This window comes from Actinopolyspora mortivallis (genome assembly GCF_003001495.1).
Taxonomy (GTDB): domain Bacteria; phylum Actinomycetota; class Actinomycetes; order Mycobacteriales; family Pseudonocardiaceae; genus Actinopolyspora; species Actinopolyspora mortivallis_A.
Window position 1 is genome coordinate 1 of the sequence record NZ_PVSR01000031.1, and the last position, 49,408, is coordinate 49,408.

Here is a 49,408-nt window from a genome sequence, read left to right on the forward strand (position 1 = left end):
CGGGTGCCCGCCAGCCCCTGCGGGGGGCGGCTCCGGAGAGCTTCACCCCACCGGCCGTGCCCCCGCGACCGGAGCAGCCCGCGATCCCGCCGGCGACCGGTCCCGCCCCCGAACCGGCGGACGACGAGGCCACGATCCAGCACCCGCCGGTGCGGGATCCGCGGGAAACCGACTCCCGCCCGTCCGGCCCGCCCACGGAGGTGACCGGGACTCCGGTGTCCCCCTCGGGTCCGCCGCCCCCTCCTCCGACACCGAAGCGGGGCACCGAGGAGCCGGCCCAGCCGTGGAACCACCGACCGGCGGAGGGGCAGGCCCCCTCCGTGGAGGAGGCGCCCACCCGCCACGAGCCGCTTCCGGCCGTCCCCCGGCAGACGGACGAGCCCGAGCACGCGGTGTCCACCGAGGACGGAGGACCCGAGGCGGTCGAGGAGGAGTCCCCGCCGGAGGAGGACGCGGAGTCCGACGAGGACCGCGCGAACTCCATCGACTCCATCGACGCCACCCTGGCGCGTTTCTCGGCGGTGCACGACGAGCTGGCCGCTGAGGAGGCCAAGAAACGCAAACGCTTCGCGTGGTTATTCGGGGAGCGCAAGGAGCCCGAGCCCGGCCAGGACATGCCGTTCGACTTCACCTCGGACCGCGAGGGCAGTTCCTCCCGCGTGGAGTGGCGCAGGCACAAGCGCCGCAGGAGGCTGCGCAGGACGGTCAAGTCGCTCGCCACTCTCGCCGCGGTGCTCGTCTTCGTGGGCACCGGCATCGGCTGGGGAAGCATGACCTGGTGGGACTCCAGTTTCGTGCAGGTCCCCGCGTTGTTCCGCGACTCCGCCTCGATCCAGAACCCCGAGATGCAGGAGGGCGACCTGAACTTCCTGCTCATCGGCTCCGACACCCGGGAAGGCGCCGAGCGCGGCGACGACGTGGGCACCGCCGAGACGGTGGCCGGAGCGCGCTCGGACACCACCATGATCGCCCACATCCCGGCGGACCGGAGTCGGGTGGTGGTGGTGTCCATCCCCAGGGACCTCGAGATCGACATTCCCGCAGACACCTGTGCGGCCTGGGACGCCGCCACCGGGGAGTACACCGACAGCACGGTCCCGGCCCGGAACAACGTGAAGTTCAACGCCGTCTACGCCGAGGGCGGCCCGCAGTGCGTCACCAAGAAGGTGCAGCAGCTCTCCGGGCTGGAGATCACCAACTTCCTGGGTATCAACTTCCAGGGCTTCAAGAGCATGGTCGACGCCGTGGGCGGGGTGCGGATCTGCACCAACAAGCCGCTCATCGACCGCGAGCTCGGTCCGGTGCTGGAGACGGCCGGGTGGCACGAGCTGGGCGGCCAGCAGGCCCTGCAGTACGTGCGGGCGCGCAAGGTGGTCGGTGACGCCACGGCGGACTACGGACGGATGGAACGTCAGCAGATGTTCCTGTCCGCGCTGCTGCGCAAGATGACTTCGGCGGACGTGCTGCTCAGCCCCGGCAAGCTCAACGACCTGGCCAACGCGGTCATCTCCAACACCTTCGGGGAGAACGTCGACAGCGGCAAACTCATCGCCCTCGGCAACTCCCTGGAGGGGCTCGACCCGGAGAAGGTCACCTTCGTGACCGTGCCGACCACCGGTGAGAGCAACGCCCGGGGCAACGAGGTGCTGCGCGAGTCGGCGGCGCACTCCCTGTTCCGCGCGATCATCGAGGACAAGCCCATCGCTCCGTCCTCGGGGGAGAAGTCGAAGCAGGCCGGTTCCCCGGCGCAGACCTCCCCCATGGCCGACGCGCAGCACACCGCCCCGGCCCAGACCGAGCCGAGCCAGGCCACCTCGGGCCCCTCCCCCCAGGAGACGAACGTGCGGGTGCTCAACGCCACCGACCGCACCGGTCTGGCCGGGGAGGTCTCCGAGAAGCTGCGGGAGTTCGACTACTCCGTGCTCGGGACCGACACCCTGGACACCGCCGGCGAGCGGACCGTCGTCCGGTACTCGGAGGGCCACCGCCAGCAGGCCGAGCTGCTGGCCTCCTCGGTGCCGGCCGCGGAGCTGATGCAGGACGCCTCGGCCGGCGACGGTGTCCGTCTGGAGCTCGGCGCCGACTTCGACGGACGGGTCCTCCAGCCCGACACCGGCGACGTCGAGGTTCCGGACGGGCTGTGGACGGTCAACGCGGGCAAGGACGTCTGCGGTGGGGTGAACTGAGCTCAGGGGGCGGTCCGCTGTGCGGTCGGCGGGGCGTCCGCCCCTGTGTGAAGATTTTTCGCATAGCTGCTCAACCCCCGTTCACCCCCGGTTAACCGCCGGGAACCCTGCGCGACCCCCGTACGAAGTAGGCTGGAACCCATGCGTGAGGTCTACCAGGAACAGCTCGACAAACTGGCCGACGAGCTCGCCGCGATGTCGACGATGGTCGGCAACGCGATGGAGCAGGCAACCACCGCGCTGTTGGGAGCAGACCTGTCGTTGGCCGAGCAAGTCATCGACGATGACATGAAGGTGGACGAGGCGCGGGCTCGTTGCGAGGAGCACGCCTTCGGTCTGTTGGCGCTGCAGGCGCCGGTGGCCGGCGATCTACGCACCGTGATCTCCACCATCCACGCGGCCGAGAGCCTGGAGCGGATGGGGGACCTGGCGCTGCACGTGGCCAAGGCGGCACGCCGCAGGCATCCCCAGCCGGTGCTGCCGGAGGATGTCAAAACCTACTTCTCCCAGATGGGGCAGGTCGCGGTCACCCTCGCCAACCGGCTGAACCAGATCCTGCGCACCCAGGACGTGCAGCAGGCCCGCGACCTCGAGGTCGACGACGACGAGATGGACGACCTGCACCGGCACCTGTTCACCGTGGTCATGGGCTCGGAGTGGTCCCATGGGGTCTCGGCGGCGGTGGACATCACCCTGCTGGGCCGTTTCTACGAACGTTTCGCCGACCACGCCGTCTCGGTGGCCCGCAGGATCGTCTACGTGGTCACCGGTACCATGCCGAACAGCGACCGCCCGTGACGGCGGCGACGCTCCGCGACGGTGGAGGGTGCTCACCGGTCTTCCCGTCCTCGTTCTTCTGTCGCCCGACCGGGTGAGCAGTATTATTAGGCGGCGTTGACAGCCGGAGTTCCCCGTTCCGGTTGTGCGAGGCTTTCCGCCTGTGAACAGAAGTCCGACCGTCCATCGCAGGCGCCTCGGCACCGAGCTCCGCAGGATGCGGGAGGCGGCACAGCGGACGCACCGCGAGGTGGCCGCGTATCTGGACTGCTCCCAGGGCAAGATCAGCCAGATCGAACTCGGTCGGGTCCCGGTCCGCGCCGCGGACGTGCGCCTGATGTCCGAGTTCTACGGGGCCGCTGCCGAACAGCTCGCGGAGCTGCTGGAACTGGCGGAGGCCTCCCAGCAGCGGGGCTGGTGGCAGGAGTACCCCGGCGCGGCGCGGCGCAGCGGTTTCGACACCTACCTCGGGCTGGAGACGGCGGCCTCGGCGGTGAGCGTGTTCGGCGCCGACCCGCTGCCCGAGCTGTTGCAGACCGCCGAGTACCACACCGCGCTGCTGAACTCCTCCCGGAGCGGACTCTCCTCCTCCGAGATCTCCGACCGGCTCGCCGTGACCGCGATCCGCCAGCGACGGCTGCGCGGCCAGGGAGCCCTGGAGCTGTGGGCGGTGCTGGACGAGGCCGCGCTGCGCCGCCGGGTGGGTGGGCCCCGCCTCATGAGGAGACAGCTGGAGCACCTGGTGCTGATGAGCTACCGCCGCAACGTCACCCTGCGGGTGCTGCCCTTCGACGCGGGCCCCCACCCGCTCATGGGGGAACACGTCACGGTGTTCTCGTTCCGGGACGAGGCCGAGCAGCAGGTGGTGCACGTGGGGGACTCGACGAACTCCCGCTTCCTGGAGCGGGAGGGCGACACCGACCCCTACCTGGCCGCCTTCCGGCGGGTGTGCTCGCTGGCACTGGACCCCAAGCGCTCGACGATGCTGATCTCCAGCATCGCCGACGAACGGCCCTGGTACTCCTCGTGCAACCCGGCGCGGGGACGGGTGGTGACACGCACTCCCCGGTGAGCGCTCACCCGAAGCGGCCGGAGATGTAGTCCTCGGTGGCCTTCTGGCTGGGGTTGGAGAAGATCTTGCCGGTCTCGCCGATCTCGACCAGTTTGCCCGGCTGGCCCACTCCGGCGACGTTGAAGAACGCCGTCTGGTCGCTGACCCGCGCGGCCTGCTGCATGTTGTGGGTCACGATCACGATCGTGTAGTCCTTCTTCAGTTCCGCGATCAGGTCCTCGATCGCCAACGTGGAGATCGGGTCGAGGGCGGAGCAGGGCTCGTCCATGAGCAGGACGTCGGGCTGCACGGCGATGGCCCGGGCGATGCACAGTCGCTGCTGCTGGCCGCCGGAGAGTCCCCCTCCCGGTTTGTTGAGGCGGTCCTTGACCTCCTCCCACAGGTTGGCTCCCCGCAGCGAGCGCTCGGTGATCTCGTCCAGCTTCCTCTTGTTCTTCTCCCCGGCCAGCTTCAGCCCGGCGACCACGTTGTCCTTGATCGACATGGTCGGGAAGGGGTTGGCCTTCTGGAAGACCATCCCGATGGTGCGGCGCACCTGCACCGGGTCCACGCCGGGGGCGTAGATGTTCTCGCCGTCCAACAGCACCCGGCCTTCCACCCGGGAACCGGGCACCACCTCGTGCATCCGGTTCAGCGAGCGCAGCACCGTGGACTTGCCGCAGCCGGAGGGGCCGATGAAGGCCGTGACGCTGCGCGCGTGCACCTGCAGGCTGACGTCCTGGACCGCGTGGAACTTGTTGTAGTACAGGTTCAGGTTCTCGATGTCGAGCCGTTTCGCCATGGTCGGCTACCGCCCTACTTAGTCTTCACCGCGAAAAGCTTGGACAACAGCGTCGCGATCAGGTTGATGAGCATGATCAGCAGCACGAGGGTGAGCGCGGCTCCCCACATGCGGTACTCACCGGCTTCGGTGGAGGTCTTGCGGGCCGTGTAGACGGTCAGCGGCAGCGAGGCCATCGGCCCGTCGAAGAGGTTGAAGTTGATCGCCCGGGAGTAGCCGACCAGGATCAGCAGCGGCGCGGTCTCGCCCATGACCCGGGCCAGACCGAGGATGATCCCGGTCAGGATCCCCGACAGGGAGGTGGGCAGCACCACTTTCACGATCGTCTTCCACTTGGGAACGCCGAGCGCGTAGGAGGCCTCCCGCAGCTCGTCCGGGACGATCATCAGCATGGTCTCGGTGACCCGGACCACCACGGGCAGCATCAGCAGCACCAGCGACAGCGAGACCGCGAACCCGCTGCGATCGAAACCGAACGTGGTGATCCACAGCGCGTAGATGAACAGACCGGCCACGATCGAGGGAAGACCGCTGAGGATGTCCACCATGAAGGTGGTCGTTTTGGCCAGCCTGGAGTTGCGCCCGTACTCGATGAGGAAGATCCCCACGCTCACCCCGAGCGGAACCGCGATCAGCGCGCACACCAGCGTCTGCTCCAGGGTGCCGACGAGGGCGTGGTAGATGCCCCCTCCGAAGTCGTTCGGAAGCAGCCCGTAGAAGGAGTGCGTCCACCAGTCGGCGTTGAGCATGGGCACCAGTCCCCGCCGCACCAGGGTGACCAGCACCCACAACAGCGGGATCACGGCCACCACGAAGGCCAGGGCGAACAGCGTGGTCGCCGCGTGGTTCCTGACCTTGCGTCCCAGACTGAGCTGCTGGAACGCCGGGGTCCGCGCGGGCCGCTCGATGTCGGCGGTGTCCGTTCTCATTCCTTCCCCCTCCCGCTGCTGCTCTCGATCCAGCGGGCCAGCGCGTTGACGGCGAAGGTGCTGACGAACAGCACCAGACCGGCGGCGATGTAGGCGCCGACGGTCAGGTTGTTGTTGAACTCCGCCGATCCGAGGGCGATGCGCGAGGCGAAGGTCGCCCCGGCGTCGAAGATGCTGTAGTGCGGGCCCTCGTAGGTGTAGCTGAGGATGACCGTCAGGGCCACGGTCTCGCCCAGCGCCCGGCCGAGACCGAGCATCGACCCGCCGACGAACCCGCTGCGGCCGAAGGGCCACACCGTGGTGCGCACCACCTCCCACTTGGTGGCGCCGAGAGCCAGCGCGCCCTCGATCTGGGCGCTGGGGGTGCGGGCGAACACCTCACGGGCGACGCCGGTGATGATCGGCAGGATCATCACGGCCAGCACGATCCCGGCGGTGAACACGTTGGAGCCGCTGTCGGCGGGAACGTTGCCGTCCCCGAAGATCGGGATCCAGCCCAGGTGGGTGTTGAGCCAGACCGCGACGGGTTTGAGCACCGGGGCCAGCACCAGCGCCCCCCACAGCCCGTAGATCACCGAGGGGACCGCGGCCAGCAGGTCCACCACGTAGGCGAACGGTCGGGCCAGCACCCGGGGGGCGTACTGGGTCAGGAACAGTGCGATCCCCGCGGCCACCGGCATCGCCAGCACGAGCGCGAACACCGAGCTGGCCACGGTGATCCAGGCGAGGTCCACGATGCCGAAGGCCAGGTGCTCGGGATCGCCGGTCTCCCACCGGCCGGAGAGCAGGAAGTTGGCCTCGTTGGCGTGCAGCGCGGGGATGGCCCTGATGAGCAGGAAGAGCCCGATGGCCGCGATGAGCGCCACCACGAACGCGCCCGAGGCGGTGGCCATCGTCCGGAAGATCCGGTCCCCGACGCGGACGACCTTCTTCTCGTTGGGAGGGTTCGGCGGGGTCAGGGGGGCTTCCAGCACGGGGCCTTCCGGGGTGTTCACCGGAGCCGCGCCGTTCTCGCCGGGTGGGGCGGCCCCCCGCTGGGAGTTCGTCGACTCGGTCACTGCCGTTCGCAGCCTCTCCGTTGTTCGGCTCGCTGTCCGTGTTCGCCTCGTGGGTCCCACGAGCTGTCACACCGCCCAGCGGCCCGTCCGGGGGACACGGCCTGCTGGTTCACACACGCGTTCGGGCCGGGTGGGGTGCCCGGTCGGTGCCGGGAGGACCTCATTCCCGGATGGCCTCGACGGATTCGAGAACCTTCTTCCTGAACTCGGGGGGCAGCGGAACATGGCCGGCCTGTTCGAGGTTCTCCGCGCCCGCGTGGGCGGCGACCCGCAGGGCCGCCTTCACGGAGCGGGCGGTCGGCGCGTCGTAGCCGTCCGAGCACACGATCTCGTAGGTGGCCAGCACGATCGGGTACACCCCGGGAGCGTCGTTGCCGTAAAGGGAGTCGAGGTCCAGCCTGAGGTCGTGGCCCTGCCCGGAGACGCGGGCGGACTCGATGGCCCTGCCGGCGGACTCCCCCGTCAGTTCGACGGGACCACTGCCGCTGTCGATCGCGGCGATGTCCAGTCCCACGTTCTTGGGAAACGCCCAGGCGGCGTAGGTGATTCCGCCTTCGGTCTGTTCCACCGAGGAGGTCACACCGTCGGTGCCGGAACGGCCCTGGCCGACGCCGCGCCCGGGTCGGAAGGTCTTGCCCTCCCCTTCCCACAGTCCGTCGGTGGCCACGGAGAGGTACTTCTGGAAGTTGGCCGAGGTGCCCGACTCGTCGGAGCGGTAGAAGGGGACGATGTCGAGCGCGGGCAGCGAGCTCTCCGGGTTGAGCCGCTCGATGGCCGGGTCGTTCCACCGGGTGATCCTGCCCTGGTAGATCTCGGCGATGACCTCGGGAGTGAGGGTGAGGTCCCGGACGCCGGGAACGTTGTAGGTCACCGCCAGCGGGCCGAAGACCATGGGGATGTTCCAGGCGGGGTTGCCTTCGCAGCGCTGCCGGGCCGCCTCGACCTCGTCGCCGGTGAGCGGCTCGTCGGAACCGGCGAAGTCGACCTGTCCGGCGGTGAAGGCGGCCACGCCCTTGCCCGAGCCGGACGAGGTGTAGTTGAGGTGGCTTCCGGGGCACTTGACCCCGAAGTCCCGGGCGAAGACGTCCATGGCGTTCTTCTGCGCCGAGGACCCCTCGGCGACCACGGAGGTGGTTCCGCAGTCGACCTCCAGTTCACGCAGCTCCGGGTTGAGGTCGGCGTTGGTCACGTTCCGGTCCGTTCCGCACGCGGAAAGTGCCAGCACGCCCACAGCGAGAGCCCCGAGTACGGCCCTGTGCCGCCCGATGTGCACGTCGTTCCTCCAAGAGCGGGAGCCAACGGCGTGTGCCGTTCACCCCCGGGACGGTACGACCATTCGGTAGCCGCCAGCCACCATTCAGGTGAACAAAAAGTGAACACAGCACGCTACGTAAGCAATCCCACAGCTGTGTGGGCGAGCGAACGGCGCGTCCACTCACCCACACAGCAGAGTCGAACACGGTGTGTCCGCAACGGGGTCACAGGCCGAACTGGGCGTCGACGTCCCAGCGTTCGAAACCGAGCCGGCGGTAAACCGCCACGGCGGGACCGTTGTCCGCCTCCACGTACAACATCACCCGTGGGCACCCCACGTCCCTGAGGTACCGCAGCCCGGCGAGAGTCAACGCCCGCCCGAGCCCGCTACCCTGTGTGTCCGGATCCACGCCGACCACGTAGACCTCACCGGTGCCGTCGGGATGAACCTTGGTCCAGTGGAAACCGAGCACCGTGCCCGACCCGTCCACCGCCAGCAGGAACCCGGCGGGGTCGAACCAGTCCAGCTGCTCCTTCTCCCGCAGGTCCTCCTCGGTCATACCGCCCTGCTCGGGGTGCCACCGGAAGGCGCGGTGGTTGACCCGGACGAGCTCCGGCTCGTCCCGGCCAACCCGGAAGGAGCGGATGCTCACCCCCTCGGGCAACCTCGGCTCGTCGAGCTCGGCCCCGGCCAGCTCACGTCCCATCCGCCACAGCTCGCGGACCCGCACGGCCCCGAACCGCTCGGCCAGCCCCACCGCGTCGGGCAGCAACCCGTGCGACCACAGGCGCAACCCCCCGGTGTCCCCCGCCAGGGCCTCGGCCGTGAGCGGAACCTCCGCCCGTTGGGCCAGTGCCCGGACCAGCTCGGTGCCCACCCCTCGCCGGCGGGAACCGGGGCGCACCGCCAGCTCGGCCACCAACGGCTGCCCCGCGGACTCCCCGGAGGTGTCCAGGTGGGCGTAGCCCGCCAACTCGCCGTCGAGCCGGGCCACGAAGTGCTCCGAGCCCGGCACGTCCGCCCGGACCGGCTCGACCTGTTCGGCGACTCCCCGGTGGGAACGCAGTCGCAGGAACACCTGCTCGCCCACGGGGGCCACCCCGTCCGTTTCCTCCGCCTCCGCCAGCAGGTTCTCGACCTCGGCGGTCTCGGCGTCATCCAGTCCGTTTCGCCACGTCAGCTGCACCACACCGGCCGAGATTACCCACACTCGCCCGTTCGGGCCGCCCGTCCACGGTCACGTGGGGACGTCTCGCCGTGTGAGGACTCCCACCGCTCCCGAGGCAGCCGCACGAACGGGCCTCGTGGCCTCACTCGCCGGCTCGGGCCGACAGCTCCTCACCGGCCCGGACGACGTCCCGCTCGGAGGGGTCGTCCTCCTCGCCGCGTTCCTCGCCGGACAGCGCGGCCCGTTCCGCCTCGTGGGCCGCCGAGTCGGCCCGTCGGGAACCGCCACCCTCCCTGCCGGAACGGGCGGGGCGGACGAACTTGTAGCCCACGCTGCGCACGGTCCCGATCATCGCCTCGTGCTCGGGGCCGAGCTTGGCCCGCAGCCGCCGGATGTGGACGTCGACGGTGCGCGTCCCACCGAAGAAGTCGTAACCCCAGACCTCCTGCAACAGCTGCACCCGGGTGAACACCCGGCCCGCGTGGGTGGCCAGGTGTTTGAGCAGCTCGAACTCCTTGTAGGTGAGTTCGAGGGCACGACCCCTCAACCGGGCCGTGTAGGTCTCCTCCTCGATGACCAGGTCCCCCACCGTGATCGGTCCGCCCGCGCTGACGGCGTTGCCGTGCTGGGTGCGCAGCCGGATCCGCGCGTCCACCTCGGCCGGTCCCGCCGTGGGCAGCAGCACGTCGTCGACCCCCCACTCGGAGTTGATCACGACCAGTCCACCCTCGTTCACCACCGCGAGCACGGGCACTCCCGTGGCACCGGAGGACAGCATCCGACAGAGGTCGCGCGCCCGGGCCAGATCGCCGCGCGCGTCCACGAGCGCGAGTTCGTGACCGACCGCCGTGGCCATCGCCGAGGAGTCCGGAGGCACCACCCGCACCCGGTGGGGAAGCAGCGCGAGGGAGGGCAGCACGGACTCGCAGTCGGACTCGCCGGACACCAACAACAGTTCGGAGCTCATCTCAGGCCTCCGTAAACCGGTTTCCACCGGTGTGGGCAACACGGACGGCGAGGCTCCGTTGCCTCCGATGAACGGCAGAATACCCGTCACGTCGCCGACAGGCACGGGTAACACCGCGCACATCACACGATACCGCCGGCAGCGGCGTCGGATCTTTCGGTGAACCGCGTGTGAACGCAATTCTTCCGGCACCGTGAAGGCCCGACCAGTGGTTTTCCGCACGGATCAGCCGGAGCTCCCCGGCTTCCCGCCCAGGGTGTGCGATCCTCGGAAGCGGTGCTCTCGCGGATTCCTCCGTGGACACGCGGAGGAACCCCACCCCGACCCCCGGACGGAAGGGAACCGGCGTGCAACGTGCCTTCCCGAAGAAGCGTGCCTTCCCGAAGAAGCTGGTCATCACGCTGTTGGTGGTGCTCGGTCTGCTGGTGGCCGCCGACTTCGGCGCCGCCGCGGTCGCCGAGAACCGGGTGGCCACGAAGCTGGGGGACAGTCTCGAACTCGGCCGGGACCCCGAGGTGCGGATCAACGGGTTCCCGTTCCTGACCCAGGCCGCGCGCGGGGACTTCCGGGACGTGTGGCTGGACGCGCCGGGTGTGGACGCGGGTCCGTTGCCGGACGTGGACGTGCAGGCCGATCTGCACCACGCCCGGGTGAACACCTTCGCGATGATCAGCGGCGGTTCGAGCAGGATCGACATCGCGGAGGTGGTCGGACGCGCCCGGATCGACGAGTCCACGCTCCAGGAGGTGCTTCCGGTCCGGAAACTGCGCATCTCCCCGACGGAGACCGCCGCGGACGGCGGCGAGGACTCCGTGGCGGGAGTGCGGTTGGAGGGAGTCGTGGGCATCGCGGGGGTCACCAACCAGGTGACCGTCACCGGACGGCTCGTGGTGGCCGACGGCGGGATCAGGATCGAGCCGCGTCGGCTGGACCTGAACAACGACGAGGTCGGTTCCGTGGAACTGGCGGGCCGTTTCGAGCGGGCGATCCTGGGCCGGTTCACCACCACCCTCGAACCGGGGATGCTGCCCTTCGACGTGCGGCCGACCGAGATCCACGTCGAGCGGGGAGCCCTGGTGGTGGAGGGAACGGCCCACGACGTGACCGTCAACGGGTCCGGAACGGGAAACTGATGTCGCCGGGCTGGTGGACCCTGGCCGGTGTGCTGCTCGCGGTGCTGACGCTCGGCGCGCTGCTCCGAGTGCGGACGGGCAGGATCACCACCCCGGGGACCTTCCGCGGCGAGGAGAGGGGACGACGACCGGTGTTCGAGCAGCTTTCCCCCGAGATGGCCGAGGCGCTGCGCGGTGCCGTGCGCCCGCACGGGACGGAGTCCGGGGCGGCGGTGACGCTGGTACAGCTGTCCACGGCGTTCTGCGCGCCGTGCCGGCACACCCGCGTGCTGCTGTCCGCCCTGGCCGAGCGGGAGCGGGGAGTGCGGCACGTGGAGTTCGACCTCAGCCGCCACCCCGAGTGGTCCACGCCGCTGGGGGTGCACACCACCCCCACCACCATCGCCCTCGACCCGAACGGCCACGAGCTGTTCCGGATCCGGGGGGTGCCGCGCCGGGAGGGACTCACCGAGGCACTCAGGTCCTATGTGGACTGACGGGTGCCCGCCGCCCGGGCCGGTCACCGCCCGTGTCGGACCACGGAGGACGGGCCGTCCCAACAGGTGAACAATCTTTCCGATCGCCGGTCGTGACCGGTAGTCTGCGTGACGTGCACGTACTGCTGACCTCCAGACGCGTGGTGGATCTGTGCCGCGTCGGAAGCAGCCTGTGTCGTAGGAGATGACGGGCGGCGGGAGGCGACCGCCGGAGAAGCGCTCACGACCGAGGTGGCGCGTGCGACGCCCGACGGACTCGACGATCCAGCCCACCGGCCAGGAGAGCCCATGTCGACAGATCACCGTGTAGATCCACGTGGTGTCCGCTTCACGGCCTGGATCACCAGCGGTGTTCTCTCCGTGGGACTGGTGACGGGAAGCTGGCGCGTCCTGGCGGCGCAGACCGCACTGTTCGCGCTCTGCGCCTTCGTCGGGCTGCGGATGAACCCCTGGGGCCAGCTGTACCGGAAGACCCTGCGGTCCCGCCTGCGCGAGCTCCCCGAGGAGCAGGGGGAGGACCCGGGGCCGGTCCGCTTCGCCCAGGGGGTCGGCTTCGCCTTCACCCTGCTGGCCACCGCGGGCTACGCGACGGGCTGGACCACCTTCGGCGTGGTGACCAACGCGCTGGCGCTGGCGGCCGCCCTGCTCAACGCCGCCTTCGGCTACTGCCTCGGTTGCCGGCTGTACCTGCTGGTCCGCAGGGTGGCACCCGCCGGATCCCCCACCGAGAGCCACTGAGATTCCACTTCGCCGATACGAACGAAGGAGCCCATCCATGAGTCGTGAACAGGTCCTGGTGAGTACCGACTGGGCCGAGCAGAACCTGGACACCGAGGGGGTCGTGTTCGCCGAGGTCGACGAGGACACCACGGCCTACGACAACGGACACATCCCGGGGGCCGTCAAACTCGACTGGCGCAACGAACTGCAGGACCACGTGCGACGCGACTTCGTCGGCCGCGAGGAGTTCGGCAAGCTGCTCTCCTCCAAGGGCATCTCGAACGACGACACGGTGATCCTCTACGGCGGCAACAACAACTGGTTCGCCGCCTACGCCTACTGGTACTTCAAGCTGTACGGACACCGCGACGTGCGCCTGCTCGACGGCGGGCGCAAGAAGTGGGAGCTGGACGGTCGCGAGCTGACCAAGGACGTTCCCCAGCGTCCGAGCACCAACTACGTCGCCGCCGAGCCGGACACCTCCATCCGCGCCTTCCGCGACGAGGTCGTGGACGCCATCGGGAAGCGCAACCTCGTCGACGTCCGCTCGCCCGACGAGTTCTCCGGCAAGCTGCTCGCACCCGCCCACCTTCCGCAGGAGTCCGCCCAGCGCGGCGGGCACATCCCCTCCGCCATCAACGTCCCGTGGAGCCGGGCGGCCAACGAGGACGGCACCTTCAAGTCGGACGAGGAACTGCGCAAGGTGTACAACGAGGCCGGGCTGGACGAGTCCCGGGACACCATCGCCTACTGCCGGATCGGGGAGCGTTCCTCGCACACCTGGTTCGTGCTGCACGAACTGCTCGGCCACCAGAACGTGAAGAACTACGACGGCTCCTGGACGGAGTACGGCTCGCTGGTGGGCGTGCCGATCGAGAACCCGAGTGAGCAGGAGGCATGACCATGAGCAGCGGATGCGGAGCACCCGACCAGACCGGGGCCGTCGGCACCGACACCGGGGACCAGACCGTCCTGGCGGGCAAGGTCCGCTCGGGCGGCCAACCGGTCGGCGGGGCCTTCGTGCGGTTGCTGGACTCCTCCGGGGAGTTCACCGCCGAGGTCGTCTCCTCCGACGAGGGCGACTTCCGTTTCTACGCCGCCCAGGGCTCCTGGACCGTACGCGCGCTGCACCGCGACGGCAGCGGCGAGGCCGAGGTCTCGGCCCAGGGGCCGGGACTGCACCAGGTGGACATCTCCGTGGCCTGAAGCCCGGTTTCCGACACCGGACGGCCTCCCGACGGCCCGGTTCCGCCGTCGGGAGGCCGCCGTGTCCTCCGGGGAGGGTCCGTCGTCCCGACGGAGACCCGCTCACCGGCCCCGTTTCGACCGCAGCAGCGCGAACGCCCGCTCGTCCCGGTCCTGGGCGGCGGGATCCGAGTCGGTGCGGCAACCGACGGTGGTGAACTCCACCACCTCCCAGCCGGTGCGGTCGAAAAGCCGACGCAGCCCCGTCTCGGAGAAGATCCAGTAGTTCGTGGGGTCGTTGTTGGCCTCGGTGGGATGCAGCAGGTAGGCCACGGGCTGCTCGGCCAGCCGGGTGCCGTGGTCCGGGCTCAGCTGGGCTATCCGGGTGGACAGAAAGCACAGTTCGGCGCGCTCGGCCAGGGTCTCCAGCACGTAGAACGGGTTCTTCAGGTGGTACAGCAGGCCGAGGAACAGCACCGCCCCGTAGTGCTCGGCCGGAAGCCGGAACTGGCTGTCCAGGTCCACGTCGTGGATCTCGGCGGAGGAACCCAGCCGCTCCGCCAGCAGCCTCGCCCCGCGCAGTCCGTTGTAGTTGGGGGCCGCCGTGTCCACCAGGTCGACCCGGCAGCCCAGCTCGTCCTCCAGGAAGAACCCCAGATCACCGTCGGCCGCGCCGATGTCGGCGATCCGCTGCCCGGCCAGCCCGCCGAAGACCTCCCGGTTCTGTCCGGTGAGCAGCCCGTCCAGGTGCAGCACGTTGGCCAGCGTGTCGAAGGGGTACCAGTCGAACTCGGGGTCGATCTCCTTCTTGCGCCGCAGCAGTTCCTCGCGGTAGGCGAGGGCCCTGTCGCGCAGCGTGTCGAAGTCCATGTGATTCCCGTCTCCTCCGCGTGGGCTCCGGTGCCGCTGAGCACCGAAACACGGTCGTGGGCGTGGTCGCTCCGGCAGATCATGCCTCAGGCCACATCCCGTCGGAGGCGGGTGGTGGTTATACTCTCGGGCGTGACACTCATCGACTTCCTGCACTACGGCCTGGTCAGTCTGGTGGGGATCGCCGCCGTCGCCACCCTCTGGTTCGCCTGCTACGTGGTGTACCGCCTGCACAGCGACTGATCGTGGGAGCACAACGGGGGGTCCAGGCGCGGCCCCCCGCAGGAGGGCGCGGTAGTCTCGGCACCGATGTCTGCCAACCAGCCCTCCGAACAGTCCGAGTCCGCCCACGGTGAGCCGCAGCCCGGCAGCGGGGACGCGGCGGTGCGCGCCCAGGCGCAGCGCGCCGAGAAGACCCGGGGGCGCAACATCCCGCAGTTCGACGACCTGCCCGGGGTGGGCGACACCGCGAACCTGCGCATGGGCCCCGACCTGGATCCGGCCTGTCTCGGTCTGCTGCCGCTGGTCGGTGTCTGGCGCGGTGAGGGCGAGGCGAACCATCCCTCCCTGGACGAGAAGTACCGTTTCCTGCAGCAGGTCACCTTCGCCCACGACGGCAGGCCGTTCCTCTACTACGAGAGCCGCGCCTGGAAACTGGACGGCGAGGGCGGCGACATCGTGGAACCGGCCTTCCGGGAGCTCGGCTGGTGGCGGCCCCAGCAGGACGACAGCATCGAGGTGTTGCTCGTGCACGCCTCCGGTGTGGCGGAGATGTTCTTCGGCAAGCCCCGCAACCAGGCGAGCTGGGAGTTCTCCACCGACGCGGTGCTGCGCACCCCCACCGCCGACGACGTGACCGCGGCCACCCGCCTCTACGGGGTCGTCGAGGGATCGCTGGCCTACGTCGAGGAGCGCGCCACCTCCGAGCACGAGCTGCAACCCCGGCTGTCGGCGAAACTCGAACGCGTGGTGGGCTGAGCCCGCCGCGACGCCGTGGCAGACGGAGCGGTCCTGGTTCAGTACTGGGCCTCGTAGATCCCCCGCACCCTGCGGTGCAGCTCCGGATCGACGGTGACGCGCTCGCCGTCCAGGGTGTGCACCTGGGTGATCAGGCGGATGCTGGAGGCCAGCCACAGCCCGTCCGCGGTGCGGAGACGCTCCACCGACACCGGTTCCACGCTGGTGTTCCAGCCCGCCGTGGAGGCGGCGCGGAACAGGGCCCCCTGGGTGGTCCCCCGGAGGATGCCCGCGCTGGGCGGCGGGGTGACCAGGGTGTTCCCCTCGGCCAGCACCACGGTGGAGGTCGGTCCTTCCAGCACCGAACCGTCGGTGGCGGTGAACACGACCTCCTCGGCACCGCGCCGCTCGGCCTCCCGCAGGGCGGCCATGTTCACCGCGTACGAGAGGGTCTTCGCCGACAGCAGCAGCCACGGGGCGCGTTCCGTCAGGTCCGGGTCGATCCCGCGTTCCAGGGTGACCGCCGAAACGCCCTCGTCACGCTTGCGCAGCAGTTCCGCCGACAGCGACTGCCCCGTCGCGAAGGCCGTGGGGGTGCCGTCCCCGCCGTCGACCCCGCGGGTGCAGACCAGCTTCACCGCGAGTTCGGGCTCGGACTCCCAGGGCCACTGCTCCAGCACGGCCCCCACGGCACGGTGCCAGTCGGCGTCCTCCGGCGGTCTCAGGTCCATCAGCCGCGCGGAACGTCGCAGCCGGTCCAGGTGGGGTTGCAGTTCCCTGGGTTTGCCGTCGACGGCCAGGATGGTCTCGAAGACCCCGTCACCGCGTTGCACACCGAGGTCGTCGGCACGCAGCAGCGGGCTTTCCGGATCGACGTGGGTGCCGTCGAGCAGAGCCAGAACGCGCATGCTCGCAGCCTAGTAGGGATGGCCGCCTCGACCTTGTGAGGTGCCCCCGACGGGCCCTCCCCCTTGTCGTGGAGGCCCGCGCGGGCCGCGTCCGGCGAGACGGACGTACGATCGTGGGGCAACCACCAGGGAGACGACGACCACGGGAGTATGCCGTGACCGACCGGGTAACCAGCACGGCTCGGCACGACGAGCGGGACGGCGAGGACGCCGTCGCCGGCGGCGACGACACCGGCGAGGACGAAAGCAGCACCGCCCTGCGCAGCACACTGCACCGCCGTGGGATGCGCATGACCCCGCAGCGGCAGTTGGTGCTCGACTCCGTCCGCGAGCTGTCCCACGCCACGCCCGAACAGGTGTGCCGACACATCCAGCGGACCGCCCCCACGGTCAACATCACCACCGTCTACCGCGCGCTCGACCTGCTGGAGGAGCTGGGCCTCGTCCGGCACACCCACCTCGGGCACGGGGCCCCCACCTACTCGGTCGAGGGGCACGAGCACGTGCACCTGGTGTGCCACCGGTGCGAGGCCGTGGACGAGGTGCCGTGCGAGATGCTCGACGACCTGGCCGAGCTGCTCGATCGCACGCGCGGCTTCGCACTGGACGCCACCCACCTCGCGCTGTCCGGGACCTGCCGTCGGTGTCGTGCCGCCGAGGAGGCCGGGGAATCCGCACCGGCGTCCGTCCCCGACGGTTCGGTGGAACCCTCGTAACTCGCCGAGGAGCGAAATTGGACTCACCCTTGCTCGAACTTCCGGGTGCGATACCCGCGCCGGACGACTCCCCGGACGTCGGGGTCCCGTGGCACTTCGGCGACCCGTTCGGGGAGCAGCGCGCGGCCGTGCGCAGCGCCGTCGTGGTGGACCGCTCACACCGCCAGGTGGTGGCGGTGCCCGGACAGGAGCGGCTGAGCTGGCTGCACCTGGTGCTGTCCCAGCACCTCACGGAACTGGGGGAGAACCAGGGCACCGAGGCGCTGGTGCTGGACAGCCAGGGCCGGGTGGACTGCCACATGCTGGTGGCCCACCACGAGGAGGTCGTCTACCTGGACTACGAGGCCGGGGCCACGGCCACCAGTGCCCTGCCCAGCATGGGCACCGACGGCACCCAGCCGCTGGCGGAGTACCTGGAGGCCATGCGGTTCTGGTCGGCGGTCGAACCGCGCGAGGCCACCGGGGAGTTCGCCGTGTTCACGGTGCTCGGTCCCCAGGGGGCCGAGGTGCTGGAGCGGGCCGGGATCACCGAACCACCCACAGCCCCCTACGGAGTGGTGGCACTCCCCGGTGGCGGGCTGGCCCGGCAGGTGCCGTTCCGGCAGGTGTACGCGGTGGACCTGCTGGTTCCGCGCGCCTCGATGGTCGACTGGTGGACGCTGCTGACCGACAGCGGCGCACGCCGGGCCGGAACCATGGCCTACGAGGCGCTGCGGGTCGAGGCGCTGCGCCCCCGGGCCGGGCTGGACACCGACGAGCGGGCCATCCCCCACGAACTGGGCTGGATCCACACCGCCGCCCACGTGGCCAAGGGCTGCTACCGGGGCCAGGAGACCGTGGCGAAGGTGCACAACGTCGGCAAGCCCCCCAGGCGGATGGTGCTGCTGCACCTGGACGGCTCGGTGGAGATCCAGCCCGAGACCGGTGATCCGGTCCGACACGGGCAGCGTTCCGTGGGGCGCGTGGGCAGTGTGGTGATGCACCACGAGCTGGGGCCGGTGGCCCTGGCGCTGCTGAAACGCTCCGCCCCGGTGGACGCGGAGCTCACGGCCGGGGACCCGGAGCAGGAACGTGCCGTGGCCGCCTCGGTGGATCCCGACTCCGTGCCCCCGGACACGGGTGAGCCGCCGGGCCGTGTCGCCGTGCAGGGGTTGAAGGGGCAGTGACGCGCCCGGCGTCGTGATCGGCCCCGCGACGGGGGTCACCGCGTGGCCGCGCTGTGCCAAGATCGGAGTATGCCAGCGTCGCCAGCCGAGTCAACCGCCCACACGGTCCCGTCGGGAACGGTGCTCACCGTGGCCCCGACGGGATCGCACGCCAAGGCCGACGTTCCCGCTCTGCCGGTGGGCAGTGAGGAGGTCGCCGCCGCCGTCGCGGCCTGCGGCCGGGTGGGGGCCTCGGTCGTCGACCTGGAACCCCGGCACGACACCTCCGTGCCGGACGTGGTCGGCGCCGTCCGCGACCGGACCGATCTCGTGGTGCGCGTGGCCGCCTACGCGCGGTCGGAAACCCTGCGCACGCTGCTGGACTCGGGAGCGCAGGTGCTCACCTGCCCCGTGAACGCTCCCCCGGAGTTCGTCTCCGACCTGCGGGAGGGTGCCCGGCAGCGGGGGATCGCGGTGCACTACGAGGTGCGGGACCCGGCCGAGTTACCACGTCTGCGGGAGCTGTGCGAGCAGGACGGCTTCCCGCCGCACGTGGTCCTGATGTGCGGAGCCGGTCTGCCGGCCACGCTCGGAGCGCTGGCGGAGGCCGTGGCGGGGTTGCCCCCGCGGGCCGGTTTCACCGTCGCGGGCGCGGACGGCTCGGCCGTGCCCGCCCTGCTCGGTTCGTTGGCCGCCGGGGGCCACGTCCGGGTCGGCATGGCCGACACGCTGGAGTACGCCTCCGGAGTCCCGGTGCGGGACAACGCGCAGCTGGTCGCCCGCGCGGCGGGAGTGGCCAAGATCGCCCAGCGGCCCCCGCTGCCGCCGGACCACGTCCGGGGGGTTTTCGGACTGTCCGGGTGAATCCGGGCGACCACGCGCTCTCGGCCTCCCACGGGCGCTTTCGCCTGCCCTAGGATGGGAGCACAGCGCCGAAGGCCGGCTCCGGCGAGCCCAGCGCCAGATGCAGAGGATACAGCCGTGATCGAAGTGCGCCCGGGAGGGCGTCGACGCATCGACCGGGTCCTGGCCCCGGACTACGTCGACGACCTCGAACAACGCGGTCTGAACGAGGTACGCGAGCTGCGCGACGAGGCAGCCCAGGAGGAGACCGACCTGTCCTATCTGCGCAGGATGCTGCACGCGCGGATCGACATCCTCCGCGCCGAGCGGCGACGACGGGCCGAGAACGGCTCGGCCAGCGTGGTCGAGGAGCTGGTCGGGATCCTCTCGGACAACGTCGTGGGCCCGGCCTCCGGGTCCGGCAGGTACCAGACGCGGGAGCCCTCCCGGGTCCAGGCCCACCGCAGACACGTGGAGGCCCTGGTCTCCGACGTGGACCTTTCCGACGTGATGTCGCTGTCGGCTGAGAAACTGGAGGCGGCCCTGCGCGTCTTCGAGAGCGAGGAGGAGTCGGTCTCCACCCGGCGCAAGCAGGTTCAGACGGTCGTCGACCGTCTCAACGAGGAGATCGCGCGCCGCTATCGCGAGGGGGTCGCCTCGGTGGACGAGTTACTGGCTGCGGAAAGGGACGGGCAGTGAGCGAGTACGGCGCTCCGGTACCGCTGGTCGAACTGGTACGCGGGGAACTGCGGGAGGGAACCCACCACGGCTCGGTGGTGGTGCTGGACCCGGACGGAAACGTGCGACACGCGCTGGGGGACGTGTCCGGGCCGATGTATCCCCGTTCGGCGAACAAGCCGGCCCAGGCGGTGGGCATGGTGCGCGCGGGCCTGGAACTGGCGGAGGAGGCCGACCTGGCCATGGCGGCGGCCTCGCACAACGGCGAGACCGAGCACGTGCTGCGGGTGCGGGAGATGCTGCACCGCCACGACCTGACCGAGGACGCGTTGCAGTGCCCCACGGACTGGCCGCTGCTGGACGGCGAACGGGACCGGCGCGCCGCCGAGGGGTTCGGCAGGCAGCGCATCACGATGAACTGTTCGGGCAAGCACGCGGCCATGCTCGCGACCTGCGTGCAACGCGGCTGGGCGTTGGAGGACTACCTCGATCCCAAGCATCCCCTTCAGCTGGAGCTGCACGACACCGTGGCCGAGCTGGCCGGGGAGCCGGTGGCCACCTTCTCGGTGGACGGGTGTGGCGCGCCGCTGTTCGCGGTGTCCCTGACGGGGCTGGCCCGCACCTTCCACACGATGGTCACCGCCGCGCCGGGCACGCCGCAGCGCCGAGTGGCCGAGGCCATGCGCTCCCACCCCTGGTTCGTGGCGGGAACCGAGCGGGAGGACACGCTGCTCATGCGCGCCGTTCCCGGGCTGCTCAGCAAGTCCGGGGTCGAGGGGGTGCTGGCGTTGGCGCTGCCGGACGGTCACGCGGTCGCGGTGAAGATCGCCGACGGTTCGGCCCGGGCCCGGCTGCCGGTGGCGGTGGCCGCGCTGCGCTCGCTCGGGGTGGACGGCGAGGGGCTCGCCGAACTGGCCGAGAGCCCGCTGCTCGGAGGGGGACGTCCCACGGGGGCCGTGCGGGCGCTGGAGGGTCTGTTCGACTGAGCGAGCCTTTCGGTACCGGCTCGCTTCGGCCCGTCCCCGGTTGGCGGGAGCTGCTTCAGTTGTAGCGTTCGTGGGCGGCCATCTCGGCCCAGAAGTCGCGCAGCGCCTCGTAGCGCTCCCCCACCTCCGTGGTGTGGCCCAGTTCCATGGCGTCCACGATCGAGTGCACGTCGGCCGCCGAGCTGTCGGCGAGCAGGTCCTCGTCGGACATCATCCGCACCAGACCGCCGTAGTCGAGTTCGACGGCCGAGTGGGGGTGGAACCGTTCCAGCCAGCGCCCGGTCTCCCGCAGGATCTTCGGAGGCCCCTCCTCGCCGAGGGTGTTCCTGGTGACGGTGTGGGCCCGGGAGACCCGCCGGCGGGCCTCGGACATGGGGGTGCGCCAGTAGACCCGTTCGACGTTTCCCCGCTCGTCGTGGGTGACGACACGCTGTTCCGGGTCGACCACGGCGAACCACGGCAACGGGACGGTCCAGGTGGAGGAGATCACGTGCACCGCACTGGAGGAGAGCTCGTTGACCACGGCCGAGGCCTTGGACTTGGCGGTCTCGGCGGGCATCGGCAGCGCGGCGGCACGCAGGGGCGGGTCAGCGGCGCCGAGGAAGCCCACCAGTGCCGCGGCGGCGCGCCCGCGGAGGTCCAGCGGGCACACCAGCGGGCCGGGGCCGACGGGCTCCTCGGCCTCGGCGGGAACGTCCTCGGGGTGCAGCACGAGCACTTCTTCCCGCTCCCGCGCCGTTCCGTCCACTCCTTCACCGGGAAGCAGACGCGGTCGGACGGACAGTTGGCTACGCAGCCACCTGTGTTGCTCCCGAGCCCCCACTCCGACCGGATCCACCGCACCCTGATCCAGTGCTTCGGAGAGTTGTTCGTATCGGGGTGACTCGAACGACGACAGGGGCTCGTACACCCTCATGTAGGCGACGAACGGCTCCGGCACAGCGTGTATGTTGCCATGCCGACGTGCCGTTGCCGGCGGTGCCCACCCCGCCGCCGGGGAGCGGGCCGGCTCGCCCGCGGCCGGTGCGGTTCACATCACCGTCCCACGGTCCGGTGGGTGGGCACACCACGTCGCGAAGAACCGCATCGGCACGGTACGGTAGTTACAGGAAAAGGTTGTCGAGATTCATGCGGGGCCGCCGTTCCCCTGGCCGCCCCGCAAACCCTGCGCGAGGGGGTCGAGCCATGGGGCGCGGCCGTGCCAAGGCCAAGCAGACGAAAGTGGCCCGCGAGTTGAAGTACAACTCCCCCAGTGTTGACCTCAAGGCGTTGGAGCGTGAGCTCTCCTCCGACTACACCCCCAAGTGGTACGAAGAGGACGAGTACTACTACGACAGGGAAGACGACTACCGCAGGTGAACACTCACTCCGCACGGGCGACCCGGTCACTCGTGCGTGGTGGTCGTGCTGTCGAGGTCGAGTCAGCGGGTGGGTTGACGGCCAACAGCTGCCCGGCCGCTCGCCGGTCCGGGTGTGAGTGTGAGTGAGTACGCGGAGACCGCCACGGGCGGGGTGTCGCCTCGAACCGGACATCCCCGCCCGTCGGTTTTCGTGGCCGACCCCTCTCCCACCGGCCCGGCACGGTGGGCGTTCCCGCGTGGGGTTCCGACGAGGTGTTGGGAAGCGGGCTCGGTGCGCCGAGGACCGCCCCGCACACCACACCGTCACACGTCCCCGGCGTGCTCAGCCGGCCACCCGTGGGGCGGCCGGACAACCCCGGGTGGGCGGGTGCCGCACCGGAGGGGACACCCGCCGGATCTCCCTCAGAACCTCGGGTGGTTGCCGCGCAGCACGACGCGCTGGTTCTCGTCCGCCTCGGCGACGGCCGACTCGCGGGAGACCTCACCGAGCACCCAGGCGGGGGAGTGCCGGGCGGTGAGCACCGCCAGCGCCCGGTCCACGTCCTCGGCCGCCACCACCGCGACCATACCCACCCCCATGTTGAAGGTGCGCTCCATCTCGGCGTTCTCGATCCGGCCCCGCTGGGCGATCAGCCCGAACACGGGGTCGGGAGTCCAGGTTCCCCGGTCGATCACCGCGCTGAGCCCCTGCGGCAGCACCCGCTCCAGGTTGGCCGCGATCCCACCGCCGGTGACGTGGGCGAAGGCCCGCACCTCCGCCTCGGCGGCCAGCGCGAGGCACTCCTTGGCGTAGATGCGGGTGGGTTCGAGCAGCTCCTCGCCGAGGGTTCTGCCGAACTCCTCCACGTGCCCGGACAACGGCATCCGGGCCTGCTCCAGCAGCACGTGCCGCGCCAGGGAGTAGCCGTTCGAGTGCAGCCCCGAGGAGCCCATGGCGATCAGCACGTCCCCCGGCCGCACCCGGTCCGGGCCGAGCATGTCGTCGGCCTCGACCACCCCCACGCCGGTGGCCGAGATGTCGTACTCGCCCTGTCCCATCATGCCGGGGTGCTCGGCCGTCTCCCCTCCGAGGAGCGCGCACCCCGCCTGCACGCACCCTTCGGAGACGCCCTTGACCAGGCTGCCGATCCGGTCGGGGTCCACCGACCCCGTGGCGATGTAGTCCTGCAGGAACATCGGCTCCGCCCCGCAGACCACCAGGTCGTCGACCACCATCGCGACCAGGTCGATCCCGACGGTGTCGTGGATGTCCAGCGCCTGCGCCACGGCCAGCTTCGTACCGACCCCGTCGGTGGAGGAGGCCAGCACCGGTTCGTTCCACTTGTCCAGCCGGAGCTGGAACAGCCCCGCGAATCCACCGAGCGAGCCCAGCACCTCAGGACGTGTGGCCCGTTCCGCCCAGGGGCGCATTCGGTCCACGGCTTGCTCACCGGCTTCGATGCTGACTCCGGCGTCGGCGTAGGTGGACGCGGGCCCATCCGGGTCGGCGGCGCCGGAGTTCGACCCCGTCAGCAGGTCTTCGGACACGTCTTGCTCCAGATCTGGTGCGAGATTTGATGGTCGACACACGCGTGTGCGTGCGGCACGCTCCACGCTACGTACGGACACGGACGAACCGAGCAACGAGCGCGGGAGAGCGTGGTTGCGCGACGTTCCGCGAGCACCGGCCCGCCGCGAACGGTCCGGCAACCGGGCCGGGGCTCCGCCCGCACCGGCGCGAGGACTCCGGCACCGCGAGGCCCCGACGCCCCGGGCGAGGAGGGAGCCCGTGAAGCGGCGTCCCACCCGGGCCCGGCCGGGACGTGTGCCCGCGCCGTTCGGGAGGGGAGCCGCTCGTCGCACCGCGACAACACCTCTCCGAGGATACGGTCTAGGGACGGCCGACGGCCTCCTCCGCTCCGTACCCACCGGCCAACACGGTGTCCTCGGTTGCGGAGGCCTCGGTCTCGGCCACCCCACCGGGGTCCTCCAGCAGGTACTTGCCGATCCGGTCCTCCTCCGGCAGCGGGATCGGGTAGTTCCCGTCGAAACAGGCGGTGCACAGTCGGTTGCGCGGTTGTTCGGAGGCGGCCACCAGCCCGTCCAGCGACACGTAGCCCAGCGAGTCCGCACCGATGGAACGCCGCACCCCGTCGAGGTCGAGACCGTTGGCCACGAGTTCGGCGCGGGAGGCGAAGTCGATGCCGTAGAAGCAGGGCCAGCGCACCGGGGGCGAGGCGATCCGCACGTGCACCTCCAGGGCTCCGGCCTCCCGCAGCATCCGCACCAGGGCGCGCTGCGTGTTGCCCCGGACGATGGAGTCGTCGACCACCACCAGCCTTCTGCCGCGGATCACCTCGCGCAGCGGGTTGAGCTTGAGCCGGATGCCGAGCTGGCGGATGGTCTGCGAGGGCTCGATGAAGGTACGGCCGACGTAGGCGTTCTTGACCAGCCCGTTGCCGTAGGGGATGCCGGACTCCTCGGCGTACCCGATGGCCGCGGGGGTTCCCGACTCGGGGACCGGCATCACGAGATCGGCCTCCACGGGGTTCTCCCGCGCCAGGGTCCGCCCGATCTCCACCCGCGTGCTGTGCACCGAACGACCGGCGATGGTCGTGTCGGGGCGGGCGAGGTAGACGTACTCGAACACGCACCCCTTGGGTTCCGGAACCGCGAAACGCTGGGAACGCAGCCCGGCCGAGTCGATCGCCAGCAGCTCCCCGGGCTCGACCTCCCGCACGAAGGAGGCACCGACGATGTCCAGCGCGGCGGTTTCGCTGGCCACCACCCAGCCCCGTTCGAGACGGCCGAGCACCAGGGGGCGCACCCCGTGCCCGTCCCTGGCGGCGTAGAGCGTCGACTCGTCGGAGAAGACCATGCTGAACGCCCCGCGCACGGCGGGCAGCAGCTCCATCGCGGCCTGCTCGATGCCCTTGTCCGCCGCCCGCGCCGCCAGCAGCCCGCACACCAGGTCGGAGTCGGTGGTGGCCCGCTGGCAGGCGGAGGCGGAGGTGCTGTTGGGCGTGATCGTGTCGGCTCCCTCGGCCACGGCCCGCTCGAACAGCTCCGAGGTGTTCACGAGATTGCCGTTGTGGCCCAGGGCGAGCCCGCTGCCCGTGGCCGTGGTGCGGAAACTCGGCTGTGCGTTCTCCCAGGTTCCGCCGCCCGTGGTGGAGTAGCGGGCGTGACCGACGGCGACGTGCCCGCTCAGGGAGGCCAGCACCTGCTCGTCGAAGACCTGGCTGACCAGGCCGAGATCCTTGTACACCAGCATCTGGGAACCGTCGCCGACGGAGATCCCCGCCGCTTCCTGACCGCGGTGTTGGAGGGCGAACAGCCCGTAGAAGGCGAGCTTGGAAACTTCCTCGCCGGGTGCCCACACACCGAAGACACCGCATTCCTCACGCGGAACGTCCTCGGCCGTCTCGGCTGTTCCCGGGTATGGCAGGTCGGTGACCACCGAAAACTCCCTGTTCAACGGAGCCGGAGTTGCACCTCAGTATAAACTCCCCCCACGCCCGGGATGTCCACCTCCCGAGTGGCCCCGGTCACTGTTCGGCCTGCTCCTCCGGTGTGTTCCCGAAACGCAGCAGCGGCAGCCAGTACGCCAGGTCCGCCCGGCTTCCCGAGGCGGAGACCTCCCCCCGCTCCACCGCCGTGGACCAGTCCAGCTCCCCCGTCACCAGCAGCAGCCAGGTGCGGGGGTCGGTCTCGACGACGTTCGGCGGCGTCCCCCGGGTGTGTCGGGGCCCCTGTACGCACTGCACGGCACCGAACGGGGGAACACGCACTTCGACGGTGTTTCCCGGGGCCTGGCGCTCCAGCGTGCGCAGGCTCAGGCGGACCGCTTCGGCCAGTTCCCGCCGCGCGGGTCGCTCCGCCCCGCCCCGCAGCCAGGCGAGCGTGACGGACACCGCCGCGCGGAGTTCGGCGGGATCGACTCGTCGGGCCGGCATGGTCCGTAGCCTACGGGGTCCCGGGAACGGGGCGGGAACCCGCCGCACGGCTCGTCCGGTCCCCTCGGCAGCGGGCGGCGGTCACAGCCAGCCGAGCTTCACGGCCCGCACCCCCGCCTGGAAACGGGTCTGCACTCCCAGCCGCCAGATCAGCTCGCGGACCCGCCGGTGCGCGGTGCGGGAACTGAACCCCATGTGCCGCCCGATGGCCTCGTCGGTGGCTCCCGAGGCCAGCAACGAGAGGATCCAGCGCTCCTCCTCGGAGGGCTCCCCCTCGGGTTCCCGCTCCCCGTGCTCGGCGCTCTCGCAGCCCAGCGGGGCGGACAGCCGCCACAGTTCCTCGAACATCCCGACCATCGAGGTGAGCAGGGTGGAGCCACGCAGCAACACCGCGCTCTCCAGGGTGTCGCCGGAGGAGGTCAACGGCAGCAGGCCGATCTCCTCGTCCGCCAGCAGCAGCTTCATCGGGGCGAGGTGCACCACACGTGCCTGACCGCCCGGTTCGGGCGGGGTCACGGGGCCGTCCTGCCGCTGTCGTCGGCACAGCGCGGACCGCTCGTAGACCACGCGGTACTCCACACCCTCGGAGAGGCCGGGGCGCTCCGGGGTGTCGGGGGCCTCGGTGGCCGCGTAGGGCGGTTTGACCACCTCGCTGACGGTGCGGGTCGCGTTGCGTCGCAGTCTGTGGGCGATGCTGCCGACGCGTTCGGCCCCGTGCACGACGCGGAGTACGCCGTCCGCGGTGCGCTGTGTCGTCCTGACCACGGACTCGGTCGCGCGCCGTGTCCTGGTGTGCGGTTCGCGCTCGTCCCGGGGCTGTCCGGCGGGTCGCAGCATGTCGGCTTGAGTGCTCGGCACGGTGGCCCCTCTCGGTGGATGCACGGCCCGATCGGGTGTCCGGGTGGTTACCCGTTCCCGAACAGCAACGTATCCGAACCGAACACGTTCAGGAACCCACTTTTGGCGGAGAGCCCCCACCCCCAGGGCTGAGGCTCGCGGAGGAGCGAGTACCTCCCGCGCGGGACACCGCCGCGGAGGGGCCGAACCGGTGGGTCCGACCACACCGACGGCGGCACACGCGCGGCACGTGGTTTCAGGTGACGACCACCAACCGACGCAGCCGCGAGCGAACGGCCCGTACATAGCTCAACGCGGTCTCGGAGGAGTAGGGAGCCTGGCGCCCGGAGAGTTCCTCCTCCGGCCACACCCCGTACTCCATGCCGTAGTGCAGGTAGAGTTCCATCTCCTGCTCCGGATCGAGATCGCCCTCCCGCAGCGGAACGCACGGGGCGGTCCGCACGGACTCCCTGTCCACGGCCACGGTCAACGTGTCCCCGTCGAACGCGGCCCCCTCCAGGGGAACGTAACTCTCGTTGGTCCCGAACAGCCCGGTCTGCACGGTGATCCACACCGGTTGTTCGGTGTCGGCGTCCACGAACATCCGCCCGACGACGCCGAGACGGTGACCTTTCGGATCGAACGCGTCACACCCGGTCAGCCGTAGTGCCTCCCGTTGTCCGATCATGATCCAACCACCTCCCGCCCACCTGCTCGCCCCGACACGAGCATCGCCTGTCAGTCTGCCCCCTCGGCCGCGCCGAGGCATCCCGCCGAAAGCGGAAGTCCCCTCTTCCGTTGTGACATCGAGACCGACGGCGGCAACCCACGGCACGTCTGACACCGTCTGGGTGGTCGGGACGAACCCGGGGTACTTCCGTGTGGAAGGCTCCGGGCGAGCACGACCGAACACCCCCGGACGAAAGCGAGAACACATGAGTGAGGACTCCGTTCCCCCCTACGCCCCGCAGATCACCGACGAGATGCGGGAACAGGCCAAGCGGACCCCGGACAGCTGGCTCTACATCGTCGACCCGGCCTACGAGGCGGCGGGCGAGAACGTCCCCCCGGAGGGGGTTGTCGGTGCCTTCCGAATCGATTCGAACGGGGAGATCGACGAGGACTTCCACCCCAACGACGAGTACGAGCCGAAGACCCCGACGATCGACCCGGTGAACGAGCTCGAACGGGTTCTCGAACGAATCTCCACGGGCAACGCCCCGGAGACGGAGCTGCCCGCGGCCGTGCTGGCCGGCGAGGTGGTGCTCTACGCCGAGCACGACGGTGACGAGGACCTCTACGAAGCCGAGCTGGACGACGGCAGCAGGCTCGTGCCCGCCTGCACCTCGGAACAACGGGTTCCCGAGGACTGGCCGAGCCACCGCAGCGTCCCCGGCGACCAGCTGCCCCGACTGCTGGGCGGCATCGACCTGGGACTCAACCTCGACGACCCGATACGCGCGGTGATCCCCTACGACATGCTGGTCGACGCGGCCACGGAGCAGTGAGCCCCGCCCGCGCGAGAACCGCCCCGTCCCCCGGGAACCCGTAGTCTCGGGCGTGTGGCAGAGGATCTACGGCGAAGCGACGGCCCGAGCCCGATAGAGCACTACGCGCTGCTCTCCGACCTCCGCACTTCCGCGCTCGTCGGCAGGGACGGCTCGATCGACTGGCTCTGTCTGCCCCGTTTCGACTCGCCCTCGTGCTTCACGCGGCTGCTGGGTGACGAGCGACACGGACACTGGCGGATCACCCCGACCTGCCCGGTGCTGCGGGTGCAGCGGCGTTACCGCGACCACTCGCTGGTGCTGGAGACCGACTTCCACACCGAGTACGGCACCGTGCGGCTGGTCGACACCATGCCCCCGCACGACGGGAGCGAGTACGACCAGCCCTGTGTGGTCCGAACCGTCGAGGGCGTCACGGGAGAGGTCGAGATCCGGGTGCGCTGGGTGGTGCGTTTCGCCTACGGCCACTCGAAGCCCTGGGTGCGCACGATCCGCGAGCGCGAACCGGTGCTGGACGAGTACCTGTTCGCGCTCGCGGGCCCGCACACCGTGGTGCTGCGTGGGGACCGGCTTCCCCGTCGCAAGGAGGACGAGCGGGCCCACGAGACCACGTTCACCGTGCGCGCCGGAGAGCGGTACTCCTGGGTGATGCAGTGGAGCCAGAACCCGGACGTCCCCCCTCCTCCCCAGGACCCGGTCCAGCAGGTGCGGGAGAGCGAGCGGTTCTGGCGGGACTGGTCGAGGCGGATCACCTACAACGGACCGCACCGGGAGGCCGTCCAGCGCTCGCTGGCCACCCTCAAGGCACTGACCTACTCCCCCACCGGCGGGATCGTCGCGGCCCCGACCGCCTCGCTGCCGGAGGCCCTCGACGGCGACCGCAACTGGGACTACCGCTACTGCTGGCTGCGCGACGCCACGCTGGTGCTGCTGGCCCTGGACAACTACGGCTGCTCCGCCGAGGCCGCCGCGTGGCGGCGCTGGCTGCTGCGCAGTGTGGCCGGGGACCCGGCGGACCTACAGATCATGTACGGGGTGGGCGGGGAACGCCATCTGCTGGAGTGGCAGCCCGACTGGCTGCCCGGCTACGAGGGCAACACCCCGGTGCGCATCGGCAACGCCGCCTACGGACAGCTACAGCTGGACGTGTTCGGCGAGGTGATGGACGCGCTGCACCTGGCCCGGGAACGCGGGGTCACCGAGACCCCGGACTCCTGGGCGTTGCAGCGGGGCATGCTCAAACACCTGGAGACGATCTGGGACCGCCCGGACAAGGGGCTGTGGGAGGTGCGCGGCCCGGAGCGGTACTTCACCCACTCACGGGTGATGATCTGGGTGGCCTTCGATCGCGCCGTGCGCGCCGTGGAGGAGGACGGCCTTCCCGGTCCCGTCGAGCGGTGGCGCGGGATCCGGGACACCGTGCGCGAGGAGGTGCTGCGGCACGGTTACGACCCGGAGCTGGGCGCGTTCACCCAGTACTACGGGGGCAAAACGCTGGACGCGGCCACCCTGCTGATTCCCGCGCTCGGCTTCCTCCCCGGCGACGACGAGCGGGTCCGCGGCACGGTGTACGCGGTGGAGCAGCAGCTCCGCCACGGTGTGCTGGTCGACCGCTACAACACCCACGAGGGGACCAGCTCGGTGGACGGGCTCACCGGACGCGAGGGGTCCTTCCTGGCCTGTTCGTTCTGGCTGGTCGACGCGCTGGCGCTGTGCGGACGCCGCCCGGAGGCCGAGCGCATGTTCGAGGAACTGGTGGGCATGGCCAACGACGTGGGGCTGCTCTCCGAGGAGTACGACGTGCACTCGGGACGGTTCACCGGCAACTTCCCCCAGGCCTTCAGCCATCTGGCCCTGGTCAACTCGGCGGCGGTGCTCTACGGCGGGCACACTCGCAACGAGGCCAGTCGACGCGACGGACGGAGGAGCAAGCGTTGAAGGCTGCGACCGTGGTTCCGGGCAGAGCGGACTCCCCCGCTGTCGAGGAGCTCGCCGACCCGACTCCGGAACCGGGGGAACTGCTGGTCGAGGGACTGCTGGCCGGGGTGTGCGGTACCGACGAGGAGGTGGTCGGCTCCGCGCACGGCTCCGCTCCCGCCGGCAGCGACCGGTTGGTGCTGTTCCACGAGTCGCTCGGTCGGGTGCTCCACGCCCCGGCGATCAGCGGCTTCCGCGAGGGGGATCACCTGGTGGGGGTGGTGCGCAGACCCGATCCGCAGCCGTGCGCGGCGTGCGCGGCGGGGCAGTGGGACTTCTGCCGCAACGACGACTACACCGAGTGCGGCATCAAGGGACGCCACGGTTTCGGCGCCCAACGCTGGACGGTGGAGCCGCGCTTCGCGGTGCCGGTGACGCGCCGGCTCGGAGACCTGGGAGTGCTCACCGAGCCCGGATCGGTGGTGGCCAAGGCGTGGGAACAGGCCGAGAACATCGGCACACGCACGTACTTCTCGCCCCGCCGTGTGCTGGTCACCGGGGCGGGACCCGTGGGGCTGCTGGCCGCGCTGATGGGGGTGCAACGGGGTCTGGAGGTGCACGTGCTCGACCGGGTGACCGAGGGGGTCAAGCCCGGGCTGGTGCGGGACCTGGGGGCCACCTACCACACCGGTCTGGACGAGTTGGGCTTCGAGCCGGAGCTGGTGTTCGAGGCGACCGGTTCGGGGGAGGTCGTGTTCGAGGTACTGCGCCGCACCGCGCGCAACGCGATCACCGTGCTGCTCGGACTGTCCGGCAGCGACCGGACCGTGCGGGTACCCGCCGGAGCCGTGAACGACGAACTCGTGATGGACAACGACGTGGTGATCGGCAGCGTGAGCGCCAACCTGCGGCACTACCGCCATGCGGTGCAGGCGCTGGAGCAGGTCGACCCGGAGTGGCTGGGCGGGTTGATCTCGCGCCGGGTTCCGCTCGACAGCTGGCCGGAGGCGCTGCGCCCCGGCGACGACGACGTGAAGGTGGTCGTGGACCTGCGGCGGTGAGCCCGGCGAACGCGCCCGGGCTCTTCCGGGCTCGCGGGAACTCCGGGACGGGCCGTGACACCTGCCGCTGCCCTCCACACGGGACCGTCGAGCGGCGGGAGAGTTCAGTCCCGGCCCCGTCGTGTATACAGTGACGGAACCATGACCCGACGTCGGTTACCCCTCAGCGCGGCCCGACGGGCCGCCCCGCTCGTGGCCCTGGCACTGCTCACCCTCACCGCCTGCGGCGGTGGGGACGACTCCGGAAACCCTCCCCCCTCCTCGGAGAGCGTCTCCGCGACCGAGGGGACGAGCCCGCCCCGGACCCCCTCGCCCTCGGTCTCCGAGACCGAGTCCCCGACCTCCTCCACCGGGGCAGAACCGTCGAGCACCCGGCTCACCCTTCCCCCCAGCAGGAAGCCGATCTCCGAAAGCGCCCCTCCGAACAGCCACTCCCTGGCCGATGTGGACCCCTGCCGGCTGCTCACCGAGGGACAGCGGACCGAGGTGGGCCTGCCGCGAGTCTCCCCCGACGGCGACGGGAAGCAGCGCGGCTGCGAGTTCTCCCCGCCCGAGGGGGACGGCCCGAGCACCAACGCCTCGCTGACCGTGCACGAGAACAGCGGACTGGACGAGTTCACCGGCATCACCGGCAGTGCCGAGGAAACCACCGTCGCCGGGCACCCGGCCCGGATCCAGTGCGAGTACGGGAACTGCCTGATCGGCATCGCGGTGACCGAGAACTCCCGGGTGGATGTCCAGTCCACGGTGCTCGGTGACGACGCGGCCACCGAGGAACTGGGGCGCCGGATCGCGCGCATGGTGATCGGCAACCTCTCCGCCGTGTGACCACGGGGCGCCGCTCTCCCCGGATTCGGGACCTGCGCCGGACCGAACGGAGGCCGGACCGCGGTCACCGTGGGTCCGTGCCTCCCCACCGGCTCAGCCGTGCGGCGAACTCCGGGTGCGGACGGTCGACGAGTACCCGCGTGCCGTCCCCCGCCGCGCGGGCCCGCACCACACGCGGAACACCGCCCAGGCTGAAGGGGACCGCGGCCAGCAGCATCGCGGCGAAACCGCCCAGCAGGGACACTCCGAACGCGGCGGCCGTCTGCCCGGTGACCACCCTGCCCAGCACACCCCCGAGCACCGCGAGCAGACCTCCCCAGAACAGCACCTGCGCCGTCCCGAACCATCGCAGGCGCATCGCGCGACACCGGCGGCACAGCGGCCACCCGCGCACTCCGACGACGGCCACCCTGCGCGCCCGCTCGCCGAACCGGCCGAACAGCCCGAGAACGTTGCCCCCGCCGAGCACGCGGCTTCCGGAAACCTCCACACGGGACTGCAACGCGAAGTCGATCCTGCGGGTGCACGGCGCGCCGTGCCGCGAGCAGACCCCGGGAAGACGCTCCGGGGTGCACGCCTCGGCGGGGAACTCCACCGTCGCCTCCGGCGTGCCGGATGCCTCGTCCACCGCCCCTCCCTCCCGCCCCGGAGCGCACCGGGACGAATCGTATTGATGGCCGACAATACCGTAGGGTAGGGTTCTGCGGAAACGAGAATCACCACAGGGGGGACGGGAGTGTCTTTCAGGGCGAACCCCGAGAGCATAGAATCCTTCGGAACGAAGCTGGGCGATCTGGCGAACGATTCCAACAAAGCGGCCTCCTATGTGGAGAAATGGTTGGAAATCAGCGGTTCCGACTCTCGGATGTACGTCACCGCCGCCTCCGCCGCGGAAAACGCCAGAAAGGCGCTGGTCGACAACTACGAGAAACTGAAGAAACTGCAGAACGAGGCCGCCACCGAAATCGACAAGGCGGCTGCCCTGTATGAGCGCCTGGACCGGGAAGAAGCCAGCAGGCTGGACCGAAGCTACGAATGAGACACGACGATGAGTAACTCACCGGCTGCCCGGCTCGTGGAGCCGACCTCGACGGATCCCATTCCCGACCTGGCGGAGAACGTCATCGGGGTCTCCCAGTACATCAGTCTCTCCTATTGGATCGGTTGGGCCGCCGAGCAGGTGTGCGGAACCAACCCCTGGTTGTGGATCGGCGAACAGATCGGTGGTGACTGGGAGAAGGTCCAGAAAGCTGGGGTGGCGCTGGAGAATCTGAGGGATTTCAACGCCGACTTCGCCGGCGAGCTGAAATCCGCTTTCGACGACGTCTCCCACGACTGGTCGGGAGTCGCCGCCGACAACGCCGAGACGTACTTCACGTCACTGGCCGAGTCGATACGGCAACAGCAGGACACCCTCGACGACCTGGCCGGCCAGTTCAAGGACATGGCCGTCGGCATGTACGAGACGGCCAACGCCATCAAGGGCTTCCTGGAGATGCTGCTCGACTTCCTGATCGCCATCGCCCTGGAGGCCGCCGCCGCGGCGGCGAGCAGCTACACCGTGATCGGCCCCATCCTCTCCGGAGCCGCCATGGTCGCCACCATCAGCAAGGCGATGGGCGTCTGGGGCCAGGCCCTCGAAGCGCACACGATCGCCTGGAACTCCGTGCAGGCCACCACCGGACTCGTGGCCGGTTACGCCTCGGCGTTGCAGGACATAGACAAGCACAGCCTTCCCGAAGGCGACTACGACCACCCCGGAGTCTGATGTGGCTGGTTCCGAGGAAGAACCCACCCTGGACGTGGCGCGCGGCGACCGGGCGCTCTCCGAGCACCTGAAGAACTCGCTGCGGCTGCTGCGCGGCAAGACGGACGACACCGAGTTCAGGACCATGGTGGACGACATCCTCGCGGGCCGCTCCAGCCTGCGCGAGGCCGTCTCCGCCCCGGCCTTCGACAGGGTGCTGAGCCCGTTCGTCTCCCAGGCCGCCGAGAAGTTCGAGAACCTCTCCGAGCAGGAGTGGCAGCAGCTGGAGGAGACCGGCGAACGGCAGTTCGCCGAGTTCCGCGAGGAACTCTCCCAGCGGGAGCGGCAGGCCCGCGCCGCTGAGACCGAGGATCCCGAGGAGGAGGACTTCAGCCAACGGAGCTGGCTGGAGTGACCGGGCACCGGTCCCCGACACGGGTGTGCCCCGCTCGCCACGGGGCGGCGGGGCACAACACCCGGATCGACGGGGACGGACTCGCCCGCCGGTTCAGACCTCCCCGGCGATGAACGCCTCCACGGCCTGGTAGGCCTCCGAGTCGGAGTACTGCTCCGGCGGGGACTTCATGAAGTAGGAGGACGCCGAGAGCACCGGCCCACCGATCCCCCGGTCCGCGGCGATCTTGGCCGCGCGGATCGCGTCGATGATGATGCCCGCCGAGTTCGGCGAGTCCCACACCTCCAGCTTGTACTCCAGGTTCACCGGAGCGTCCCCGAAGGCGCGGCCCTCCAGGCGGATGTAGGCCCACTTGCGGTCGTCCAGCCACGGCACGTAGTCCGAGGGGCCGATGTGCACGTTGCGCTCGCCCAGGTCGCGCTGGACCTGCGAGGTGACCGAGTTGGTCTTCGAGGTCTTCTTGGACTCCAGCCGACCGAGCTCCTTCATGTTCAGGAAGTCCATGTTGCCGCCGACGTTGAGCTGCATCGTGCGGTCCACGTGCACCCCGCGGTCCTCGAACAGCTTCGTCAGCACACGGTGGGTGATCGTCGCCCCCACCTGGGACTTGATGTCGTCGCCGACGATCGGCACGCCCGCCTCGGTGAACTTCCGCGCCCACTCCGGGTCGGAGGCGATGAACACCGGCAGCGCGTTGACGAAGGCGACCCCGGCCTCCAGGGCGCACCGGGCGTAGAACTTGTCCGCCTCCTCCGAACCGACGGGCAGGTAGGAGACCAGCACGTCGGCACCGGACTCGGAGAGCGCCCGCACGACGTCGACCGGCTGCTCCTCCGACTCGGAGATGGTCTCGGAGTAGAACTGCCCCAGCCCGTCCAGCGTGTGGCCGCGCTGGACCGTGACACCGAGCGGCGGGACGTCGGCGATCTTCATCGTGTTGTTCTCGCTGGCCACGATGGCTTCGGACAGGTCGCGTCCGACCTTCTTCGCGTCCACGTCGAACGCCGCGACGAACTCGAGATCACCGACGTGGTACCCGCCGAAGTCCACGTGCATCAGCCCCGGAACGCGCCCCGCAGGGTCCATCTCCGCGTAGTAATGCACGCCCTGCACCAGCGACGCGGCACAGTTGCCCGCACCAACGATCGCCACCCGGACCTTGTTCCCCGTTGCCTCGCCGTGACGATCTCCGCCCATGGTCGCCGGCCTCCTTCTCGGTCGTGTCCCGTTCGTCTCCTGTCCAAGCTCCACCCGACGGGTCCCGATCACTTCGAGTCGGCCTGCTGCGCGGCCCGCTCGTGGGCGATCAGCTCGTCGAGCCAGCGAACCTCCAGCTCGCTGTGGTCCAGCCCCAGGCGGTGCAGCTGCGCCGTGTACCGGTCGCACTGCTCGTCGGCTCTGGCCAGGATGGCGCGCTGGCCCTCCCGACGCTGTTCGAGGCGTCGGCGACGGTTCTCCAGAATCCGCATCCGGACCGGCGCGGGGGTGCGCGCGAAGAACGCCAGCCGCACGTCGAACGTCTCGTCCTGACACGCGCGCGGCCCGCAGTCCTCGACCAGCTCCACGAAACGGTCCCGTCCCGCCCCGGTCAACCGGTACACGCGTCGGGCCCGTCGCGACCACTGCTGTGCGCCCTGCTCGTCGGGCTCCTCCTCGATCAGCCCGGCACGCCGCATCCGGCGCAACGTCGGGTAGATCGTTCCGCAGGAAAACGCGCGGATCTCCTGGAGCCGCTTGCGCAGCTCGTACCCGTGCATCGGCGTCTCGTGCAGCAGACCGAGCACAGCGAACTCGAGCATCCCCACCCCTCCTGCGGATGAAGCCCCACGAGCAACACCCCGATCGGATTATATCGCCCCGATATATCGGCACGGAAACCCAGCACACCGTGCGGCCCGTCCGGGAACTCCGCGGACCGCTCCCGCCCGCGGAACGGGGTCGACGCGGACAGAGGGAGGTGTTCCACACCACTCCGTCGGAGGCTGTGCCCTGAACGGCCCATGGAGATCGAGCGCACGGCACGTACGCTGTGGGCGTGCGGACCCAACGGCAAGTGGTGGATTACGCGTTGCGGCGACGGTCGCTGCTCGCGCAGCTCCATGCTGGCCGCGTCGGGGTGATGGAGGTCTGTGACGCGGGCCCGTACCTGTTGCAGGCCGCCAGGTTCCATGGTGAGTCCAGCGACGTGGTCTGCCCGGTCTGCCGCAAGGAACGGCTGACCTACGTATCGTGGGTCTTCGGCGAGGAGCTCAAGCACGCCGACAACTCGGCGCGCAGCAACGCCGAGCTGGCCCGCATGGCCACCATGTTCGAAGAGTTCAACGTGTTCGTCGTCGAGGTTTGTCGTACATGTAACTGGAACCACCTGGTGCAGTCGTACGTCCTGGGGACCGGGGGCCGACACGGCCGTGGCCGGGGACGGAGAACTGCCGCAGAGTGAGCACGCATCCTCTCCCGGCAGCACCCCGACTGCCGGTCGACGTGAACGCATCGAACGGCGTCTGTCGACGCCTGTCCCGGAGGACGACTACTCGTGAGTGACGAGCGTGAGGACCGCCCCGAGGGCCGCCGTCCGGAACGGCCCTCCGAGGGGCGGGAGCCGGAACGCGGGCAGCATCCGGCCCGACCCCCGTATGCGCGGGACCCGAGGAACCCGAACGGGCAGGCGAACACGCCCCCCGGCGCCTCGGGCAACGATCAGCAGCGGCCTCCGGAGCAGGGCGACCCCCAGGCCCCGCCGCCACCGGCCCAGCCTCCGCAGGGCCAGCCTCCGCAGGGCCAGCCTCCGCAGGGCCAGCACCCTCGTCGACCCGGTCCTCCCACCGCCCAGGGCCCTGGCCCGCACCCCGGCCACGGCCCGGCCGACAACCAGCCGTTACCCGGGCCACCGCCCGGCGCGGGGCCACCACAGCGGCCCCCACAGCCCCCTCCGGGTGGCCAGCCCGGTCCGTCCGCGCCGCCGCCCGGCGCGCCCCGCCCCGGGCAGCCGACCGGTGAGCCCGCCTGGCCGCAGGAGGACTCCCGCCCGCGCTGGCCCGGTGAGACTCCGCAGACCGGCGGAACCGCCCCCTCGGCGGAGGACCCGGAGGCCACCGTCCGGCAGCCCGCCGTGCCGCCGCGTCCCGAACACGGCCGGGCGGGCACGGGGGGTCACGGCGCCCCGCCGCCCTCCCCGGACGAGACGCCCACCACGACGACACCCGCCGTGCCGCCGGGTGCGCAGCAGCCTCCCACCGCGCGTGTGCCCCACCGTCCCGGGCAGGCAGATCCCGGGGAGCGGCCGACCGAGCACATCGCCTCGGTCCCGCCGGGACACGGGGACGACGAGCGCACCCGCCAACACCCCGCGACCGGTGGGGGCCGGGACGTGGCCGCCGCGTTGAACGGCGAGCCCGGCCCCGACAACTCCGCGGAACGGACCAGGATCACCGGCCCCCCGGCGGCCGGCGCTGCCGGTGCTGGGGCCACCGGAGCCGCCGCGGCGGGTGCCGCCGCCTCCGCGGCGGACTCCGGGAACGCGGCCGGGAGCAACCGGGCGGACCCGCCCACCGAGGTGTCCCGGGAACCGGCGGAGGCCGAGTCCACCCGAGTGGCCGCCGCCTCACCCGATCCGGGGGAGGATCCCGGCCTGCTCACCCACCGTTCCGAGCACGGCGGGTACAACTACTACGCGCGGGAACACGAACCCGACCCCTACGAGGACGAGTTCGAGGCGGGGCACCGCTCGTCCGGCGCCCGGGACGGTGGTCCCGGCCGTGACGAGCACGACGACTTCGACCTCGACGACTTCTCCCCTCCCGAGGACCCGGATGACGAGATGAGCGCCGCCCGGAAGAAACACGGACGCAGGAAGGTCTGGCGCGGCGTCCGCCGCACCTGTTACGTGGCCGCAGCGCTGATGATCGTGGCTCCGGCCGCGGCCTTCGCCTGGTGCTACTTCACCTTCGACGTCGCCTCGCCCCAGGAGACCGCCGAGAACTACAACACCAGCCTGGTGGTCAACTACTCGAACGGGGAACTGCTGAACAAGTTCTCCCCCTCCGAGGGGGAGAGCCGGGTGCTGATCGACAGCCTCGACGAGGTCTCCCCCGACATGCTGCACGCCACCATGGCGGCCGAGGACGCGGACTTCTACAGCAACCCGGGTTTCTCGGTCAGCGGCATCGCCCGGGCGGTGTACAACCAGCTCACCGGCGGGCAGGGCGGTGGTTCGACCATCACCCAGCAGTACGTCAAGCTCAGCACCGGCAAGGACGACCACTCGCTGACCCGCAAGTTCACCGAGATCGTCCGAGCGTTCAAGCTGACCAACCAGTACGACAAGAACACGATCCTGAAGGCCTACCTCAACACCGCCTACTACGGCAGGGGCGCCTACGGGATCGTCAACGCCGCCGACGCCTACTTCGACAAGAAACCCAGCGAGCTCGATCCCGCCGAGTCGGCCGTGCTCGCCGGGATGGTGCAGCTGCCCCGGGACAACGACCCCAGGGTGAACCAGGAACGGGCCCAGCAGCGCTGGGACTACGTCACCGGGGAGATGGTCGACAACGGCTGGCTCGACCGGCAGCAGCTGGAGCGGATGAGCCTGCCCGAGACCGAGCCCCGCATGGACTGGACCGGCTCCACCACGGCCGTGCAGCTGCACATCAAGCAGCGCATCCTGGAGGAGCTGGAAGCACACGGTTACACCCAGGGCGACATGACCAGCCAGGGGTTGCAGGTGGTGAGCACCCTGGACCAGCAGGCCCAGCAGGCGGCGGTGCGGGCCGTGGAGCAGGTCATGCAGGGGCAACCGGACAAGCTGATCCCCGCGCTGTCGGCGGTCGATCCCGAGACCGGAGCGGTGCGGGCCTACTACGGCGGCGGCGCTGTCGGCAGGGACTGGGCGGACTACCCGCAGCCTCCGGGTTCCTCGTTCAAACCGTTCGTCACCCTGGCCGGGCTGGAGCAGGGCTACGGCATCGGTGAGGTCTACGACGGCTCCTCCCCGCAGACGATCCGGGGCACCGAGTACGCCAACGCCGCGGGGGTACGGTGCGACGATCCCGAGCGCTGCGGCGTGCGCGAGGCCACCAAGAAGTCGGTGAACACGGTCTTCGTGAAGATGGCCGAGGAGTTCGGGGCGGAGAACGTGGCCGAGGCCGCCCACGAGGCCGGGATCCCGCGCGAGCGCACCGTGAACGGGAAGAAGACCAAGACGCTGGTGTCCGCCAAGAGCGGCGTACCCGGTCTCGGCATCGCCCTCGGTGCCTACGGGGTGTCCACCACGAACATGGCCAACGCCTACGGCAGCCTGGCCGACGGGGAGCGGGCCGAACCGAACTTCGTGCAGAAGGTCGTCACCAGCGACGGGGAGCTGGTGGAGGAGTTCGGCAACGATCCCGAACCGGCCTTCTCCGCCAGCGAGTCCAAGAGCCGCGACCTCGCGGCCAACGTGACCGAGACCATGCGCGACGTGGCCGACTACTCGGGGCTGTCCTTGGACGGCGACCGCCCGGTGGCCTCCAAGAGCGGGACGCACCAGCTGCGCGACACCGGGCACAACGAGCGGGCCTGGTACGTGGGTTACACCCCGCAGATCTCCACGGCGGTGTCCCTGAACGCCGAGACGAAAACCGGTCCCGAGGCGCTGCTGGACAAGAACGGTTCCGACATCTACGGGGCCAACCTTCCCGGCGACATCTGGCAGAAGTTCATGAACGCCTACCTGGAGGGCAAGCCGGTGGAGAAGCTGCCCGAGCCGAGCGAGAAGATCGGGCAGTACACCGTACCGCCGCCTCCCGCGCCGGAGCCCTCGGAGGAGGAAACTCCGGAAAGCAGCGAGCCGCCCACGTCGAGCAGCGAACCGCCCACCAGCTCGCAGCCGCCCACGTCGAGCAGCGAGCCGCCGAGCTCCACCTCCGAACCCACGGAGACCACCGACTGCAGCCCGTACTGGGATCCGGACTGCGAGCCCGGTGAGGAGAACGACGAGGAACCACGCCAGCCGGGGGAGAGACCTCACGCGCAGGGCGTGCCGGCGGGCCGTGAACCGGAGTCGGGGTACTAGCCCCGCGCAGGCACCCCCACCGAAGGGCCGGTGTCCGGCGGACGTTTCCGCGACGGGCACCGGCCCTTTTCTCTGTTGTCCCCGCGGGTGGTGGTGTCGGTCGGCGCCCCCGAGGTGCTCGCCCACTCTCGGAGGAGTCCGCACGGTCCACGACACCGGTTCCGACGGGGGCGTGCCGAGGTTCCGGGAGGGAAGCGGTTGACCGGTGACAGTGAGCGCCCCCGCCCGGTGGTGGCACCGGGTGCTCGCGGGGACACGGGCACCCTGTTCGCGGCGCTGTACGGCGAGCTGGAGCCGCATCCGTGGAGGGACCCGAACTCCGACCGGGACGCGTACGTGGTTTTCCACGACAGAGCGGTCGCCATGGGATGGCTCCACGAGAGCGCAGGCGGACTGTGGAGCATGAACGACGCCGGGCACGACCACCCCCTCGCCATCTCCGAGATGCCACTGGCGGCGTGGTTCCAGGTGGGGATGGAACCGGTGACCGGTGAACGACCGATGCCGGTGCAGCCGTTCCTGTGCTGCGCCGGGGACGCGGTGGCACGGCTGGGCACCCTGGACCTGCGGTCGGTGCAGGTCCTGTTGCCGCTCCAGGGGTTGGACGTCTCCTCGCGTCCGGCCTACGCTCCGCTTCCCTCACTGCTCACAGCCGAGTGGTTCGGCGAGAGCGACCCCCGGTGCAGGACACCGGTGCGGGTCACACTGGACAGTGGCCAGGCGTACTCGCTCGTGGCGGCGGCACCGCGCCCGCGGGAACAGCTCGACCGACCGGACCAGGAGGTGTTCGTCCGCGCGTCGCGCCCCTCGGCCGAACCCGACCCGCCGGTGACACGGCCTCCCTTCGACGACGACTTCTGGAACGGGCCGCCCCGACACCGGGTTGACCCTGCACGACGGCCTCGCCGAGGGCTACCTTGCCGCGTTCGACAAAATCTGGACCCACCACCACGAACCGAAAGAAGGCACCCCCGCATGAGCACACCCGAGCTGGCCGACATCACTCGCCAGGATGCCGCCGCCGGCATCACCCAACAGGTCGCCGGCGCGCACGGTCAGCTCCAGATCCTCGCAGGACGGCTTCCGCTACGGGCGGACACCGAGTTGTTCGTCGAACACCGGCCTCGGGCTCGCACGGGTGGCCACGTTGCAGCCGGGCAGCCAAAAAGACGGACGCAGCTCGCACGTCTTGCTCGGCCAGCCGGACGGGACGAAAAACGGAGGGCACACAAACCAAGACATGATACTTATTCTTTTGTATTTTCTTCTTCCTCAGATTTCCATACTGGGTATACTCGTCACCACGGTTGTGCTGCTCTCCCGCATAAGTCGCGAGAAAATCACCACATGCCTGCTGTGCGGATTCTGGCTCTTCTTCTTTCTCGCTCTCCTGGACTACTCCTGGGGTTTGTGGAACCAGTTCGCGGGACTGGACGTGGCGGAGACGTGTCTGTTGTTCGCTCCCTATGACAGTTATCGCGGAGGTGGATTCGAGCGAATCGATTACGGAATGTTCCCACCGAGCGCCGAATGCGTGTGGACGAGCGGAAACACTTCCGACCTGGTTCCGGGCTACGTGGCGCCACTGCTCTACGTCTTCCTCAGCGGGGCACTGCTCTGCCTGCTCACAGCGGTGTGGTTCCGGAAGCGGGGCACACCGACCCCGGCTGGAGAACAGGGAGGCAACGAGGCCGCACGGTGACGAGAGCAACCACCTGTGCGGCACCTCCCCGCTCCCGAACCCGAGCGGTCCCCCACCGGATCCGGCCACGGACCGTCCCCCGCGCAGGTGGCCGTCGTGCGTGACCTCCTCGCCGACGAGAAGCACAGCCCCCGCCACGCGAGCGCGGCCGCGCTCACCGCACCGCCAGCGCCGCCGTACCATGCGGGCCGTGCCCGAGCAGGAACGACCCGAGTCAGCCACACATGATCCGTCCACGACGGAGTCCGAGGTGCGGCGTTCGCGGGCGGAGCGGGAGGCGGGCGACAGCACCGCCGAGTCCGCCCCGGTGGACGGTGTCTCGCTCGGCCCCGCCCAGCGCGTGTTCCCCACCTGGACGGAGCCGGTCGCGGCCTACCTCAGCACCCCCTTCGGCGGCAGACTCGGCAGACACGCCCAGGTGGGCCGCCAGTGGTTCTGGACACCGCTGCGGGTGATCCTGCTGCTGGCGGTGCTGACGCTGGCGGCGGGCTGGCTGTTCAAGGCCCCCTGCGCCCAGACCTACGACACCGCGCAGGGGCCGTCGATCGACTGGCGCGACCACCGGCAGTACCGGGCACTGTGCTACACCGACATCATCCCCCGCTACGGGTCCGGCGACCTCGCGCCGGAGGGAGCCTTCCCCTACAAGACGTTCTGGGTGGAGAACGCGGGCACCCCGCAGGAACAGGTCCGCTACATGGAGTACCCGGTGCTGACCGGGCTGTTCCAGTGGGTCAACGCCGAGATCACCGACGGCTGGATGGCCCTGGCCGAGCACGGCCTGCTGCCCGCCTCGGTGCCGGGAGTCGTCTACTTCGAGATCAGCGCGTTCTGGCTGTCCGCCGCCTGGCTGGCCACCGTGTGGGCACTGACCCGACTGTGTCGCTTCCGGGTCTGGGACGCGGCCCTGGCCGCCACCTCACCGCTGGTGTTCGTGCACGCCTTCACCAATTTCGACGCCCTGGCCACCGTCCTGGCCACCACCGGGCTGCTCGCCTGGGCCCGCCGCCGTCCCGGCACCGCCGGGGTGCTGCTCGGACTCGGCGCCGCCACCAAGCTCTACCCGCTGCTGCTGCTCGGCCCGATCCTGGTGCTGTGTCTGCGCACCGGACGGGTCTCGGAGGGAGCACGCTGCCTGGTCTCGGCCCTCGGTGCCTGGCTGGCGGTGAACCTGCCGATCATGGTGCTGTTCCCCCGGGGCTGGTGGGAGTTCTTCCGGCTCAACAGCACCCGCCCGGCCGATCCGGACTCGCTGTACAACGCGCTGATGTACTACACCGGCTGGGCCGGTTTCGACGGTCCGCTGTCGCACGGCGAGGTGCCCTCGGTGCTGAACGCGGTCAGTTTCGCGCTGCTGATGACCGGCTGCCTGCTGATCGCGTGGCTGGCGCTGAGCGCGCCCGTGCGGCCCAGGCTGGCCCAGCTGTGCTTCCTGGTGGTGGCGGTGTTCCTGCTGACCAACAAGGTGTGGAGCCCGCAGTACTCGCTGTGGCTGGTGCCGCTGGCCGTGCTGGCCATCCCCCGGTGGCGGCTGCTGATCACCTGGATGCTCGTCGACGCGGCCGTGTGGGCTCCCCGGATGTACTACTTCCTGGGCACGGCGAACAAGGGGCTGCCCGAAGGGTGGTTCCTCGGCGCGGTGCTGGTGCGGGACGCGATGGTGGTGCTGATCTGCGCGCTCATCGTCCGCGAGATCCTGCGTCCCGGCGAGGATCGGGTGCGGCGCACCCTGACCGCCGACCCGCACGGGGGTTTCCTGGACGGGGCGCGTGACCGGTTCGTGCTGCCCGCCCTGCTGCGACCACGCGGGTTCCGCTCGACGGCCCCGTTTCTCGTGGGCGCTCGCGAACACCTTCGTGCGCGGGAGGCCAGGTGAAACCGGTGGGGCCCGTACGGCGGCCCCACCCCGAAGCGGGACAGGACCGCCCCCGACCGGAAGCGAACCCCGGAGGTCTCAGCCGCTGCGCTCGGGAGTCCACTCCGGATCGCGCCCCAGCCAGGCCGCCAGCCGTGTGGAGGCCGGCGCGTCCTCGGAGACCGGCCGCACCGGCGCGAAGGGTGTCGCCCCACCCCTGCGTTCGGCGGGCATGATCTCCCTGGCCACCTCCAGCGTCGTGGCGGCCAGCTCCTCGTCCGGGGCCACGGTGGTGCCCAGCGCCCGCGCCAGGTCCCAGGAGTGGGTGACGGTGTCCAGCAGACACCCGAGCAGGGCCCCCCGCCCGTCCACCGCTCCCCAGGGCATGGACATGCTCCGTTCCAGCGACGCCGCCTCGGCCCAGGCCTTGTCCAGCCGTTCGGCCGCCTCACGGTAGGCGGTGGGCCACTGCCGGTCGTCCACGTGCACGGGAGCGGCTTCGGCGTCGTCCGAGTCCACCGCCCCCTCCCCCAGGTGCACATAGGACAGGGTCATGGTGAGCACGTGCTCCAGCAGCCCGCGCACGTCGAACTCGGTGCAGGGGGTGGGGGCGGCGAGCCGTTCCGGGGAGACCCGCTCCACCAGGGTCGACATCCCGTCCGTACCGCGCCGCAGCAGGGGGCGCGGGTCCTCGATACCGCTCATCGGATTCCTCCTTCGTCCGTGGTCGGCACCATGATCGTCCCGAAACCGGACAGGGAGTGTCGTGTTTCTTCGCCATTCTTGGGGAGGAGCCCGGAAACCGTGGGAGGTGCGGAACCGTGAAGGCGGACCGGATGTTGGCCGTTCTGCTGCTGTTGCGGGTGCGCGAGCGCGTGCGCATCGCCGAACTGGCCGAACGACTCGAGGTCTCGGAGCGCACCGTCCAGCGCGACGTGGAGGCCCTGTCCACGGCCGGGGTTCCGGTCTACACCGAACGCGGCCGCGGCGGAGGTGTCCGGATGCTGCCGGGCTTCCGCACCGACGTCAGCGGCCTGACCGCCGACGAGGCGCGTGCCCTGTTCGTCCCCGTCACGGGTAACGCGCACGGACAGCTGGGCCTGGGCAAAGCCCTGGACTCGGCGCTGCGCAAGGTACTCAGCGCCCTTCCCGAAATCCACCGTCCCGCCGCCGAGCACACCGGCAGCCGGGTGCTGGTGGACCCGGACCGTTGGATGAGCGAGGCCGAGGAGGTCCCGGAACTGGAGAGGCTGCGCGCGGCCGTGTTCGCCGAGCGGAAGCTGCGGATCTCCTACCGGCACAGCGGACGCCCGCACCCGCAGGAGTACACGGTGGACCCGTACGGGCTGGTCTCCAAGGCCGGGGTCTGGTATCTGGTCGCCGACCACGACGCCTCGCCGGTGCTGCTGCGGGCCGAGCGGATCCGGGCCGTGGAGGTCACCGAACATCCGGTGCGCCGCAGGGACGTCGAGCTGGGCGAGGTCTGGGAAACGCTGCGTCGCCGGGTGCAGCACCCCCCGGAACGACTCCGGGTGCGCGCCCGGATGCGGGCGGGCAGGCTGGACATGGCACGCCGGATCGTGGGCTCGCGCCTGAGCGTGCCGCGTGCGCCGTCCCCCGAGCAGGAGTGGGTGGAGGTGGAGCTGAGCTGCACCGCGCTCGGGGCGGTGCGCCAGCTCCTCCAGTTCGGCGGCGACGTGGAGGTGCTCACCCCCACCGAGGCCAGGGCCGAGATGGCCCGCGCGGCGCGCGAACTCACCACGCTGTACGAGATGGACTGACCGTGCCCCGCACCCCGGGCTCGGATCAGCCGTGCCCGAGCGGCTGCCGGGACGGGACCGTGGTCAGCACCTGGTCCACGCCGTTGTCGTGGTCGTACTGGTGGACGAAGCCGTGGCGCTCGTAGAGCCGCCGCGCCGGGCTGCCCCGCACCACCACCAGCCGGAACGGCCGGTGGTCACGGTGGGTTTCCAGCACGTGCGCCAGCACCCGGCCACCGAGTCCCCGCCCCCGCGCCCACGGGTGCAGGTAGAAGTGCTCGATCCACTGCTCCTCCGCTTCGGGACGCACCGCGATCGCCCCCGCCTCCGCGCCGTCGACCACGACGATCCGGGTGTTGGCCGGGACGAACTCGTCGAGGAAACGCCGCCGCACCCGCTCCGGGTTCCACCTGCCCAGTCGTCGCAGGTCCGCCCGCATGGCGGCGAGCTTCAACTCGGCCAACCACGCGGTGTCCTCGGCCCGGGCGGGACGAAAGGACCAGGAGTCCACCATGCCGCCGATTGTCCCCGGCCGTTTCCGTCGGAACGACCAAGGACCCGCCCGTTCAGGGGGTTCCGCGGATTCCCGGGGCGGCCCGCTCACCGGTGACCTCGTCGTGGGCACGCGACGAGCCGTTGGCGGGAGCGTCCGTCTGCCGGGGCGTCTCGGGGGCGCGGAGGAAGGCCACGAACAGCCCGACCAGCAGCGCCGCGCGCCCCCACACCCCGACGACCACGGCCTGGGCGGCCAGCGACTGGTGGATGGTGTAGGGCTGCTCGGCGTTGATCAGGTACATCCAGCGGAAGAAACCGATCCCCATAGCGGCGTCGGCCAGCAGGTAGGCCACCACCCACCCGGCCGGCACGCGCAGCAGCACGAAGAACGGCAGCAGCCAGAGCACGAACTGCGGCGAGTGCACCTTGTGGAACAGCAGGAAACCGCACAGCATCGCCGCCGACACCGCGATCCAGGGGAAGGTTCCCGTCGTCGCCCAGCGGCGCATCCCCAGCAGGCAGGCCACGGCGAAGGACAGCAGAACCAGCACCGGAGACAGCACACTCACCAGGGACTCGAACCGCTCCTGTTCCACGAGCGGACGCAGTCCCCAGTACCAGATCGAGTTGGTGCTGACGTCGACCGCGCGGTCGAGCTGGAACCGGAAGGAGGCCAGCCACCCCCGGAAGCCGGCCAGCGCGAAGGGCAGGTTGACCAGCACGGCGGTGCCGAGGGCCACGGCGAGCACCCGCAGCGCGCCGCGCACGTCGTAGCGGCGCACCCGCGCGGGCAGCAGGACCCCGTCGGGGCCGCCGGTGAGCACGTACAGGGCCAGCGGCAGCGCGAACATCCCCGGGTACAGCTTGACCGAGGCGCCGATCCCGAGCAGCACCGCCGCGATCGTCGAACTCCTCCGCAGCGTTCCCGCGCGCGGGCGGTGCAGCGCGTAGACGGCGGCCACCGAGCAGGCCGCGGCGGCGAGGTCCCAGTTGTGGAAGGAGTACAGCACCAGCGGCGGTCCCAGCGCCCAGATCAGGGCACGCCACCGGCTCAACCTGCCCAGCCACCAGGCGGTGAGCAGCCCGCAGGGGGCCAGCAGCAGGGCCGAGGCGGCGAGGAACCCGGCGTCGGTGGACACGAACAGCGTGCCGAGCCAGATCAGCACCCCGATGAGCACCGGGTACTCGACGACCCCGCCGTAGAGCCGCCCGCTGTCGGTGATGCCGCCGTCCACATAGGGCAGGACGAGCTCGTCGAGGTCACGGGTCTCCCACAGCTGCTGGAGGTCCGTGTAGCAGGCCACCCCGTAGGAGCGCTGCCACAGCTGGGACTCCGGGGAGCCGTCCTCGCCGAAGGGCAGCCCGGTGCACCGGGCCTTGTGGAGGTAGCCGAGCAGCATGACCAGCCCGGCCAGCAGGCACAGCACCGCCAGGCCCCAGGGGGGCAGGTCACGACGCGCCGGGGCGAACCGCCGTGGTGTCCTCGTGTTCTCGATACGCTCCACCCTCGTCCTCGTCGCCACGGCGGGAAGCGCGTCCCCGACGGTCGCGGCGGTGCTCGTCCGAAGCGTCCCGGATCCTGTCCGTTCCTAGCCGCGCAGGTAGGCGATGTCCTCGGCCTGACCCTCCGGCGGGGTCTCCAGGACCACGGGGGCGTTCGCCGTGGCGCACACCTCGCGCAGCACCTCGGGGTCGATGCTGCCGGATCCGATGTTGGCGTGCCGGTCCCTGCGGGAGCCGAAACCGTCGCGGGAGTTGTTCAGGTGCACCAGGTCCAGCCGCCCGGTGATCGACCGCACCCGCTCCACGATCCCGACCAGGTCCTCGCCCGCGGCGTGCGCGTGGCAGGTGTCCAGGCAGAATCCGGCCCCGAACTCGCCGACGGCGTCCCACAGCCGCGCCAGGTCGTCGAAGCCGCGCGCCATGGCGTTGGCCCCACCGGCGGTGTTCTCGATCAGCACCGGCACCTCGAAGCCGCCCTCCTGATGCTGGCGCTCGAAGAGCTTGCGCCAGTTGGCGACTCCCTCGGCCGGGTCGTCGTTCTTGGTGACGTGCCCGCCGTGCACCACCACTCCCTCGGCACCGACCTCGGCGGCGGCGGCGACCTGCTGGAGCACCGCCTTGCGGGAGGGGATGCGGATGCGGTTGTTCAGCGAGGCCACGTTGATCACGTACGGCGAGTGCACGAAGACCCGCACCCCAGAGTCCTTCAGCTCCGCCGCGCGCGGGTGCGGCTGGGGGGCCTTCCACCCCTGCGGGTCGGACAGGAAGAACTGCACCACCTCGGCGTCGAGTTCGGCCGCCGCCGCCAGCGGGTCGTCGTCACGCACATGGGCCCCGATCTGCATGGCTCCGAGTCTAGAGACCAGGATGGGCTCCGCTCGCCCGGTCGTCCCCGCCCCGAGGAGTTACCGATTGGTATCGAAACGCCCGATTCGCGTCACCGCGACGACACCCACGCGTTGACCCGGGCAACGAGTCCGTTTCCCGGATGACCGAGTGCGGGGCCACGCCCTCGCTCGGACGACACACGCGACTGTAGGGGTACGTGTATGCGCAGGAAACCCGATTCCGGGCCCGTCACCGCACCGACGAACCGTTCCCTCCGCCGGGCGCTGGGGCGCGCGGCGGCCACGTCCACGGCCGGGGCGGTACTCGCGGTGGGCGGGCTCGTCGGCGGCGGTGTGGCCGCCGCCTCCGACCCGGTGGTGATCGGGACCTGCACGGAGGACGTGAGCAGCGACTCCTTCGGGCAGCGCATCGTGGCGGCCCCGAACGCGCTCGACGCGAAGGTGAAGCAGGCGGCGCTGCTGGTGTTCCCCTTCCAGTTCGACCGCGCCGAGCGGATCAGGCAGCAGTTCCTGGAGTCGGCCCCCGTGGAGCTGGGCACCGTGACCGAGCAGGACCGGAACTTCTCCGGTTCCCGGCTGGCCGAGGCTCTGGCCCCCAGGATCGCCGCGATCCCCGAGGTCGGGGACAACGGCGACGCCATGAACTTCCACGTGGGCAACCTGGCCGGGCTGGGCTGTCTCGGCGGGGTCACCGTGCCGGGCCAGCAGAAGCCGGAGCCCTCCGAAACCCCCACCTCCACCGAGCCGCCCCCGCCCGAGCCGGAACCGTCGACG

The 49,408-nt window shown here is 70.5% G+C and carries 48 protein-coding genes and 1 pseudogene; 28 read left to right on the forward strand and 21 right to left on the reverse strand.

Translation table 11 applies throughout. The annotated features are described in order from the left end of the window. The 3 genes from CEP50_RS15080 to CEP50_RS15090 all read left to right on the forward strand — a co-directional run. A partial coding sequence (locus tag CEP50_RS15080; protein ID WP_106114593.1) for an LCP family protein occupies positions 1-2,186 on the forward strand: 2,186 nt, incomplete at its 5' end. Between the two features lie 141 nt (positions 2,187-2,327). After that, positions 2,328-2,984 carry a phosphate signaling complex protein PhoU gene (gene phoU / locus CEP50_RS15085; RefSeq protein WP_106114594.1) on the forward strand — a complete coding sequence of 219 codons (657 nt, stop codon included), beginning with the start codon at positions 2,328-2,330 and terminating at the stop codon, positions 2,982-2,984. Between the two features lie 142 nt (positions 2,985-3,126). Further along, positions 3,127-4,035, forward strand: a complete 909-nt coding sequence (locus CEP50_RS15090; protein WP_106114595.1) for a helix-turn-helix domain-containing protein — start codon at positions 3,127-3,129, stop codon at positions 4,033-4,035. Between the two features lie 4 nt (positions 4,036-4,039). On the opposite strand, the gene pstB is transcribed toward CEP50_RS15090, so the two are convergent. The 6 genes from pstB to CEP50_RS15120 all read right to left on the reverse strand — a co-directional run bounded on the left by pstB (position 4,040) and on the right by CEP50_RS15120 (position 10,193). Beyond that, the gene (pstB, locus tag CEP50_RS15095) at positions 4,040-4,816 is read right to left on the reverse strand and encodes a phosphate ABC transporter ATP-binding protein PstB (protein ID WP_106114596.1); all 777 of its coding nucleotides are present in this window, start codon (positions 4,814-4,816) and stop codon (positions 4,040-4,042) included. A gap of 14 nt (positions 4,817-4,830) precedes the next feature. Beyond that, entirely contained in the window at positions 4,831-5,745 is a 915-nt protein-coding gene (pstA, locus tag CEP50_RS15100; RefSeq protein WP_106114597.1) for a phosphate ABC transporter permease PstA, read from the reverse strand. Beyond that, positions 5,742-6,803 (reverse strand): phosphate ABC transporter permease subunit PstC, encoded by a 1,062-nt coding sequence (gene pstC / locus CEP50_RS15105; protein WP_106114598.1) that lies wholly within the window; start codon positions 6,801-6,803, stop codon positions 5,742-5,744. The genes pstA and pstC overlap by 4 nt, the downstream gene beginning before the upstream one ends. 160 nt (positions 6,804-6,963) lie before the next feature. Beyond that, the gene (gene pstS, locus CEP50_RS15110; protein ID WP_106114599.1) at positions 6,964-8,076 is read right to left on the reverse strand and encodes a phosphate ABC transporter substrate-binding protein PstS; all 1,113 of its coding nucleotides are present in this window, start codon (positions 8,074-8,076) and stop codon (positions 6,964-6,966) included. A gap of 205 nt (positions 8,077-8,281) precedes the next feature. Further along, positions 8,282-9,247, reverse strand: a complete 966-nt coding sequence (gene mshD / locus CEP50_RS15115) for a mycothiol synthase (protein ID WP_106114600.1) — start codon at positions 9,245-9,247, stop codon at positions 8,282-8,284. Between the two features lie 121 nt (positions 9,248-9,368). Further along, positions 9,369-10,193, reverse strand: coding sequence for a response regulator transcription factor (locus CEP50_RS15120; protein ID WP_106114601.1), 825 nt, complete (start codon positions 10,191-10,193; stop codon positions 9,369-9,371). 347 nt (positions 10,194-10,540) lie between these two features. Between CEP50_RS15120 and CEP50_RS15125 the strand changes: the two genes are divergently transcribed. From CEP50_RS15125 to CEP50_RS15145, 5 genes are all read left to right on the forward strand, one after another. Further along, positions 10,541-11,326 carry an LmeA family phospholipid-binding protein gene (locus tag CEP50_RS15125; RefSeq protein WP_106114638.1) on the forward strand — a complete coding sequence of 262 codons (786 nt, stop codon included), beginning with the start codon at positions 10,541-10,543 and terminating at the stop codon, positions 11,324-11,326. Next, positions 11,326-11,802, forward strand: coding sequence for a TlpA family protein disulfide reductase (locus tag CEP50_RS15130; protein ID WP_106114602.1), 477 nt, complete (start codon positions 11,326-11,328; stop codon positions 11,800-11,802). The genes CEP50_RS15125 and CEP50_RS15130 overlap by 1 nt, the downstream gene beginning before the upstream one ends. 288 nt (positions 11,803-12,090) lie before the next feature. Beyond that, positions 12,091-12,540 carry a DUF4395 domain-containing protein gene (locus CEP50_RS15135; protein WP_106114603.1) on the forward strand — a complete coding sequence of 150 codons (450 nt, stop codon included), beginning with the start codon at positions 12,091-12,093 and terminating at the stop codon, positions 12,538-12,540. Between the two features lie 37 nt (positions 12,541-12,577). Next, on the forward strand, positions 12,578-13,423 hold the full coding sequence (locus CEP50_RS15140) for a sulfurtransferase (RefSeq protein ID WP_106114604.1): 846 nt from the start codon (positions 12,578-12,580) through the stop codon (positions 13,421-13,423). Next, entirely contained in the window at positions 13,420-13,728 is a 309-nt protein-coding gene (locus CEP50_RS15145) for a DUF1416 domain-containing protein (RefSeq protein ID WP_106114605.1), read from the forward strand. Before CEP50_RS15140 ends, CEP50_RS15145 begins: the two co-directional genes overlap by 4 nt. Positions 13,729-13,830: 102 nt before the next feature. On the opposite strand, the gene CEP50_RS15150 is transcribed toward CEP50_RS15145, so the two are convergent. After that, a complete protein-coding gene (locus CEP50_RS15150; protein ID WP_106114606.1) occupies positions 13,831-14,577 on the reverse strand; it encodes a methyltransferase domain-containing protein in 747 nt (248 codons plus the stop codon). 309 nt (positions 14,578-14,886) lie between these two features. On the opposite strand from CEP50_RS15150, the gene CEP50_RS15160 reads away from it, so the two are divergent. Next, complete coding sequence (locus CEP50_RS15160; protein ID WP_106114608.1) at positions 14,887-15,555, forward strand: FABP family protein; 669 nt, start codon at positions 14,887-14,889, stop codon at positions 15,553-15,555. A gap of 38 nt (positions 15,556-15,593) precedes the next feature. Here the strand turns inward: CEP50_RS15160 and CEP50_RS15165 are convergent, their stop codons facing one another. Continuing rightward, entirely contained in the window at positions 15,594-16,442 is an 849-nt protein-coding gene (locus CEP50_RS15165; RefSeq protein WP_106114609.1) for an aminodeoxychorismate lyase, read from the reverse strand. 155 nt (positions 16,443-16,597) lie between these two features. Between CEP50_RS15165 and CEP50_RS15170 the strand changes: the two genes are divergently transcribed. The 5 genes from CEP50_RS15170 to CEP50_RS15190 all read left to right on the forward strand — a co-directional run bounded on the left by CEP50_RS15170 (position 16,598) and on the right by CEP50_RS15190 (position 20,810). Beyond that, complete coding sequence (locus tag CEP50_RS15170) at positions 16,598-17,158, forward strand: Fur family transcriptional regulator (protein ID WP_106114610.1); 561 nt, start codon at positions 16,598-16,600, stop codon at positions 17,156-17,158. A 17-nt stretch (positions 17,159-17,175) separates the two neighbouring features. After that, on the forward strand, positions 17,176-18,324 hold the full coding sequence (gene ygfZ, locus CEP50_RS15175) for a CAF17-like 4Fe-4S cluster assembly/insertion protein YgfZ (RefSeq protein WP_219905499.1): 1,149 nt from the start codon (positions 17,176-17,178) through the stop codon (positions 18,322-18,324). Positions 18,325-18,393: 69 nt separating this feature from the next. Continuing rightward, entirely contained in the window at positions 18,394-19,167 is a 774-nt protein-coding gene (locus tag CEP50_RS15180) for a 3-keto-5-aminohexanoate cleavage protein (protein ID WP_106114612.1), read from the forward strand. Between the two features lie 117 nt (positions 19,168-19,284). Beyond that, positions 19,285-19,845, forward strand: a complete 561-nt coding sequence (locus CEP50_RS15185) for an RsiG family protein (protein WP_106114613.1) — start codon at positions 19,285-19,287, stop codon at positions 19,843-19,845. Next, a complete protein-coding gene (locus CEP50_RS15190; protein WP_106114614.1) occupies positions 19,842-20,810 on the forward strand; it encodes an asparaginase in 969 nt (322 codons plus the stop codon). Before CEP50_RS15185 ends, CEP50_RS15190 begins: the two co-directional genes overlap by 4 nt. A 55-nt stretch (positions 20,811-20,865) precedes the next feature. On the opposite strand, the gene CEP50_RS15195 is transcribed toward CEP50_RS15190, so the two are convergent. Then, on the reverse strand, positions 20,866-21,750 hold the full coding sequence (locus CEP50_RS15195; protein ID WP_106114615.1) for a hypothetical protein: 885 nt from the start codon (positions 21,748-21,750) through the stop codon (positions 20,866-20,868). Between the two features lie 245 nt (positions 21,751-21,995). On the opposite strand from CEP50_RS15195, the gene CEP50_RS15200 reads away from it, so the two are divergent. Continuing rightward, positions 21,996-22,169 (forward strand): DUF3073 domain-containing protein, encoded by a 174-nt coding sequence (locus CEP50_RS15200; RefSeq protein ID WP_019856394.1) that lies wholly within the window; start codon positions 21,996-21,998, stop codon positions 22,167-22,169. Positions 22,170-22,573: 404 nt separating this feature from the next. Here the strand turns inward: CEP50_RS15200 and purM are convergent, their stop codons facing one another. The 5 genes from purM to CEP50_RS15225 all read right to left on the reverse strand — a co-directional run bounded on the left by purM (position 22,574) and on the right by CEP50_RS15225 (position 27,631). Next, positions 22,574-23,698, reverse strand: coding sequence for a phosphoribosylformylglycinamidine cyclo-ligase (gene purM, locus CEP50_RS15205; RefSeq protein WP_106114616.1), 1,125 nt, complete (start codon positions 23,696-23,698; stop codon positions 22,574-22,576). A gap of 343 nt (positions 23,699-24,041) precedes the next feature. Beyond that, a complete protein-coding gene (purF, locus tag CEP50_RS15210; protein WP_106114617.1) occupies positions 24,042-25,610 on the reverse strand; it encodes an amidophosphoribosyltransferase in 1,569 nt (522 codons plus the stop codon). An 88-nt stretch (positions 25,611-25,698) separates the two neighbouring features. After that, positions 25,699-26,106 carry a sterol carrier family protein gene (locus CEP50_RS15215; RefSeq protein ID WP_106114618.1) on the reverse strand — a complete coding sequence of 136 codons (408 nt, stop codon included), beginning with the start codon at positions 26,104-26,106 and terminating at the stop codon, positions 25,699-25,701. Between the two features lie 81 nt (positions 26,107-26,187). Further along, a complete protein-coding gene (locus CEP50_RS15220) occupies positions 26,188-26,964 on the reverse strand; it encodes a DNA-binding response regulator (protein ID WP_258175285.1) in 777 nt (258 codons plus the stop codon). 235 nt (positions 26,965-27,199) lie between these two features. Continuing rightward, positions 27,200-27,631 carry a PRC-barrel domain-containing protein gene (locus tag CEP50_RS15225; RefSeq protein WP_106114620.1) on the reverse strand — a complete coding sequence of 144 codons (432 nt, stop codon included), beginning with the start codon at positions 27,629-27,631 and terminating at the stop codon, positions 27,200-27,202. 247 nt (positions 27,632-27,878) lie between these two features. Between CEP50_RS15225 and CEP50_RS15230 the strand changes: the two genes are divergently transcribed. The 4 genes from CEP50_RS15230 (at position 27,879) to CEP50_RS15245 (ending at position 32,257) form a co-directional block, all read left to right on the forward strand. After that, positions 27,879-28,451: a type VII secretion system-associated protein gene (locus CEP50_RS15230; RefSeq protein ID WP_106114621.1), complete on the forward strand. Its 573-nt coding sequence runs from the start codon at positions 27,879-27,881 to the stop codon at positions 28,449-28,451. 54 nt (positions 28,452-28,505) lie between these two features. After that, positions 28,506-30,389, forward strand: a complete 1,884-nt coding sequence (locus CEP50_RS15235; RefSeq protein ID WP_106114622.1) for a glycoside hydrolase family 15 protein — start codon at positions 28,506-28,508, stop codon at positions 30,387-30,389. Then, a complete protein-coding gene (locus tag CEP50_RS15240; RefSeq protein WP_106114623.1) occupies positions 30,386-31,429 on the forward strand; it encodes a glucose 1-dehydrogenase in 1,044 nt (347 codons plus the stop codon). Before CEP50_RS15235 ends, CEP50_RS15240 begins: the two co-directional genes overlap by 4 nt. 141 nt (positions 31,430-31,570) lie before the next feature. Continuing rightward, positions 31,571-32,257 carry a DUF3558 family protein gene (locus tag CEP50_RS15245; protein ID WP_106114624.1) on the forward strand — a complete coding sequence of 229 codons (687 nt, stop codon included), beginning with the start codon at positions 31,571-31,573 and terminating at the stop codon, positions 32,255-32,257. Between the two features lie 64 nt (positions 32,258-32,321). Here CEP50_RS15245 and CEP50_RS15250 read toward each other — a convergent pair whose 3' ends face one another. Then, positions 32,322-32,885, reverse strand: a complete 564-nt coding sequence (locus CEP50_RS15250; protein ID WP_106114625.1) for a hypothetical protein — start codon at positions 32,883-32,885, stop codon at positions 32,322-32,324. 108 nt (positions 32,886-32,993) lie between these two features. On the opposite strand from CEP50_RS15250, the gene CEP50_RS15255 reads away from it, so the two are divergent. The 3 genes from CEP50_RS15255 to CEP50_RS15265 are packed head-to-tail and all read left to right on the forward strand — an operon-like array spanning position 32,994 to position 34,419. Continuing rightward, positions 32,994-33,296, forward strand: a complete 303-nt coding sequence (locus CEP50_RS15255; RefSeq protein ID WP_258175286.1) for a type VII secretion target — start codon at positions 32,994-32,996, stop codon at positions 33,294-33,296. Positions 33,297-33,305: 9 nt separating this feature from the next. Beyond that, a complete protein-coding gene (locus tag CEP50_RS15260) occupies positions 33,306-34,025 on the forward strand; it encodes a hypothetical protein (RefSeq protein ID WP_258175288.1) in 720 nt (239 codons plus the stop codon). Position 34,026: 1 nt separating this feature from the next. Then, a complete protein-coding gene (locus CEP50_RS15265) occupies positions 34,027-34,419 on the forward strand; it encodes a hypothetical protein (protein ID WP_106114627.1) in 393 nt (130 codons plus the stop codon). A 93-nt stretch (positions 34,420-34,512) separates the two neighbouring features. Here the strand turns inward: CEP50_RS15265 and CEP50_RS15270 are convergent, their stop codons facing one another. After that, positions 34,513-35,616, reverse strand: coding sequence for an inositol-3-phosphate synthase (locus CEP50_RS15270; protein WP_106114628.1), 1,104 nt, complete (start codon positions 35,614-35,616; stop codon positions 34,513-34,515). Between the two features lie 68 nt (positions 35,617-35,684). Next, positions 35,685-36,218, reverse strand: coding sequence for a PadR family transcriptional regulator (locus tag CEP50_RS15275; RefSeq protein ID WP_019856377.1), 534 nt, complete (start codon positions 36,216-36,218; stop codon positions 35,685-35,687). A gap of 230 nt (positions 36,219-36,448) precedes the next feature. Here CEP50_RS15275 and CEP50_RS15280 point away from each other — a divergent pair, with 230 nt between their 5' ends. The 4 genes from CEP50_RS15280 (at position 36,449) to CEP50_RS15300 (ending at position 44,049) form a co-directional block, all read left to right on the forward strand. Beyond that, a complete protein-coding gene (locus CEP50_RS15280) occupies positions 36,449-36,859 on the forward strand; it encodes a DUF5318 family protein (RefSeq protein WP_106114629.1) in 411 nt (136 codons plus the stop codon). Between the two features lie 93 nt (positions 36,860-36,952). After that, on the forward strand, positions 36,953-40,471 hold the full coding sequence (locus CEP50_RS15290; RefSeq protein WP_258175291.1) for a transglycosylase domain-containing protein: 3,519 nt from the start codon (positions 36,953-36,955) through the stop codon (positions 40,469-40,471). Between the two features lie 1,138 nt (positions 40,472-41,609). Beyond that, positions 41,610-42,173: a hypothetical protein gene (locus CEP50_RS15295; protein ID WP_146134815.1), complete on the forward strand. Its 564-nt coding sequence runs from the start codon at positions 41,610-41,612 to the stop codon at positions 42,171-42,173. Between the two features lie 181 nt (positions 42,174-42,354). Beyond that, positions 42,355-44,049: a glycosyltransferase family 87 protein gene (locus CEP50_RS15300; RefSeq protein ID WP_106114632.1), complete on the forward strand. Its 1,695-nt coding sequence runs from the start codon at positions 42,355-42,357 to the stop codon at positions 44,047-44,049. Positions 44,050-44,127: 78 nt separating this feature from the next. Here the strand turns inward: CEP50_RS15300 and CEP50_RS15305 are convergent, their stop codons facing one another. Further along, positions 44,128-44,733: a TIGR03086 family metal-binding protein gene (locus CEP50_RS15305; RefSeq protein WP_106114633.1), complete on the reverse strand. Its 606-nt coding sequence runs from the start codon at positions 44,731-44,733 to the stop codon at positions 44,128-44,130. 116 nt (positions 44,734-44,849) lie between these two features. Here CEP50_RS15305 and CEP50_RS15310 point away from each other — a divergent pair, with 116 nt between their 5' ends. Beyond that, on the forward strand, positions 44,850-45,809 hold the full coding sequence (locus CEP50_RS15310; protein WP_106114634.1) for a helix-turn-helix transcriptional regulator: 960 nt from the start codon (positions 44,850-44,852) through the stop codon (positions 45,807-45,809). A gap of 25 nt (positions 45,810-45,834) precedes the next feature. Here the strand turns inward: CEP50_RS15310 and CEP50_RS15315 are convergent, their stop codons facing one another. The 3 genes from CEP50_RS15315 to CEP50_RS15325 all read right to left on the reverse strand — a co-directional run bounded on the left by CEP50_RS15315 (position 45,835) and on the right by CEP50_RS15325 (position 48,631). Next, positions 45,835-46,302 carry a GNAT family N-acetyltransferase gene (locus CEP50_RS15315; protein WP_106114635.1) on the reverse strand — a complete coding sequence of 156 codons (468 nt, stop codon included), beginning with the start codon at positions 46,300-46,302 and terminating at the stop codon, positions 45,835-45,837. A 52-nt stretch (positions 46,303-46,354) separates the two neighbouring features. Further along, a complete protein-coding gene (locus tag CEP50_RS15320; RefSeq protein ID WP_106114636.1) occupies positions 46,355-47,788 on the reverse strand; it encodes a hypothetical protein in 1,434 nt (477 codons plus the stop codon). Positions 47,789-47,872: 84 nt separating this feature from the next. Then, complete coding sequence (locus CEP50_RS15325; protein ID WP_106114637.1) at positions 47,873-48,631, reverse strand: deoxyribonuclease IV; 759 nt, start codon at positions 48,629-48,631, stop codon at positions 47,873-47,875. Positions 48,632-48,835: 204 nt separating this feature from the next. Between CEP50_RS15325 and CEP50_RS15330 the strand changes: the two are divergent. Beyond that, positions 48,836-49,408: pseudogene (locus tag CEP50_RS15330) on the forward strand (hypothetical protein); the annotation flags it as partial.

What these genes read in the sequence shown, in the direction of transcription:
- CEP50_RS15215 (WP_106114618.1), bottom strand. Translation starts at nt 26,106, where the DNA reads ATGCCGGCCCGACGAGTCGATCCCGCCGAACTCCGCGCGGCGGTGTCC.
- CEP50_RS15260 (WP_258175288.1), top strand. Translation starts at nt 33,306, where the DNA reads ATGAGTAACTCACCGGCTGCCCGGCTCGTGGAGCCGACCTCGACGGAT.
- pstB (WP_106114596.1), bottom strand. Translation starts at nt 4,816, where the DNA reads ATGGCGAAACGGCTCGACATCGAGAACCTGAACCTGTACTACAACAAG.
- phoU (WP_106114594.1), top strand. Translation starts at nt 2,328, where the DNA reads ATGCGTGAGGTCTACCAGGAACAGCTCGACAAACTGGCCGACGAGCTC.
- CEP50_RS15135 (WP_106114603.1), top strand. Translation starts at nt 12,091, where the DNA reads ATGTCGACAGATCACCGTGTAGATCCACGTGGTGTCCGCTTCACGGCC.
- CEP50_RS15130 (WP_106114602.1), top strand. Translation starts at nt 11,326, where the DNA reads ATGTCGCCGGGCTGGTGGACCCTGGCCGGTGTGCTGCTCGCGGTGCTG.
- CEP50_RS15315 (WP_106114635.1), bottom strand. Translation starts at nt 46,302, where the DNA reads ATGGTGGACTCCTGGTCCTTTCGTCCCGCCCGGGCCGAGGACACCGCG.
- CEP50_RS15225 (WP_106114620.1), bottom strand. Translation starts at nt 27,631, where the DNA reads ATGATCGGACAACGGGAGGCACTACGGCTGACCGGGTGTGACGCGTTC.
- pstA (WP_106114597.1), bottom strand. Translation starts at nt 5,745, where the DNA reads ATGAGAACGGACACCGCCGACATCGAGCGGCCCGCGCGGACCCCGGCG.
- CEP50_RS15165 (WP_106114609.1), bottom strand. Translation starts at nt 16,442, where the DNA reads ATGCGCGTTCTGGCTCTGCTCGACGGCACCCACGTCGATCCGGAAAGC.
- CEP50_RS15200 (WP_019856394.1), top strand. Translation starts at nt 21,996, where the DNA reads ATGGGGCGCGGCCGTGCCAAGGCCAAGCAGACGAAAGTGGCCCGCGAG.
- CEP50_RS15140 (WP_106114604.1), top strand. Translation starts at nt 12,578, where the DNA reads ATGAGTCGTGAACAGGTCCTGGTGAGTACCGACTGGGCCGAGCAGAAC.
- CEP50_RS15180 (WP_106114612.1), top strand. Translation starts at nt 18,394, where the DNA reads ATGCCAGCGTCGCCAGCCGAGTCAACCGCCCACACGGTCCCGTCGGGA.
- CEP50_RS15325 (WP_106114637.1), bottom strand. Translation starts at nt 48,631, where the DNA reads ATGCAGATCGGGGCCCATGTGCGTGACGACGACCCGCTGGCGGCGGCG.
- CEP50_RS15230 (WP_106114621.1), top strand. Translation starts at nt 27,879, where the DNA reads ATGAGTGAGGACTCCGTTCCCCCCTACGCCCCGCAGATCACCGACGAG.
- CEP50_RS15245 (WP_106114624.1), top strand. Translation starts at nt 31,571, where the DNA reads ATGACCCGACGTCGGTTACCCCTCAGCGCGGCCCGACGGGCCGCCCCG.
- CEP50_RS15160 (WP_106114608.1), top strand. Translation starts at nt 14,887, where the DNA reads ATGTCTGCCAACCAGCCCTCCGAACAGTCCGAGTCCGCCCACGGTGAG.
- CEP50_RS15270 (WP_106114628.1), bottom strand. Translation starts at nt 35,616, where the DNA reads ATGGGCGGAGATCGTCACGGCGAGGCAACGGGGAACAAGGTCCGGGTG.
- CEP50_RS15275 (WP_019856377.1), bottom strand. Translation starts at nt 36,218, where the DNA reads ATGCTCGAGTTCGCTGTGCTCGGTCTGCTGCACGAGACGCCGATGCAC.
- CEP50_RS15120 (WP_106114601.1), bottom strand. Translation starts at nt 10,193, where the DNA reads ATGAGCTCCGAACTGTTGTTGGTGTCCGGCGAGTCCGACTGCGAGTCC.
- CEP50_RS15305 (WP_106114633.1), bottom strand. Translation starts at nt 44,733, where the DNA reads ATGAGCGGTATCGAGGACCCGCGCCCCCTGCTGCGGCGCGGTACGGAC.
- CEP50_RS15145 (WP_106114605.1), top strand. Translation starts at nt 13,420, where the DNA reads ATGACCATGAGCAGCGGATGCGGAGCACCCGACCAGACCGGGGCCGTC.
- CEP50_RS15150 (WP_106114606.1), bottom strand. Translation starts at nt 14,577, where the DNA reads ATGGACTTCGACACGCTGCGCGACAGGGCCCTCGCCTACCGCGAGGAA.
- CEP50_RS15300 (WP_106114632.1), top strand. Translation starts at nt 42,355, where the DNA reads ATGCGGGCCGTGCCCGAGCAGGAACGACCCGAGTCAGCCACACATGAT.